This window comes from Schlesneria paludicola DSM 18645, from assembly GCF_000255655.1.
GTDB classification, from domain to species: Bacteria; Planctomycetota; Planctomycetia; order Planctomycetales; family Planctomycetaceae; genus Schlesneria; species Schlesneria paludicola.
The window spans coordinates 2,989,256-3,046,926 of sequence record NZ_JH636434.1 but is presented as its reverse complement, the minus strand read 5'-3'; the positions used below and the strand labels follow the sequence as shown (position 1 = coordinate 3,046,926).

General features: G+C 56.4%; 40 protein-coding genes and 1 tRNA gene (2 of these 41 running past the window's edge). 18 read left to right on the top strand and 23 right to left on the bottom strand.

All coding sequences use genetic code 11. The annotated features are described in order from the left end of the window. Positions 1-88: the 5' portion of a hypothetical protein gene (locus tag OSO_RS0115000; protein ID WP_010584072.1), read on the bottom strand. Its footprint begins 608 nt before the window's first position; 88 of the gene's 696 nt are visible here — the first part of the coding sequence; the start codon lies at positions 86-88; its stop codon lies beyond the left edge, outside the window. A gap of 532 nt (positions 89-620) precedes the next feature. Here OSO_RS0115000 and OSO_RS0114995 point away from each other — a divergent pair. Beyond that, complete coding sequence (locus tag OSO_RS0114995; protein WP_010584071.1) at positions 621-1,583, top strand: IS110 family RNA-guided transposase; 963 nt, start codon at positions 621-623, stop codon at positions 1,581-1,583. Between the two features lie 513 nt (positions 1,584-2,096). Here OSO_RS0114995 and OSO_RS0114990 read toward each other — a convergent pair. Beyond that, positions 2,097-2,170, bottom strand: a tRNA-Val gene (locus OSO_RS0114990). Between the two features lie 246 nt (positions 2,171-2,416). Between OSO_RS0114990 and OSO_RS0114980 the strand changes: the two genes are divergently transcribed. Further along, entirely contained in the window at positions 2,417-3,337 is a 921-nt protein-coding gene (locus OSO_RS0114980; protein WP_010584069.1) for a leucine-rich repeat domain-containing protein, read from the top strand. A gap of 729 nt (positions 3,338-4,066) precedes the next feature. Here OSO_RS0114980 and OSO_RS0114970 read toward each other — a convergent pair. Then, complete coding sequence (locus tag OSO_RS0114970; RefSeq protein ID WP_010584068.1) at positions 4,067-6,136, bottom strand: hypothetical protein; 2,070 nt, start codon at positions 6,134-6,136, stop codon at positions 4,067-4,069. On the opposite strand from OSO_RS0114970, the gene OSO_RS0114965 reads away from it, so the two are divergent. Beyond that, positions 6,135-6,326 carry a hypothetical protein gene (locus OSO_RS0114965; RefSeq protein WP_010584067.1) on the top strand — a complete coding sequence of 64 codons (192 nt, stop codon included), beginning with the start codon at positions 6,135-6,137 and terminating at the stop codon, positions 6,324-6,326. The genes OSO_RS0114970 and OSO_RS0114965 overlap by 2 nt on opposite strands. Here the strand turns inward: OSO_RS0114965 and OSO_RS0114960 are convergent. The 6 genes from OSO_RS0114960 to OSO_RS0114925 form a co-directional block, all read right to left on the bottom strand. Beyond that, entirely contained in the window at positions 6,319-8,214 is a 1,896-nt protein-coding gene (locus OSO_RS0114960) for a vWA domain-containing protein (RefSeq protein ID WP_010584066.1), read from the bottom strand. The two genes, OSO_RS0114965 and OSO_RS0114960, sit on opposite strands and share 8 nt — an antisense overlap. A gap of 55 nt (positions 8,215-8,269) precedes the next feature. Further along, positions 8,270-9,166, bottom strand: coding sequence for a DUF58 domain-containing protein (locus OSO_RS0114955; protein ID WP_010584065.1), 897 nt, complete (start codon positions 9,164-9,166; stop codon positions 8,270-8,272). A gap of 174 nt (positions 9,167-9,340) precedes the next feature. Beyond that, positions 9,341-10,576, bottom strand: coding sequence for a hypothetical protein (locus OSO_RS0114945; RefSeq protein WP_157605197.1), 1,236 nt, complete (start codon positions 10,574-10,576; stop codon positions 9,341-9,343). Positions 10,577-10,636: 60 nt separating this feature from the next. Next, positions 10,637-11,650: an AAA family ATPase gene (locus OSO_RS0114940; protein ID WP_010584062.1), complete on the bottom strand. Its 1,014-nt coding sequence runs from the start codon at positions 11,648-11,650 to the stop codon at positions 10,637-10,639. 136 nt (positions 11,651-11,786) lie between these two features. After that, on the bottom strand, positions 11,787-14,792 hold the full coding sequence (locus OSO_RS0114935; RefSeq protein ID WP_010584061.1) for a VWA domain-containing protein: 3,006 nt from the start codon (positions 14,790-14,792) through the stop codon (positions 11,787-11,789). A 163-nt stretch (positions 14,793-14,955) separates the two neighbouring features. Continuing rightward, entirely contained in the window at positions 14,956-16,863 is a 1,908-nt protein-coding gene (locus tag OSO_RS0114925; RefSeq protein ID WP_010584060.1) for an ATP-binding cassette domain-containing protein, read from the bottom strand. A 304-nt stretch (positions 16,864-17,167) separates the two neighbouring features. Here OSO_RS0114925 and OSO_RS0114915 point away from each other — a divergent pair, with 304 nt between their 5' ends. Next, positions 17,168-18,589, top strand: a complete 1,422-nt coding sequence (locus OSO_RS0114915; protein ID WP_010584059.1) for a DUF1501 domain-containing protein — start codon at positions 17,168-17,170, stop codon at positions 18,587-18,589. Positions 18,590-19,296: 707 nt separating this feature from the next. Here OSO_RS0114915 and cysE read toward each other — a convergent pair. Both cysE and OSO_RS0114900 read right to left on the bottom strand, forming a co-directional pair. Next, positions 19,297-20,235, bottom strand: a complete 939-nt coding sequence (cysE, locus tag OSO_RS0114910) for a serine O-acetyltransferase (RefSeq protein ID WP_010584058.1) — start codon at positions 20,233-20,235, stop codon at positions 19,297-19,299. Between the two features lie 218 nt (positions 20,236-20,453). Continuing rightward, the gene (locus tag OSO_RS0114900; RefSeq protein ID WP_157605196.1) at positions 20,454-20,810 is read right to left on the bottom strand and encodes a BON domain-containing protein; all 357 of its coding nucleotides are present in this window, start codon (positions 20,808-20,810) and stop codon (positions 20,454-20,456) included. A gap of 657 nt (positions 20,811-21,467) precedes the next feature. Here OSO_RS0114900 and OSO_RS0114885 point away from each other — a divergent pair. After that, positions 21,468-21,968, top strand: a complete 501-nt coding sequence (locus tag OSO_RS0114885; protein ID WP_010584055.1) for a hypothetical protein — start codon at positions 21,468-21,470, stop codon at positions 21,966-21,968. A gap of 187 nt (positions 21,969-22,155) precedes the next feature. Beyond that, positions 22,156-23,628 (top strand): BamB-related PQQ repeat family beta-propellar protein, encoded by a 1,473-nt coding sequence (locus OSO_RS0114880; protein WP_157605195.1) that lies wholly within the window; start codon positions 22,156-22,158, stop codon positions 23,626-23,628. Positions 23,629-23,694: 66 nt separating this feature from the next. Here OSO_RS0114880 and hemG read toward each other — a convergent pair whose 3' ends face one another. The 6 genes from hemG to OSO_RS0114850 form a co-directional block, all read right to left on the bottom strand. Continuing rightward, a complete protein-coding gene (gene hemG, locus OSO_RS43585) occupies positions 23,695-25,269 on the bottom strand; it encodes a protoporphyrinogen oxidase (protein ID WP_010584053.1) in 1,575 nt (524 codons plus the stop codon). Further along, positions 25,256-26,308 carry a uroporphyrinogen decarboxylase gene (gene hemE / locus OSO_RS0114870; protein WP_010584052.1) on the bottom strand — a complete coding sequence of 351 codons (1,053 nt, stop codon included), beginning with the start codon at positions 26,306-26,308 and terminating at the stop codon, positions 25,256-25,258. Before hemE ends, hemG begins: the two co-directional genes overlap by 14 nt. Positions 26,309-26,499: 191 nt before the next feature. Next, entirely contained in the window at positions 26,500-26,988 is a 489-nt protein-coding gene (locus OSO_RS0114865; protein ID WP_010584051.1) for a universal stress protein, read from the bottom strand. Between the two features lie 27 nt (positions 26,989-27,015). Continuing rightward, entirely contained in the window at positions 27,016-27,690 is a 675-nt protein-coding gene (locus OSO_RS0114860) for a hypothetical protein (RefSeq protein WP_010584050.1), read from the bottom strand. Positions 27,691-27,718: 28 nt separating this feature from the next. Further along, positions 27,719-28,096, bottom strand: a complete 378-nt coding sequence (locus OSO_RS0114855; RefSeq protein WP_010584049.1) for a phage holin family protein — start codon at positions 28,094-28,096, stop codon at positions 27,719-27,721. Between the two features lie 341 nt (positions 28,097-28,437). Continuing rightward, complete coding sequence (locus OSO_RS0114850; RefSeq protein WP_010584048.1) at positions 28,438-31,056, bottom strand: AMP-binding protein; 2,619 nt, start codon at positions 31,054-31,056, stop codon at positions 28,438-28,440. Between the two features lie 658 nt (positions 31,057-31,714). Here OSO_RS0114850 and OSO_RS0114835 point away from each other — a divergent pair. The 6 genes from OSO_RS0114835 (at position 31,715) to OSO_RS0114810 (ending at position 36,664) form a co-directional block, all read left to right on the top strand. Further along, positions 31,715-32,179, top strand: a complete 465-nt coding sequence (locus OSO_RS0114835; RefSeq protein WP_010584047.1) for a hypothetical protein — start codon at positions 31,715-31,717, stop codon at positions 32,177-32,179. 73 nt (positions 32,180-32,252) lie between these two features. Further along, positions 32,253-32,747 carry an Hsp20/alpha crystallin family protein gene (locus OSO_RS0114830; protein WP_010584046.1) on the top strand — a complete coding sequence of 165 codons (495 nt, stop codon included), beginning with the start codon at positions 32,253-32,255 and terminating at the stop codon, positions 32,745-32,747. Between the two features lie 182 nt (positions 32,748-32,929). Next, entirely contained in the window at positions 32,930-33,421 is a 492-nt protein-coding gene (locus OSO_RS0114825) for a universal stress protein (RefSeq protein ID WP_010584045.1), read from the top strand. 49 nt (positions 33,422-33,470) lie between these two features. Further along, positions 33,471-33,956 carry a host attachment protein gene (locus OSO_RS43580; RefSeq protein WP_050986113.1) on the top strand — a complete coding sequence of 162 codons (486 nt, stop codon included), beginning with the start codon at positions 33,471-33,473 and terminating at the stop codon, positions 33,954-33,956. Positions 33,957-34,006: 50 nt separating this feature from the next. Next, positions 34,007-36,148 carry an acetate--CoA ligase family protein gene (locus OSO_RS43575; protein ID WP_010584043.1) on the top strand — a complete coding sequence of 714 codons (2,142 nt, stop codon included), beginning with the start codon at positions 34,007-34,009 and terminating at the stop codon, positions 36,146-36,148. A gap of 111 nt (positions 36,149-36,259) precedes the next feature. Further along, positions 36,260-36,664, top strand: a complete 405-nt coding sequence (locus tag OSO_RS0114810) for a hypothetical protein (protein ID WP_010584042.1) — start codon at positions 36,260-36,262, stop codon at positions 36,662-36,664. A gap of 97 nt (positions 36,665-36,761) precedes the next feature. Here the strand turns inward: OSO_RS0114810 and OSO_RS0114805 are convergent, their stop codons facing one another. Next, entirely contained in the window at positions 36,762-38,072 is a 1,311-nt protein-coding gene (locus OSO_RS0114805; RefSeq protein ID WP_010584041.1) for a Gfo/Idh/MocA family protein, read from the bottom strand. A 246-nt stretch (positions 38,073-38,318) separates the two neighbouring features. Here OSO_RS0114805 and OSO_RS0114800 point away from each other — a divergent pair, with 246 nt between their 5' ends. The 3 genes from OSO_RS0114800 (at position 38,319) to OSO_RS0114785 (ending at position 43,188) form a co-directional block, all read left to right on the top strand. After that, positions 38,319-39,260 carry a helix-turn-helix domain-containing protein gene (locus OSO_RS0114800; RefSeq protein WP_010584040.1) on the top strand — a complete coding sequence of 314 codons (942 nt, stop codon included), beginning with the start codon at positions 38,319-38,321 and terminating at the stop codon, positions 39,258-39,260. 68 nt (positions 39,261-39,328) lie between these two features. Further along, a complete protein-coding gene (locus OSO_RS0114795) occupies positions 39,329-39,919 on the top strand; it encodes a DUF417 family protein (RefSeq protein WP_010584039.1) in 591 nt (196 codons plus the stop codon). Between the two features lie 299 nt (positions 39,920-40,218). Then, positions 40,219-43,188, top strand: coding sequence for a carboxypeptidase regulatory-like domain-containing protein (locus tag OSO_RS0114785; protein WP_157605194.1), 2,970 nt, complete (start codon positions 40,219-40,221; stop codon positions 43,186-43,188). A 33-nt stretch (positions 43,189-43,221) separates the two neighbouring features. Here OSO_RS0114785 and OSO_RS0114780 read toward each other — a convergent pair whose 3' ends face one another. Then, positions 43,222-43,521 (bottom strand): hypothetical protein, encoded by a 300-nt coding sequence (locus OSO_RS0114780; protein ID WP_029247028.1) that lies wholly within the window; start codon positions 43,519-43,521, stop codon positions 43,222-43,224. Positions 43,522-44,351: 830 nt separating this feature from the next. On the opposite strand from OSO_RS0114780, the gene OSO_RS43570 reads away from it, so the two are divergent. Beyond that, complete coding sequence (locus OSO_RS43570) at positions 44,352-47,459, top strand: PSD1 and planctomycete cytochrome C domain-containing protein (RefSeq protein WP_010584034.1); 3,108 nt, start codon at positions 44,352-44,354, stop codon at positions 47,457-47,459. 9 nt (positions 47,460-47,468) lie between these two features. Continuing rightward, positions 47,469-48,956, top strand: a complete 1,488-nt coding sequence (locus OSO_RS0114755) for a DUF1501 domain-containing protein (protein ID WP_010584033.1) — start codon at positions 47,469-47,471, stop codon at positions 48,954-48,956. Positions 48,957-49,209: 253 nt separating this feature from the next. Here the strand turns inward: OSO_RS0114755 and OSO_RS0114750 are convergent, their stop codons facing one another. From OSO_RS0114750 to OSO_RS0114725, 4 genes are all read right to left on the bottom strand, one after another. Beyond that, positions 49,210-50,772 carry a YbhB/YbcL family Raf kinase inhibitor-like protein gene (locus OSO_RS0114750; RefSeq protein ID WP_010584032.1) on the bottom strand — a complete coding sequence of 521 codons (1,563 nt, stop codon included), beginning with the start codon at positions 50,770-50,772 and terminating at the stop codon, positions 49,210-49,212. A gap of 240 nt (positions 50,773-51,012) precedes the next feature. After that, positions 51,013-51,516, bottom strand: a complete 504-nt coding sequence (locus OSO_RS43565; protein ID WP_010584031.1) for a CinA family protein — start codon at positions 51,514-51,516, stop codon at positions 51,013-51,015. 56 nt (positions 51,517-51,572) lie between these two features. Beyond that, entirely contained in the window at positions 51,573-54,632 is a 3,060-nt protein-coding gene (locus OSO_RS48005; RefSeq protein WP_010584030.1) for a protein kinase domain-containing protein, read from the bottom strand. Between the two features lie 285 nt (positions 54,633-54,917). After that, entirely contained in the window at positions 54,918-55,649 is a 732-nt protein-coding gene (locus OSO_RS0114725) for an RNA polymerase sigma factor (RefSeq protein WP_010584029.1), read from the bottom strand. Between the two features lie 381 nt (positions 55,650-56,030). Here OSO_RS0114725 and OSO_RS48000 point away from each other — a divergent pair, with 381 nt between their 5' ends. Next, a protein-coding gene (locus OSO_RS48000; protein WP_010584028.1) for an SUMF1/EgtB/PvdO family nonheme iron enzyme crosses the window boundary here: on the top strand, positions 56,031-57,671 show its 5' portion. It continues 1,170 nt past the right edge of the window; the window shows 1,641 of its 2,811 coding nt (coding positions 1-1,641); the start codon lies at positions 56,031-56,033; the stop codon falls past the right edge of the window.

The following is a 57,671-nucleotide window of genomic DNA, read 5'->3' as shown; positions in this document are numbered from 1 at the left end:
GACACGCAGCACATTTCGCCCAGCCTATTGCCAAGTCGACATCGGCAGCCTGAACAAGCTCGCGACAGGACGGACAGTAGATCTTCACCGCGAGGCCTCACGTTGGAGGATGTGATTGCGTTCATTGCGCATTGCCGCGAGATTCGTCGATTTCCATGGAGCGACCAACCAAAATCACGTAGGCGTTTAGTCACCCTTTGGGGATATCTCGACAAGCGATAAAAGTTTTGGCCGACGCCCCTTCGATAGACGTTCAAGCGTCAGTTGCTTATGCAGTACGAGTTTTTCAGAAAACAGGGTTCTAGGAGCGATTGCGTTGATTGAAGGCGGTACAGCAACAAGCCTAAACACCTGTCGTAACAAGCACATGTATAGTCGGCGCAGCGGGCTACCATGAATCAGCAATCCACAAGAAAGAGAAAAAGGTTCCTAGTATCTAGTAACGGCCTTGAATCGTCAGTTGTGTTAGAGTTGAAACGGATGCTCGCACACCTCTTGTAGATCGATGGTTCCTGGGTCCCAGAGACCGTGTGTCAGCCAGATCGCAAGAGGTTCATTTGAAGCCCGAACCGTCGCAAGAGCTGCCTCAGGCAAGCTCGAATTTACTAGGCTGGGATGAAATGAATTCTGAGATCTGTGCAGAGAAAATGTTCGTGGGTGTCGATGTCTCGAAACTCACGTTGGATGTGTTTTTCCCTCATAAAGGAGAGCGATTCAAGCTGGCGAACTCTGAAGCAGACGTTCACGAGTTTTGTCTGCGGCTGAAGAAGGAAAAGAGATTGCTCATGGTCGTGATGGAGGCCACGGGTGGATACGAAACGTTATTGCAGAGTCAACTTGCGAAGCACAAGATCGAAGCGGCGGTTGTGAATCCACGGCAAGTTCGCGATTTCGCAAAAGGTGTTGGTTCGGACGCCAAAACGGATTCGATCGACGCACAACTCATCTCCCGTTTCGCTGCGGTCGTGCAACCCCAGCCAACGGCCGTGAAGTCCGAACACGAACAGAAACACGCCGCGCTTGTGACCCGTCGCAATCAGTTACTGGAACTGATCAATCAGGAGAACAATCGACTCCAGCAATCCTGGGACGATGACGCCAAGCAGAGTATTCGTGAAGTGCTGGAAGTACTTAAAAAACAACTCAAAAGCATCGATTCGCAGCTCGCTGGCTTGCTGGCAACGGATCTGCGGAACCAACGAACCATTGAGATTCTTCAATCCGTAAAAGGGATCGGTCCGGTGACCATTTCAACGTTTATCGCGGAACTCCCGGAACTGGGTACGCTCAATCGAGGCGAGGTTGCAAAGCTTGTCGGAGTGGCGCCCATCAATCGCGATTCCGGCACAAAATCCGGGAAGCGATTTACCGGTGGTGGTCGAGGACAAGTGCGTCGCGTCTTGTACATGGCTGCGATCGTGGCGGTCCGACATAACGCCATGATTAAGGCCTTCTACCAACACCTCAAAGCCAAGGGCAAAGCCTCGAAAGTTGCGATTGTTGCCTGTATGCGAAAACTGCTTACGATCGTGAATGTGCTGGTCAAGACAAACCAGTTGTGGCAAAACAAAATGAGCGACTGAGATCACGCCGGACGGTCGTTGATACGGCATGGACGCACCCTCGTCGCGGCGATTCCTTGCCAAGTGGAATCCCTACAGCGCCTCACTCCGTCTCGCCACGCAGTGAACACGTCACTCGTTGTTCGTGACACCCCACAACATCAAACATTGAACGTCCTCACAATTCGTCAGAAACTCCATCTTCCCAATCCTGATAAAAGGAATTTCAAAATGTCTTTTGAAATCGGCTATTGACGAAAACTTAGACCGTCGCTGACACCTTTTTTGTATTCGGTGCGGATTTTCGGGGAGCGTGTTCGCTGCGTGAGATGCCAATGAGGGGGGGGGCGCAAGCGGTCGCCCTTCGTTTCAAAGTCTCCGAGTCATGGGTCCACGCATCAAACAGTAACGGGCCATGACGGGACAAATTGCCCCGAAAAGAATGCTCCGCGCCGCCCGAACCAACGTCCGTGTCTTGCAGAGTTGTGACCGGAATTGGGGCGTCTTAAATTCTTTTTGGGTCATCAGTTAAATTGGGCGATGAGGGATTCGAACCCCCGACATCCACGGTGTAAGCATGGCGCTCTAACCAGCTGAGCTAATCGCCCGATGACGCGCTTTGGCGAAGTGCGTCTGGCGGCAGTTTATCGTTTCGAATGGCGAACGCCAACCTTGCTCGGCCAAGTTTTGGAATCGGATGACCGCTGGAGCGGACGACGAAGGGCGATTTCGGTTGTGGACAATTCGCTCCGATTGCTAGAGTGGCATCCACGACTGTTGAAATGTCGCCTCTTGATTTCGCCTTAGCAGCCTGTTGAAGTAAGGGGGACAGGCACCTTGGCGTTGACGATGTCATGGCGTTTTTTAAGCTGGCCGGAGCCAGTCCCCGTTACTTCAACAGACTGTTAAGCGATCGCGTGACCGCTGGAGACTTACTGATGCCCTGCCGGATGATGTTCCTGGTTTTGACTGCCGCATTAATGGTTCCCTGTTCGGCGTTTGCGGCCGACGTCGAGTTTCCCGACCCGAATCTCGACACGGTAATCCGTGAAATCCTGAAGCAGAAGCAGATCGACAAGACTGACAAATCAAAGAAGATCACCGATGAAGACGTCGCCTCGATCTTCATCATGAAGGCGACCAATCGCGGCATCGAAAATCTGGCTGGATTGGAAAAGTGCCGAAATCTGGCTGAGGTCAAGCTGAGCGGAAACAAGATCAAGGATCTGAAGCCGCTGGAAGAATGCGTCAATATCCAGTCGCTGTACCTCGAGAAGAATCAGATTTCCGACATTACGCCGCTGTTCAAGCTCACCAAGCTGCAGTACATCGAGCTCGACGACAACCAAGTGCAGAAACTCGACGGGATTCAGGTGCTCAAGGCTCTGACCTCGCTGTATCTGAGCAGGAATCAGGTTGAGTCGGTTCAGCCGTTGGCCGAGATGACCAAGCTGCATGCGATCTATTTGGACAAGAACAAGATCAGCGACATTTCGCCCCTGAAAACCTTGAAGTGGCTGGAACGGATCGATCTGAAAGACAATCAGATCAAGGATCTGTCGGCTCTGAGCGAAATGAAGGAATTGCGGTTCACGTTCCTGGAACGGAATCAGATCACCGAACTGGGAACGCTGGTGGAAATGGCCAAGAAGGACACCGCCGGTGAACGACGGTTTGCACCGTATTGGAGACTGTTCCTGGCTGGTAACCCCCTGAACGAAACCGGGAAGGCTCAGTTGGCCGAGTTGAAAACGCTGGGTGTGCGGGTTGAGTGATGATAGGAAAGCCGTCTGTTGAAGTCAGGGAGACAGGCACCTTGGCGTTGACGATGTCAGGTTTTTTTTAAGCTGCCCCGAGCCGGGCCCCATTACTTCAATAGCCTCTTAATTGCAGGACGCGCCAGAGTCCAGGCGATCCGATGTTTGTGATTTAGATCAAAGCCTTTCGTTGTCGTCGTGACAATGAAGGGCTTTTTTCGTTCGCGGGGTGTGGGTTTCGGGGCGCGATGAGGTCGGCCAATTGAGTGCGGAGCGGATTCGATTTGGGTGAATGGTCGGCCTTACAGGCCTTCATGGAGTTTGGGAGGCTTGACCCAGCCCGTCGGAGTCCTGCGGCCTCCTTTGGGCTGGGCTGGTCGAATGGCTGGGCCTTTGGCCCGCAGGAACGGCCACGGTTGGATCATGCTTCAGGGCGGAAAATCGTTCATGGCGTTGGCGGAAGGGGGATGGAACGATCAGAGTCTCGCGTCGATCGTTTCCTGCCGCCCGTTACAGGGCGGCGAGGGCTTGGGGGGGGGATTTGACCTAGGGGAGCGATCGAAACGCGCGCACCCCTAGGATTGTACCCTTCCGCCCACTTTGGGGCGGACGAGAGAGGGGCCGAGTGGGGGGTTGAACTTTGCGCTGATTTGGCTAGCCCGCGTTTTTTGGGGCGTTTTGAGGCGACGAGATTGCAAGGGGCGTTACCAAGCGGGAGCTTGGTAACGAGGGGACGCGAGGGGGCGATCAGTTGGTGATCTGCATCAGCTTGCGGTAGACACGATATTCGTCTTTTTGCGGGACGACGATCAGCAAGAGCCAGCTTGAGGGGTTGGTTGTATCGAAGATTGGTAAGTCGTCGCAAAGGATTCCGCCTTTGGGTGTCAGTTGCTTCACGATGCTGAAGAGTCCCGGGGCGGTTGGTGCGACGGACGCTCGGTAGAGCCAACGAAATAGGGGTGACTCTTTCTGCAGGAGTTGCTCAACGACTTGTTCCTCGGTCGGGGGTTGCAGCATCGGCTGCTGCAGGCGTTGCTGCGCGAACGGATCATTGGTCGGTTTGCCCCAGTCTGCTTCGCGGTTGTAAGCCCAGCCATCGATCTGCGAAATGCAGGCCACCATGACGTCGGTGCCGAACTGCTGTTTTGCCTGCGCAAGGATGTGTGGCGGAATCTCGTGTCGACGAAACGCCTGTGCCTGTTCGGCATCCAGGTTGAATTCGTCCCAGTCAACGGGCGGTGACTGGGAGGGGCCGGGAATCGAGAAGGTGCGATTGAGTTGCGGCGTCCACTTCTGTACTTCCTGACTGGCGGCGTACAGAGTTGGGATTCGGCCTTCAAACGTGGGGGGAATGGCCATGACTTGTCCATCCGTGCCCATCTGGTACCCGGTGACGGGGGCCTCCGACGGCCTCAATCGCCGGGTGCCGACTTGGTCGAGATTGGCCGACGACCTGAGCGGTGTGAACAGTTGTTTGTCGAGATCGGTGGAGACGCGTCGCGATGAGGCGATATAGAGGAGCTCAAATCGATTTGTGCGGATCGTCTCGCCCGCGTGATTGAGATCGCAGATGGTGACGGCACGACGCGTTTCTGCTGCTGACATGTAGCTGTTCGACACCCAGATCGTGAGTGCCGTCACGCCGATTGTCGCGGCAGGAAACGTGAGCCATGTGAGTTTTCTCAAGCGCAACCAACCGAGTACGAAGTATTCCCCGGGACCGATCAGGATCACGAAGGCCACCAGGATCGTCGCCAGAACCGACAGCGGCACCATCCTGACCCCCTCGGGCATCAATCGTTCGATCAGTTCGGCAATGGGGACGCGCAATCTCGTTCCGAGGACGGTTTTCAAGCCAAACGGATCAGGATTTGGGTCCTCTTTGACGACGACCTGACCGTTTGGGCCGACGGCCTGACGAACGAGTACCGGCAATCGCTGCACGTGGTGTCGTTCGTTCCACAGTGGTCCCGTGACCTTCTTCCACGCCGACGGATCTTTAGGCAGTTCGCGGTCGGAATCATCGGTTCGAATGGCGACATGTCCCAATCCGCAACCGACGACATGCGCGATTTCGGCAGAAGGAACGGAGTCGGGGAGCACACGTCCGGCCGCGTCCGTCGGGAACACGATCTGTTGCGGGTCTTCCGCGGCCACATTGCGCAGGAAGTCGAGGTGAAACGGCTCCATGATCCCTTTGGGCTCGACAAACAGGTTGCCCCCCGCCTTGATCCATGCCAGGATCGCTTCGAGTTGCGCCGCCCGCATCGTGCGGAACTCTTCATCCATCAGCACGACCAGATCGTATCCACAGTACGCCAGCGGATCGGAGGGTAGATCGTTCGTACTCATCGACGTGAGGATCGTTTTGACCATGTCCGTATTGTCGTCCGCGCTGGGCTCTTGGGTCTCCTCCTGAACGAGTGATTCGAACTTCAGGTGCTCGAGTATCGACTGACGTTGCCCTGTCCGCTTGCGGCTGAGTTTCGGTTCCGCGACCAGTCCCATGAACGTCTTCTTCGTGGCGAAAGGGACGCGCAGGACTTGTTCGCCGAGTTTTGAATTCAGCGTTTTTCCCCGAATCGAGATTTCAATCTGCAATTGATCGCGCGGGGATGTTTCATCAATGGCCGGCAGCATCACGCGGATTCGCTGTTCGGGGCCATTGACGGTGATTTCCTCGGTTTCGACCGTGGCGAGAACTCGATTGTCGTGCTTGACGATGAACTGGAATTGTCCGACGACCAATCCCGGGCCCTGAACTTTCACATCCCACCAGGTCAGCATCGGGCGTCCGATGACGACGGGGGGCTGCATGCCCGAGCTTTCGACCGAGATCATTTTTGACTGGGCCCAGAGGGGCGAAACCAAGAGCATCCAGGCCGCGATGACAATCGTGCAGCGACTGGATTGGCGCCTGAGCGAGTACGAATGTCGTCGAGGAGACGCGCTCGTGAACCCGCTCGTCTTCGATTCGTCGTGGGATCGGAGTGTGGTGCTCACGTGAGAACTCCCGCAGGCCGTTTCTGAAAGTACCACCACTCAAGCATCAGAAACCCCAAGGCGGCGGCCGCGAACCACCCCCAAAGCGGTTGATCGGTTTTGACAATCACCGTTGTGGCGGCGACAGAGACCTCGGGAAAATGCAGTTTCTCGACGGCGTTCAAGGAGGTTTCGGTGGTCGAGAGGAGGCTTGCACCGATCTTGATCGGCTGCGTGTCGCCGGTGAGTTCATAGGCACCGACATACGGTGCGGCGATTCCGGAGAGGAAACCGTCCTTATCGCTTTTGGCGGTTTCTGTGTATCCATGAGGGCCGCTGACATGGATCTCGGTCTCGGGAGTGATGCGCTGCGGTGGAAGCGTTCCGGTCGGATGCGCTTTGGAGTCGAGCAGATTGGCTTGCTGCGCGGCGATCTGAGTCGCGTTTTGGATCAGAATCGGGAAGCCAACCCGGTAGACCAGCGAGGATCGATCGGTGTTGAACAGGAAGTAGTATTCCCAGCGTCCTTCAATCAATCGCTCGAGGATGAGCGGGCCTGAACGCGATTGCGCGAGGATTTCGTAGCCGGCCTGTTCAAAGTCTCGTTCGCTGATCCCTTTGGCGAGTTGAGGATCGTCGGCGATCTGGACGTCCAGCAACTGCACATGTTGCAGTAACGGAGCGGTTCGCCGCCAATCGACGACTTCGGTCTGTCCTGACACGAGTTCCACCAGATTGGAAAGATCATCGGGGACGAAGCCGACATTGACGGTGACACGCGCCTCGGGCCCGGTCGAGATTGGTCCTTCTGCAAATTTCAGATCCACCACTTTGGGCTCCGTCCCTTCGCCTGGATACAGCGTGATGTCTGGCATCGTCGCCAGCGCGTTGCGATACGATTCCATCCGTGGCGGGCAGAACACTGTCAGGGGCCGTGGTGCGGGAATTTCCAGAAACGCCACATTGTCTGAGGAGAGCGAATCGGTTCCATCCGGCTTGATTCGCAGTTCCAGCGACGTGGCGACGGCGGTTGAGACTTTGAAGACAAGCCGTTCGGCCTGTCCGCCATCGATCGAGACAGTGTCTTGTTTGATCAGTTGTCCGTTCTGCAGCAGTTCGTACTCGCAGAGTGTTTTCGCGGTTGGGGGCCCTTTCGAACCTTCAGGCTGTTTCGTGCCTTCGATTCGTGCGAACACATCCCAGCCTGTTCGCGAACGTCGCGCATTGAAATCGACGATCCCCACATTGGCGTCTGGATAGCCCAGCTTTTGAAAGGTCAATTTGTAGGGGAGTTCAAAGTCCACCTCTTGCGGGACGTTCCCGTCGGAGATGAGCACGACGTTGTCGATCGGTTGGACACGCGACATCGCTTGTGCCATGCGAAGACCATCCTCCAGTCGGCTGGCGACCTGGCTGACCTCAAGCTTAGACAACGCATCACGCAGAAGCCGCTTGTTATCGGTAAAATCGGTTAGTTTGCGAGCCGTTCCGCTTACGGAGATCAGGCACAGCCGCTGATCAGGCAACAGATCGTCGATCAGCTTGGAAACCCTGTCTTTGGCTTCGTCGAGTCGGGATTTTCCGTTCGGACCGTCGAGCGACGCCATGCTCGCGGAATTGTCGATCAATACAGGCAGGTAGCGGGCCTGTTCGGCGCCGCTGGAAAGGTAGGGTTGCATGGCTCCCAGGATGAGCGCACACAGCAGCAGAATTTGAAGCAGCAGCAGCAGGTTTCGTTTGAACTTCTGGAACGGCGAGTTGACCCGCTGGTCATTCACGACCTGTCGCCAGAGCGCCAGCGAGGGGATCTCCATGCGCGGGCGACGCAGTTTCAAGAAGTAAAAGATGATCAACGGCACCAGCAGTAGAAACCACCAGGCATTCATCAATGCAGAAAAGCCGGGCAGGTTCATCGCAGCGGTCCTCGATCGAATGCGGAAGACGAGATGGAGTGCGTGGCGTGTGACACTACTGGACCCAACCTTTCCGCTTCAGCACGTCGAACATCATGGTTTCCAGTGGGAGTCCTGAATCGAGGCATAGAAAACGGCCGCTGCGTTGTCGACAGAGTGCGGCCAGATGATCGCGCCAGCCGTCCAGATACTGATGGTAGTATCCGATCAGGTCGCCGACCGACGACACGTCGAGCGTCGAGCCTGTTTCCGAGTCGACAAAGCGCAGGTCACCCGTCAGTTCCGGATTGAGTTCCAAGCCGCACAGCAATTGGATGCCGAAGACTTCGAGTCCTGCACTGAAGAGCTGATTCATCGGCCGTTCCATCGCCCCGAAGGTCAGGAAGTCGGACAAGATCACGCAGATGCCGCGTCCCCGATGCTGTTTGAGAACGGCTTCGACGGCTTCATCCACGGGAAAGTCTCCTCCTGGCGGCAGGTTTTCGAGGAACTGGAAGATTCGCCGCATGCTTGTTCGGCCCGTGCAGGGCGGCAGGATCTGGGGCGTCTGACCCGCATGCTGACAGGCGAAGACACTGACTTTTTCCAGGTTCATCAGTCCCATGACGGAAAAGCAGGCGGCGAGCTGTTTGGCTTTTTCGAACTTGTCGCCGAATCGCATGGAGGCGGATGCATCGACCAGCACCACGACGTGCATTTCTTCTTCATGCCGATAGAGCTTCACGTAGGGTCGGTTCAGGCGAGAGAAGATGTTCCAATCGACGTATCGCATGTCGTCGCCGGCCGAATAGTCGCGGTAGTCATTGAACTCGGTGCTTGTTCCGCCCTTGCCTGCGAGATGCTCGCCCCGGCTGCGATTCGTTCGCCGACGCATCGGTAACAACCGCATCCGCTCGACGCGCGACAAGGTGGAATTATCGATGAGTGCGGTGAATTGCTTTCCCGATTCCATTGTTCACATACCTGCCGTTTTGTATTCGAACGCTTGATCAATCGATGCAAGCGAGTTTTTGTGATCGACGCTGTGCCTTGCGAACCAACCTCGTTCAGGGACGAACTCGCGTGTGGGACGGTTGGACAACGTTGGACCTTTTCCTACTTCTGATGCACGCTTTCGGCATCGGCCTCAATTGAACCAGAAGGCGAAACCCCAGAGCTGATTTCCGAACGCCTCATTGATCTTTTGCCATGTCTCAGGATTGGTGATCTCGCCCTTTTCCAGGAACGGCGTCGCGGCGGCTCCTTGAATCCAAAGCACGAGATCAAACTGTTTCGATTCCAGAAAGACTCGGTGTAGATTGACGCCGCGAGTCGGTGCGCCACGCCAGAACGGAACCAGTCGTTTGCCTTGCAGGATCAGTTCGACTTCATCGACGGCGATCAACCAGTGGTCGATCATTTCTTGAGAGACTTTGACATTAATTGCGCTGCTTTGCCGTGGGCTGGGAATCCATTCGTGATCGTCGTCGTCTTCGGCGACGATTCGTTGCCACATCTGTCGGCTGAGTGCGATCGTTTGCGCGAAGTGTCCGAGTGCGACTTCCATTCGCTTCGGTTCCACGACCGGAAAATGCATCAGATGCACGGCGGCGATCAAATCAGAAACCATTTCCCGGTCGAACAGACCTCGACTTGATTCTTGCGGTGGCTCGAGCAGAAACTCGTGGGGAGTTTTGACCCGACGAAAGATCCGGGGCGCGATCACATCGAACAAGTCCTGTGCGTCATGTGCCAATCCCAATTCGCCGATGGCGAGCAACGCATGGCAATATCCTCGCAGCCAGTCGACGTCGGCTCGGTCGAACGCGATGATGAAATCGTCTTCCTTGCCCGCCTCCGTCAGACGAAGATCTCTCATCAGGGGAATCAGAGTCACGGGGCGGCCACGGAGCCCCCCGAATCGGAGTGGGACTTTCCCAACATGCAGTGGCAGCTTGGTTTGTTCACTTTCGACTTTTGCGAGCGTCGCATCAACGCGAACGAGGTCGTTGAGCCATTCCTGGACGATCTGCCGCAGTTTGGGATACGTCAGTGATTCTGTTGCCGGATCGGGACGCGGCAGAATTTCTTCCAGGTCTTGGACGCCGAGCGTGTGAAATTCGTACTGGGCCAGTTTCTGTCCCAACTTTTCGACCGCCTGAACGAATTCGATGACGCCCAATCCCAATCGCGCGACGTCGTCCTTCGGTTCCGATTTCAAATGGGTCTGCAGCGCGCCGGCACCCTCGGCGAAACGGCCGGTGGTCAAGAATTCATCGGTGTCGGGCCGCGCGGCTTCGGCGGCGGTTCCGCTTACGGCGGCCGCACTCACGAGCATCGCGAGAGTCAGCAGCAGGTTTCGTTGCATGCCAATAGTTCGCATGGTTTCGACGTCCAATCACGATCTGCGTTTGGTGGGAAGCGAATCACGTGATCGATCGTATCACATGGTTTCGGACAGGTTGGTAACGCACTCTTGGACCACCTCGTTCAGGTCGAGGTTTTCGGCTTGACCGTCGTAGTTCAGCAGCATGCGATGGCCGAGCACTTCGCCAGCAAAGTGCCGAATGTCTTCGAATGCGACGTGAGCACGACCTTCTGCCAGGGCGCGGACGCGAGCGGCACGAATCAACGCCTGGGCGGCACGCGGGCTGGCACCCCACTTGACGAATTGGCGCACGCGCGGTGGAGCAAAGTCGCTGATCGGATGCGTGGCGAGTACCAGCCGCACGGCATAGTCACGCAGGGCGTCGGTCACGACGACTTTTTCCAGGATTCTGCGCAGGGCCATGATTCGTTCGGAATCGAGCAGCTTGGGAATCTCGACGGGTGTCTTTAGGATGGTCCGGCTGACGACTTCGTTCAGTTCGTCTCGATTCAGGAACGGCACGACGACCTTGAACATGAATCGGTCGAGTTGGGCTTCGGGCAGCGGGTACGTTCCTTCTTGTTCGATCGGGTTTTGCGTGGCCAGCACGAAAAACGGTTCTTTCAGCTGATAGATGTTGCCGCCTGTCGTCACCGAATGCTCTTGCATCGTTTCGAGGAGCGCCGATTGGGTTTTGGGTGAGGCGCGATTGATTTCGTCGGCGAGCAGCAACTGGGTGAAGATTGGGCCTTTGCGGAACTCGAATCGATACTGGCCATTTTCGTCGCTCGTCATGACGTTCGTGCCGACGATATCGGCGGGCATCAGGTCGGGCGTGAACTGGATGCGGCGAAACTCGAGATCCAGGACGCGCGACAGGGCCTTGACCAGTTCGGTTTTGCCGAGTCCCGGTACGCCTTCGAGCAGCACGTTGCCGCCGCACATGATGGCCGTCAGCGCGGCTTCGATGGTGCGGGTCTGGCCGACGATCACGCGGTTGATTGCCATCCGCGCCTCGGCAAATTGCGTCTTGAAATGTTCCGCTTCGGCTTCCAGGGAACCAAACTCACCAACTGCGGCAGCACTCATTGTGGAACTTTCTCTTCAAGAGGACAGTGTCTTCAGCAACGTCGTGGGGCAGCGTCCGAGCGTTGCGATGAATGATGAAAATCAAATCGAAATGGCAAAAGGGACAGTGTTGTCGGTCTATAAAAATGTCGATTGGTCACTTGTCTTTGTCTCGTTTGCGCTTGAGATCCAGCAAACGCTCAGTCGTGGATGTGCCACCTTCAGCGGGTGGTGGTGTTTGGGGCGGTGGCTGTTTCACGACATTCGAAGATCCGCTCGGACTATTTCCAGGCCGTTTGGGGAATGGCATGTTGGGTAGATTGGACGAGGTCGGCATCGGCCGTTCTGTACGACGCGATTCGATCGCGGCGGCCGCAGATTGCTTGGCTTGCATCAGTGCACCCATCGTGGCGGTGGATGCCGTTCGGCGGCCCAGCCCCAGTGCGGATTTGATGGATGACCAGTCGAGTTGAATCCGACGCAGTGCCACGTCGAGTGGAACCAGAATCGCAAGGGCGACCAGCAACCAGTCGAAGATCGGCTTCGAACTGCGTTTTGGGGCTCGCCCGCGCTGATAGATTTCGTCTTTCGCCGGATCACCTGACAACACGCGCCCGCCGGTGCGATCGGCGACTTCCTGCAGCGTCTGGCGATTGGAACGGAACCGCAAGTATTCGGGTGAATAGGGGACAATGAATCCGCCGAATGCCAGATCCTTGCGTTCACCGCCCAGTCCCTGTGCCACGACGTGGTAGCGTCCATGGCCCCACAACGGGACCGTCGCCTGATAACGGCGGGGAGCGACCTGTTTGAGCTGAATGTTTTCGGTTTTTTGATTGGGGCCGGCCAGCTTGGCATTGATGTCGAGAAAGCCTTCTTCGGGGTGAAAGTCTTCCACGACGATGACGGCGTCGCCGCCCGAAGTATGGGTCGACATCCGCAGATGCCCATCCTTTTTGACGCGGCTGATATCTGTCAGCAATTGTTTGACGAAGGGTTGGAAGTGGCCCCATTGCTGCCACTGTTCGCCCCAGTTTGTGCTGAAATCGGAGGTGAACGCGGCTGTTTTGCCGAGTCCGTGTTGCCAGACGGAAAGGACGGGGTCCTGATCGTCGGCGTCATCGGCGTCGGCGGGTGCCGTCAGGATCGTCATCGCCGGGTGACCCTTGGCGCTGGTGATCACGTAACCCTTCAGTTCCGGCAGCCCTTCGATCCCCTTCAGGATTGGAGAGGGAAACGCGACCTCGGGCGTGAAGTGTTTGTTTTGCAGCATGCTGCGTTTGAGTGTCTTCGATTCCTTGATGAAGATCGCGGGCAACTGATTGGGATCATCTGGAAAGTAGTAACGGCCCCCGGTCACTTCGGCGACCGATTGCATTTTCGAGATTTCCAGTCCCCCATGCGGGAAGATCGCCACCATCGAGACACTGACTTGGGCTTCGATGAACTCTTTGATGAGTGCGGGCGTGGGCGGTTGGGGATCGCCGTCGGAGATGATGATCATGTGCCGGGTTGCGGCATCACTTTTCATCAGGCCTTTTAGCCCGAGATTCATCGTGTTCTGAAAACTGGGCATGTCGCCAATCTGGGCACCATTGATGGCGGGGACTAACTTTTCATATTCACCCGCCGGCGTGAGCTCGAACAGCCATTGTTCACCGTTCTGGGTGTAGGCCAGTACGCCGACTTCATCTTGTGCTCCGAGCACCTTAATGGCCTGCTTGGTGATCCGTTTGCCCCACGTATTTCCTTCGGCGAACTCGCACGTGTGCAGGATGATGGCGAGTGCCCCTTTAGGGAGCACTTTCTTTTGCGAGACGTCCATCGACACGGGCAGGATCTCTTCGATCACTGTGCGATGGTAACCACCGGGACCAAAGCTATTGGCACCGCCCACCATGAGGAAGCCAGAGCCGAGGTTGTAGACAGAATCGCGCACGGCCTGCAGTTGCTGGATGTCGAACTGATCTTGCGGAACGTTGACGAAGACGATGCAGTCGTACGGCATCAGCGATGCGGCGTCACGCGGCATATCCATACCATCGATCCGCTCGACGGCACGTTCACCCTCGCGAATGGCTCGTTCGAGGCTCTCCCAGTCACGACGGTCTCCGGACCCATCGGTGACCAGCAGCACTTTGCCTTCACCCTCGACGAAGATGTAGTTCAAGACCGAGTTGTTTTGCGGCAGGCTGTCCTGAGCTTTGGGCACTTCAATGCTGGCGGTGTATTCGTAGTAACCGGTCGATCTGAGTGTGATGGGAACCGTGTAGCGATTGGTTCCTTCTTTGTATTCGACCTCTTGCTCGGCGATAACGTTGCCGTTTTCACGCAGGACCAGCTTTCCCTTGCCGCCGCTCAAGGCTTTCACCAGCATCCCGGCTTCGTAGGATTCGCCCAGTTTGACGGCCTGCGGCAGGTCGAGCCGTTCCATCCAGACTTCATTGCTGTAGGAATAGTCGATCGGCAACACGTCGACGGCCACGCCGCGCGCTTTCAAATCATCCAGAATTCGGGAGAGGCTGCCTTCCGTCTGCACGCCGTCGCTGATCAGGACGATTCGGCCCTGGTTGTCTTCGGGCAGCAGTGCTCCGGCGTACGAAAGGGTCTGCTCGATATTGGTGGCACCGCGGTCGACTTGCGAATTGAACGCTTCGAACGGAAAGCTCATGCTGGGCGACAGCTCGCACGCGGGCGTCTTACCGAAAATGATCAGGCCGGCTTCGTCTTGCTTGCCCTTCGGTCGGTGGTTCTGCACTGTTTCCGTCACGTACTTGAGTGCATCGTCGGGGCTATAGATGGAGTCACTGACGTCGAGTGCAAAGACGACGGACATGACGTCTCGGGAACGAACCGCCCGGGGTTCGGCGAGAGCCATCACCAGGACGCCCAACAGTACGAGCCGTACAAGTAATGAAAGCGTTCCTCGCTTTTTGGGAAGGCCGGCATATCCGGCAAAGTGCATCCACCAGACCCACACAGACAGGACGATCAACCCCAACATCGTGGGCCGTGCAAACATCCAGACATGCGCGAATTCCAGCCACGCGCAGACACTGCCAAAGAGCACGAGGAAGACGAGCAACGGCCACGTCTCGCGCCACTGAAATGGGCGACGTGCCTTGGGGAAAAAGCTGGAGATGTACCGCCGAAGTGCCTTCATCGTGTCCACTCCGTCTCAAGGCGACTTTGGCGGGGAAGTCGGGGTGCGTCGTGTTCGATCACGAGAATCGCCTGAGAGGCAAACGAATCGGGAGCGTCGAGCGATACACCGCCTCTGTGGTCGACGTGCGGCTGGGCACTTGTGGACTTTCGCCGAGAGCACTTCATAGTTCAATTTCCACAACGCGTCTGTTACCTGTATCGCAGACATAGAGCCTGTTGCGACGGTCAATCGTCAAACCCCAGGGGGTTGAAAACTGAGCCAATGTCTGGCCGGGACCTGAATGTCCATATCGCCCCAAGAGCTTACCTTGCCGAGTGAACTTGGTGACTCGTCCCGCTCCATATTCGACGACGAACAATTCGCCGCGCGGGTTGACCGTGATGTCATAGGGGTAGTGAACCGCCCCGGCGTTCTCGGAATCGCCCATGATTCGGAGCAATTGACCTTCTTCGCTGAACACCTGCACGCGGTTGTTGAACGCATCGACGACAAACAGTTCGTGATCGTACCAGGCAATTCCGCTGGGGCGTTGAAATTGGCCCGGTTCGGTCCCGGCACCGCCGAACTGCAGGACGAACGTGCCGTCGGGCCGAAATTTCTGCACACGATCGTTCTGACCGTACTCGCAGATGTAGATAAAGTCGTCCGGGGCCTGAATGATGGAAACGGGATACACAAAGTCCCCTTCGCCGCTTCCCCGTTGCCCGAACATTCCCGTGACTTCGCCGTCGTGGTTGAAAAACACGATGCGATGATAGTGTGTATCCGCTACGGCGATTCGTCCGTCTTTCAGGACGCAGATTCCTTCCGCCTTACCTACGGAATATTCGGGCATCCACCACTGACGGGTGAGATCGCCGTTCTCGTTGAAGACCAGGACGCGGCCCGCGTTGTCGAGAACCAGATATTCATTGTCGGACGAGACCGTGATTCCTCGTGGAGCCGGAACGCGATGCCCGTCCGGCGGCATCATCCAATTCGATTCCCGTTTGACCGACAGGGTTGGCTCGGACTGACCCAGGCATCCTGAAATGAACACCATGAGGAACAGCGTCAGGATCTTGAGGACCACTTGTTCGCCGCGTTGCAGTCGCTTGGGGGTAATTGGCCGATACACGACGCGTTTCGTTGTGTGGGTGCGGGTGTCGCAGAGTTCAATTTCCGCGACGGCCCCTGCGACATGGACCTGTTGAACGGTCACGGGCGCATCGGCCTCGGCCGTGACGGCCAGCCGTTCGGGACGGACGCACCATTCCGGTGCGGTGGGAAGTTCAGCCGCGGCGGGGAATGGAACCGAATCGGTGTGGCACCAGCGGTCGCGTTCTTCCGCCGTGAACCAGTTGCAGGGGCCCAGGAGCGATGCGATTTCACGCGTTGCCGGGCGTTCATATAACTCGTCAACTTGACCTTGGAAGGGAATCCGACCTTCGAGCACGCAGATGACCTGCTGGGCTTCCTGGAGCGCCACGTCCGACTGATGCGTCGAGAATACCAACGAAATCTCATGCTGGCGGCACCAGTCACGGATAACCGACCAGTACCGTCCGCAACGCATCTCGTCGACGTGCGACAAAGGTTCATCCATCACGAGCACTCGAGCCCGTGAGAATAACGCTCGCGCGACATTTAAGCGTGATCGTTCGCCGAGCGACAACGAATCGGGACGGGCGAAAGCATGTTGCCGCAAATCAAACTGCTCCAGCAGTTCATCCGCGTCATGATCGATCTGACTTCGATCGTGGGCTGGAGCGACGGTCGTCAGGTGTTCGCGGACGCTGAGATGTGGCCAGAGCCCCTGTTGCGGCGGTGCCCAGAAAACCGCGAGTCGCTCGTCCTTTGGTGCTTTGTGGAAGGTGACTCGCCCCGAGCTGGGTTGTTCAAATCCGACGAGAAGATTCAGCAGCGACGTCTTGCCCGATCCCGACTGCCCGAGAACGGCCGTGACACCCTCTTGAATCGTGACCGTCACGTCGTCGAGTCGTGGCAAATGCCGTCCGGCGAGCGACGCGTTGACGAGCGACCAAAGCACGGGTGAATCTTTCGACGTGAAGGTGAGACGGAATGACATAAGTTTAGCGTCGTTCGAACCGCAAAGCCAAGTCAACACGCGGTTTCATTCTCTCTTTTTTCCGAACAGGTTCTCGAATTCGGTGTGAGACGGCGCATCAATGCGGTGCCGGAAGGCGACTGGATACTCCTTTTATTTTGAATTCCTCGGCCAGACGCCAGTCAGTCGCATCAATTTCCATTGAAATATCTCAACGGTTGCGAAGATAATGACGACCTACGAACAACCTGCCTTTGATTTGTCGATGCCCGCCGCCACAGAATTTGCTCGCCGAGAAATGCCGCTGTAGGAGTCTGAAAACACGATGTTAAGTCTTCAATCATCCGGCGTGCGGCTCTGTAACTCTCTTTCGCGTCGCGAAGTGATGCGGATCGGCGGTTTGGGGGCGTGTGGTCTGTCGTTGCCGCAGTTGTTGGGGCCTCGTTCACTCAGGGCGACTGAAACGGCGACGAACGTCATGATCAAGCCGTCGATCGGCAAAGCCAAGTCGTGCATCGTGCTGTTCTTGATGGGTGGACCGCCCCAGCATTCAACCTGGGACCCCAAGCCGGAAGCTCCCAAAGAAGTTCGCGGCCAGATCGGTTCGATTGAAACGTGCGTTCCCGGAGTTCGGTTTGGCGAGCTGATGCCGAAGTTGGCGCAACGAGCCGACAAGCTGGCTCTTTTGCGTGCGATTTCGACGAACGACAACGCTCATTCGTCGAGTGGATATTACATGCTGACGGGTCGCCCGCACGCACCGATGAATGCCGAGAACGTCAATCCCGGGGCTCCCAATGACTGGCCCAACTGGGGGGCGGTGTTGCAGCGATTGCGACCGCCCGCCCGCGATTTGCCGACCTCGGTTCGGTTGCCTCATCATATCTTTAATACGGATGGATCGGTCTGGCCTGGTCAAGATGGTGGCATGCTGGGGCAGTCGGCCGATCCTTGGTTGTTTCGGTGTGCACCCGCATCACCGGATTATCGAATCACGGAATTTCAATTGCCGGGGGATGTTTCGCTTGACCGTCTGTCGTTCCGCCGGGACCTGGTCCGCGCCATCGCGCGGCCGCATGAAATGAGTGCCGATGCGGGGTTGTTAAAGACGTTCGGAGATCAGCAGGAACGCGCGTATCGCGTGCTGGCCTCGGCGGCCTCGCGTGGGGCGTTTGACATTTCCGCTGAATCGGTCGCGACGCGCGAGCGATACGGAACGACGCAGTTCGGACAAAGTTGCCTGTTGGCTCGCCGGTTGATTGAAGCGGACGTCCGGCTCGTGCAAGTCAACTGGTATCGCGGTGCCGATGAACCGACGGACAAGCCTTGTTGGGATTCACACGCCGATGAGACGAATCGTTTGAAGGACGTCCTGATCCCGCCGACCGACGATGCATTCTCGGCGCTACTGGATGATCTGAGCGATCGTGGAATGCTCGATGAAACGCTGGTGGTCTGCATGTCGGAATTTGGTCGAAGTCCGAAGATGAATGCGAACGGCGGCCGTGACCATTGGGGCTCGGTCTTCTCGATCGCCCTGGCGGGCGGCGGAATCCAGGGAGGAACTGTCCACGGGAGTTCCGATGAGATCGGCGGCTTTCCCAAATCGGGACGAGTGGGACCTGAAGATTTGACGGCCACCATTCTGCATTGTCTCGGTTTTGCACCCGAGACCGAATTTCACGACATGCAGGGACGACCACACGTGATCAGCCGCGGGCAGGTGATTCAGCCGATTCTGGCTTGAGGCGTGATTTCATTGCAAGCTATGACTTGCAGGGCAACGTAGTGAAGGCGTTTTCGTTGCGTCTCGTGACCTCTGCGGCCTAACAGGCAACGCCGTGAAGGGGGACCTCGCAAGGTCGTTAAGTTGCGTCGCAGATCTTCAGGCCCAACGCGGCCGTTCAGTCTCCTCGCCAGGGTCGGAGGCGTCTTCGCCGTAGGCCCTGGACCGGATCGCATTCAGAAGATTCTGAGGTCTGAAGGACCGACGTTCTTTTTCGATTCACGATGGATCACCTGTCGATTTCGAGGCATTGGTTCGCAATAGAAATGAGACGGGGCGGTCCTTCAGACCTTTTGCAATTTGATGTGGCAGAATTCCAGGGCCTACGGCGAGGACGCCTCCGACCCTGGCTAGGAGGCTGGCCGGCCCGATTGGGCCTGAGGAAAACACATCGACTACGCGGTCCACATGAACTTGTGCTTCGCCATGATTGGAATTTGAAACTCAACCCAAAATGCTTCACAGCGTTGCCTGACAGGCCATAATAGAGCTTAGGGGCGTTTGACCCAGCCCGTTGGATCCCTGCGGTCTCCTTTGGACTGGGCTGGTTGAATGGTTGGGCCATCCGGCCCGCAGGAAATACCAGAGTTGGCCGATATTTCACGAGCAGAAATGCTTCACAGCGTTGGGCCTTTGGTGCGTAGGGCGACGATGCAAGAGCCGGCGAATCAAATGCCACTGCCGTCTTCAAAGTGATGCGGGAATTGCTGGTCCATGTCGAGAGCGGGATTCGCGCGGCAGTTGCGGGCCACGATGCGGGCGGGGACTCCTGCTACGGTGCAGTGCGGCGGGACCGAATCGAGGACGACGCTGCCGGCCCCGATCTTCGCGCCTTCGCCAATTTCGACGTTGCCCAGGATTTTTGCCCCTGCTCCGATCAAGACGCCCTGACGCACCTTGGGGTGACGGTCGCCCGTTTCTTTTCCTGTCCCGCCGAGCGTGACTTCGTGCAGGATCGAGACGTTGTCTTCAATAACGGACGTTTCACCGACGACGATTCCGGTGGCGTGATCCATCAGGATTCCCGATCCGATCCGCGCTGCGGGGTGAATGTCGACGCCGAAGACTTCAGAAATGCGATTTTGCAAAAACGCCGCCAGGAAATGGTCGTTGCGATTCCAATACCAATGCGCGACCCGGTACGCCTGCAGCGCCTGAAACCCTTTGAAAAAGACAAAGGGAATAAGATAGCCGCTCGCAACCGGATCGCGGTCGACAATGGCCTGCAGATCCTGGCGAATGGAGCGTTGGATTTGAGGAGCGTTTTGGAATGCCTGCCATAGCAGGGATCGCATTCGGTCTTCACCGAGCATTTCGGCGTTGAGTTTGGCCGACAAAATCCGGGCCAAGGCATCCTCGAGGCTAGTGGGTTCCAGCACGGACTTGTCGAGGAAGAGTAACAGCGATGCACCGCGACGTTCTTCCTGACGGGCTTCGTCGCGAATTGCGGCCCAGATGGGGTCGGCCTCGTTCGTCGAGGTGTCACGCACAGACGCATCGGCGACGCCCCCCGCACGACTGGGCGTGATCAAGCCAGCGCTTTCTGCGAATGCCACTGTGGCGGGAATGGTTTTCTGATACGACGCCAGGACCTGGTCATTGTGCATCGTGTCGTCCGGCCTTTACTGGAGACTTACCGTTCATCAAGTGCCACCGTCAATCATCATTGTCGTTCCCACTGCGCATGAATAGGGCGGATACTCGACCGAAGGGGCTGGTGACGTACGCCAACCCCTTCGGTCGAACTTCATCCATGAACTCCAACGAATCCATTCCACAGGCACATTGTCCGGAACAACAGTCGAATTGTCGGTGTCGAACGGCCTCAGCCGGTTGACGGGTCCAGCCGCGATGAGGCCGTCCATTCCTGATTCGAGTTGCGAGTCCCCGAGATGGACCACGGGCGGCGACGCGACATGGCAGGGCGAGGAACCAATGTCCTTGCGCGGACCTGAAGCGATTCGACAACCGTGGTCACACCGGAAACCGTTCGCGCGATTCGCAGTGCTTGGGCTTTGTCGTAATAGTTGGACACATTTCCCGTCAGTTCAACGATTCCGCAGAAGGCTACGGCCGAGACGCGTTCGAAACGAGCCTGATCAATACTGAGCAACGCGTCTTCGACGCGGATGCCGGTTTCAAAATTGTGTTGTGATCGATAAAGATCATTCGTTCTCATCATCATAGTCACCTGAAGAAGCACTCTGCGAAATCCGACCGACGCTGAATAGACAAGCGATCGGTCGAAGAGGATCGCAGAGATAGGTTCAGAATTTTCCTTCCGCCTGGAATGGGGCCAACGCAACGGTCACAAAGTGGGAGGGGTGGCGTCAACAACCCTGCTTCGCGGCGTCACGCGGACTGCGGCATCCTTCGGTATGGAAAAACGCGGAACCGTGATGGCGGAAATGGATTTCCGTCATCATTCTGCTCGAGGTGATTCCTGTGCTTTCGGTTGCATTCATGATCCCAGTCTCGCCAAATTCTCGTAGGTAGCGCTCTCGTTCGTGCGAGTGGCGACGGGGAGTTAATATATCACCAACATTGACGTCATTACTATCGTCGTTTGGCAACGATTCGTCAAGTCTTCTTCGGATTTTTCAGAAAACTCGACCAGACGCGGGTTCGCCACGCGCGAGTCCGAAGTGGCGCGTGCACCACAAAAACAGTTCAAACTCAGCGAAATTCGTGGAATGTTGACGAATCGGCTTGACATTCATTCAGATGACGTCGAAATTAATATCTATCAATGTTGTGATAATTTTTAGCTAGGATTTCGACCACCACATCGATCGGTCGCACGAACTGGCTTCAGGTCTTTTAGAAAGTCAGAACCCAAATGAAACAAACTCAGAATTCGCCGAAATGGTGGTCAGCCGTCGCGACCCTGAGCCGACTCGGCTGGACAGGATCGACGCCGCTGGCGTCTCTGGCCGATATCGGGGAGCCTCGGATCGGCGTGATGAGTGACGCGTTCATGCGGCCGATGTTGATTGAAGCCTGCGGCCTTTCTTCGGCCGCGTTGGCGCGACTGCGGCGGTCGGCACCGGATGATCCCGAGTTTTCGCAAATCCTTTCGGTGCATGTCGTCGATTCTGATGACAGCACGGTCACGGCACCACTCGCTGGGCATTACGTGCTTGATCGCACGCGATTGACGTTCATTCCGAATGCTCCACTTCAATCGGGACACGCCTACCGTGCCATCCTGCGCGTCTCGAATGGGGTGCCAGATGCGAGCCCGTCGGCGGATTTCACAATTCATCGCGAAATCCGCTGGGACGAACCGGCGCATCATCCGGTCACGCAGGCTCGCCAAAGTGTCGCGTCGATCAACTGACGTCGTTTAAAATGGATGGTTGGTGGCCGTTGGTCTGTTGCGACCTGATCGGCCTTCTATTTCGATACGGTCTTCCGAAGGTCACATCACAATCCGCGGTGAATTGGTTATGGTGTTGAAACGACGACGGATCGTTCCGTTCATCATGAGATCGTGCACACATTCGACGAGTTCCGCGGAGTTGACAATGCGTACTTTCAGGACGAGTGCTCTTCAATTCTGTCCCGGCTTTCTATTCGGGTTGTTGACCCTGCTGGCGTGCGGCGATTCATGTTCGGTGGCGGAAGATTGGCCGCAGTTTCGCGGAGCGCGTAGTTCGGGTGTCAGCCGGTCTCCGCGTGCACTTCCGGTCAATGTCTCTCCCAACTCGGACGTGATCTGGAAGACGAAAGTTCCACCGGGGCATTCCTCGCCGATCATCTCGAAAGACCGAATCTTCCTGACCACCGCGAATGGCGAAACGCTCAATACAATCGCGATCAACCGAGCGACGGGAACAATCTTGTGGGAAGCTCCAGCGCCACACGAGGCGATGGAGAAAATCCATAATACTGGCAGCTATGCACAATCGAGCCCGGTGACCGATGGGGATGTGGTCGTCAGCTTTTTCGGTTCGAGCGGACTGCTCGCCTATGACCGAAGCGGCAAGCTGTTGTGGTCTCACCGGATGGGGCCGTTTAAGAACGACTTTGGTGCGGGAAGCTCGCCCATCATTGAGGGTGATCTGGTCATTCTTGTCCAAGATCACGATACCGAGTCGTTTATCGCGGCGTATAACCGGCTCACTGGAGACTTGGTGTGGCGAACCGATCGCTCAGAATTTACCCGAAATTATTCCACTCCAGTGATCTGGGACGTGGACGGCAAGAAGCAGATCGTGGTTTCCGCAACTCTACGGATTGTGGGCTACGATCTCGAGACGGGCAAAGAAGTCTGGACGGTGCAGGGCGTGTCGCGGATCGTCAACATGTCGCCGATTGTCGGCCCCGACAATATCCTCTATGCCGCCTGCTTCTCACCTGGAAACGACGGTGAAAGTCGAGTGACCCCATTGCCCGTGGAGGAGCTTTTCGCGGCCGATTCCGACGGGAACGGGACCATTGAAGAGAAGGAATTTCCTGATCACCCGTTTAAAGGACGATTTACGCAAATCGATCGCAACAAGGACGGGCACATTACGAAAGACGAGTATCTGAGCGTCGCACGCACGCACTCGGATGGCAAAAATGTGTTCCTGGCGATCAGTCCTGGCGGGACGGGTGACATCACGAAAACGCACGTCCGTTGGGAGCAGAACAAGCAGTTGCCCTATTGCCCTTCACCGCTGTACTACGAGGGCAAGTTGTTCATGATCAAGGATGGCGGCATTCTTTCTGTTTTGGATGCGACGACCGGGAAGGTGCTGAAGCACGCACGTCTCAAGGCGACGGGAGGTTACTATGCGTCTCCGATCGCTGGCGATGGCAAAGTGTATCTGCTGAGTCAGAAAGGTGAGCTGACCATCGTTAACGCCGAAGCGGGTTGGGCTGAATTGCATACGGCCAACTTCGACGGCGACGGCCATGCAACGCCTGCCATCGCAGATGGTCGACTCTATTTGCGGGTCGGCGATCAGCTCTACTGCTTCGGTAAATCAGATTCTCCCGCGGCCAGCAATTGAGGGCTGTCGACGCGCGGGTCTGTTTCGAGCAGGACTCTTCTGCCTGAGTCTGTCCGCAGGCAGTGATCAATGTGCTCGGGCCCGGGGGCTTCGTTTCGAAATCAGCGACTCTGCGGCGTGTTCTGCATTGGCGATGACGTCTGGCACACCGACCCCATGATAGGCAATTCCAGCCAGCTCGAGTCCCGGTCGCTGCTGAATCCGTTGATCAATGCGTGCAATCCGTTCCAGGTGTCCGAGTGTGTACTGCGGCATGGCGCGTTCGTATCGATAGACACGCGTGAAATCGGGAGTTCCGCCCACACCAAAAATGTCTCGTAACTCGTCGCGGACCAGATCGCGTAGCTGATCATCGTCAAGCTTCAGTAGTTCTGGCTGAAGCGCCCCGCCGACGAATGTTCTCAGCAGCACATGACCCTCGGGAGCGCGATTGGGAAATTTGCGACTTGAGAATGATACGGCCAGAATTCGCCGGTGTTCAATCTGCGGGATGACCAGCCCGAACGAATCAAGCGGATGCCGGATGTCGCTCAGGCGGTGGCCCGTCACCACAAGGGCACTCGATGCGTATTCGATGTCCCGCAGTTCGGCGCTCAGGGCCGGATCAAGTGTCTCCAGGATCTTGGCGGTCGTCGCGGCCGTGCTGGCGACGATGACGGAATCGAAGTTCTGTTCCGAATCATCATCGAGTGCGAGTCGGTAGCCACCAGGATCGGCGGTCACGTCGTTTGAATGGGGGATGTTTCCCGTCGACACGAAGGTGACGCGTGTGTTCAACCGAATCTGACAGCGGGATTCGACCTGCGATTGCAGGGCCCGTACGAGATCGATCATGCCGCCTTCCAGGCCCGCAAACAGACCGTACCTGGCACCGCTCGACATCGACCGTTCGCCCGATTCCAGGGAATCGGACTTTTGGCCATCGGTCCACTTCTGCCGTTTCCGGTCTTTCGCTTTTTGAGCGAATACGGCTCGGATCAGACTGCCGTAGTCTCGTTCCATTTCCAGGAAGCGAGGCATCGTTGCAGCGAGACTCAATCGTTCCGGGTCCGCCGTATAGATGCCTCCCACAAGCGGTTGGATCAAACGTTCAAACGCTTCGCGGCCAAACCGCCGACGTGCGAAGTCGGCCAGGCTTTCATCCACCAGGGCGGTGGGCTGATCGCCGGACGGAGTTTGACCCTGAGCGTGCGCGTGTCGGGGGACGGTCCATTCCATCAGCAAACGAAGTTTGCCCCACGTCGAGAACAGTGGCGATGTGAGAATCGGCCAGATTGCCGTGGGGCTGAGCAACTGAAATCCATCAGGAACGGGGACGGGCCTGCCTTGATGCAGTACGAGAGCTCCGCGGTAGCGGGGTTCTGTGGGGATCAGGCGATTTTCGATTCCCAGTCGTCGACACAGCCCTACCGCCGCCGGTTTGTTCGTGAGGAACGAATCGGCACCCACATCGACCAAATATCCATCGATCTGCTCCGTACCGACCAGACCACCCAGCCGGGCGCCCGCTTCGAACAGCGTGATGTCGATCGGCTGGTTTGTTGTCGGTGCCAGTTCCGTCAGCCGATGTGCAGCGGCCAGTCCTGCGAGGCCGCCGCCGATAACGGCAATTCGTCGGTGCGTGTTCTCAGTTGAGGCCATGCTGTCCCATCTCATGCACCATTTGCACGAGTGCTTTCACATGCTCGGGGGGCACTTCCGGAAAAACTCCATGGCCCAGGTTGAAGATGTGTCCAGGTCGGCCGGCTGCGGCGGTCAGCACGGCTTTGGCTCGCTGCTTCAAAATCGGCAAATCAGCCATCAGCGACACGGGATCAAGATTGCCTTGAACGGCCACATCGTATCCGACCGTTTTCCAGGCCTCGCCCAAATCGACTCGCCAGTCGATGCCGATCACGTCGCCGCCGGATTCGCGCAGCAACGGCAGCAGTGCGGGATTTCCGGTGAGGAAGTTAATGACAGGGGTCCCCTTGTGAACGCCTTCGACGACCTGGCGCGTGTAGGGCAGGACATACCGCCGATAGTCATCGGGTGACAAGCATCCGGCCCAACTGTCGAAAAGCTGGACCGCCTGACAGCCTGCATCGATTTGCGCGTTCAAGTACCGGATCAGGCTGCGGCTGAGTCGCTCCATGAGCGTTCGCCACGCGCCTTCGTCGTTGTACATCATCGACTTGGTGGTCACATAGTTTCGTGAGCTACCGCCTTCGATAGCGTACGAAGCCAGGGTGAAGGGCGCACCCGCGAAACCGAGTAGCGGAATGTCGCCGGGCAGATCACGACGAATCTGGCGGACCGTTTCGAACACGAAGTGCAGCGCTTCAACGTCTTCGAGTTCTTGGAGTCGGTCGACTTCGGCCCCGGTTCGAATCGGGTTATGGATGACAGGACCTTCACCCTTGGCATATTCCAGGTCGATGCCCATGGGTTCGAGCATCGGCAGCAGGTCGGCAAACAGGATCGCCGCATCGACACCCAGCACGCGTTGCGCTGTCAGGGTGACTTCGGCGGCCAATTCTGGCGATTTGCAGAGTTCGATGAATGAGACTTTGCTACGGACGGACATGTATTCCGGCAGATAACGACCTGCCTGACGCATGATCCAGATCGGCGTGGTGTCAGTCGGTTCGCGGCGGGCGGCTTTGAGGAAACGGCAATTCTGTAAGGCAGGCGATAGCATGGTGGCTCCGATAGAGTGAGCCCGCGATTGTAGCGCACTCCCCGCTCCAAGGGAAACTCGCTAAACCGATGAGTCGCAAGTTCATTCGATCTTGCCAGCGACCCCATGGTTTGTCAGCGGTCTATCCATCCCAGGGCCCTTGACCGACCGACCCGTTCTGTCGCTGAATGATGACAGGATTTTCGCGTTGATTACGTGTTGGCCGGATTGTCGTCGATCACAAACTGATGACCTTTGGGATGAATCGTCAGGACCGGGCAGGTGGCCAACCGCACAACCTTTTCGGCATTTGAGCCGAGCAGGAGGTGAGAAAGCCCCGTATGGCCGTGCGTCCCGACGACGATCAGGTCGATTTCGTGCGTCTTAGCGTAGGTAATGATGGCGTTAACAGGGTTGCCGACTTCAACATGGCGAACGATCTGATGGCTGTCGGCCCAGGGGCGATTGACTTCGTTTTGCAGTCGTTTCGAAGCAATTTCGACATCGGCCTGCAGATTCGTAACGGGCATCGTCCATGAGGTCGATGCATCGGGAAGTGGCATGTAGACTTCCGGAACGATGTGAATCAGATGTAGTTCCGATTGAAAACGGTCTGCCAACTCCATGGCATACTTTTGCGCCTGCCGGGCGGGTTCACTGAAATCCGTCGGAAACAGAATGCGAGAGATGCGAATGTTCATGGGATGGCCTTTTCGATTGCAAGCGGTTTAGTTCAACTCGATCACGCCACTGACATTTTCCTCGTCAGAATGAATACGACGAGCAGGCTCGACATCGTTTTGACACGGCGAGGTGCCGTCCAGATCATACTCTTCGTTCGGACGAGACTCCTTTTCGTGAAGCGTTGACGGATTCAGGTGGCCGGCGGCAATCGCACTGTCGACGATCCGATCGACCACGACCGGAATCGCGCGTGATGCCAAGGCCGAAATGATGTTGGTCAACGAGTGGATGGCCAATTCGCTGAGCTGTTGCCGCGACGTGGTCCACACGTTTGTTTGATCGTCGACGGCGGTTGCGATGGTGGGAGCTGGATTCGCAGGATTGACCGATTCTGTATGCTCGGCATCGGGATTCGCGGTCGAAATGGATTGAGGAGCAGCTGTCGTCGGTGCGTGAGCCGCTTTCTTTCTGCCCAGGATCCGTCCGATCATCAAGTAGCCCAGGACCGACGAGCCTCCGAGGACAAGCCAGGGATGGCGTTGCAATTGTTGTCGAACGTCAAGCATGCTGGTCAGCGAACGACCTGCCTTGCGGACGACCTGCGTCACGGCTTCTGCGGTCTCTGTTTTGACCTGGACGCCCAATGAATCCAGTTTTTCGGAAAGATTGGCTTTTGTTTCTTCCATTTGTTTCAGAAGGATTTGCTTCCGATTCGTCATTGCGGACTTTCCTGCGGCTTCTAGGATGTCAGTTCGATTGGGCGTGGTGGGAAGAGAGCATTTTTCGCCCCATCCACACCATGATCGTCGAGGTCGTGATCAAGACGGCTGTCACGATGCCGTAGCAGGCCCACATGGGAAGCCATGCTGGATCGGTACCGATTGGCGAAGTCGCCCAATGCAAAAGGTGGGCGAACATCACGCACAATATCGTGGCCGCAATGAACGCAATCGCCACTCCCGAGGCAACGAGGGTCATGGCGACCGTGCGGCGGTGGACTTCCTCTTCAAACTCGTACTGCATCAGCTTCAACTGCTGTTCGAAAAGCAATTGAACGTCGGAAATGATATCCGCCATCAGTGACGCGGCAGTCTGTTTCGGTGAGTCCGTCGGATCGATGGACATCAATTAACCCTTCACTCTCGGACGACGAATTTTGCTCATTCGGACGATATCACACGGACCTGAATGAATCACTCGACGGGCGTTCAAGCTTGGCGGCGCCGCCAAGCTTGAACGCCCGCAAGCCTGATCGACGAGGATCAAGCAGGAATGGTGGATTCGGGACCTGGTGATCTTTCAAAGTAGGATCTTTCGGAGTCCAGAGTCTTGCGAGTTATCGAACCGTTTCCAAGGATTCGGGTGATCGGGGATACCAAGGCCGCGTAGCAGGTGGCGGCATTTATCGGGTTTGAGTTCGTCGTCGGCATCAATCACCTTTCGTAGCTCGTTGCAATCACGATTGCCTATTTGATCAATGATCGCAATTGCCGATAGTCGATCTTTCCAGTCCCAAGAACCGGGATCTTGTCGAGGTGATGCACGGCATCGAGTCGCATCACACCACGGAATCCTTCGTGGGCCAATAGGGCATTGGCTTCCGCGAGCTCGATGGGCAACGTGGTGAAAAGGACGATCCGACGGCCGGAGTCGAATTCGATTCCTTCCACGGCGACGCGCGGACCATCGTCGTCCGGCGGATATTTGCTGACAAATGGATCTTCCAGCGCCGGAAGTGAGATCATTTCACCGCCCGCTTTGACGAATCGCTTCAAGCGTCCCTCGAAATGGATGAAGCCATCGGAGTCAACCGAAACCAGATCGCCTGTGACGTACCACTGCGTTCCGTTCCGTTCAACGAAGGGTGACGTTTCGTCGCCGAGGTACCCTGGGAACACGGTTGGGCCGCTGACCTGCAGCATTCCCATCGTTCCGATCGGGACCTCGGTGTCGGTTGCAACGTCGACGACACGGATTTGCAGACCGGGCAACGGGATGCCAATCGTTCCGGGGCGATTTTGCGCCGTGCGATTCGCGGAAATCAGCGGCGAGCATTCCGTCACGCCGTACCCTTCGAGCATCGTGGCCTTAGGCATCAGTCGTCCGGTGGCTTCGAATAGCGAGTGCGGACACTTTTCGGCACCGACGGCAATCCAGCGGATTGAATCCAATTCTCCAGGACGCGAGCGTTCAATCAGATGACCAATCAGAGACGGCATGCCAACGAGGACTGTGGGGGCATACGAGGAAATCTTCCGTGATAAGTTTGCGGTATCCGTCGGATCGGGATGATGCACTACCCGAATCCCCCCCAGTAGCGGCAAGAGTCCCGTCATGGTAAAGCCAAAACTGTGAAACATGGGCAAAAATCCCAGCACCGAATCTTTTGTCGTCAGTTCCAAGACGCTGGGGAGCATCCGCAAATTCGCAATGATGTTGTGATGGGTCAGCGGCACGCCTTTCGGTGCCTTTTCGGACCCGGATGTGAATAGAATCACGCTTGTGGAATTCGGGTCGACGCGGGGCACGCTCTGGCGAACCCGGGACGGGAACATGCGGGTCTTGAGCAGCGTGCAGAGGCTTTCGAACAGACCGACTTCCCGCCGCAGGTCTTCGACGTCGATGAACGTAATTCCGTCGATCGAAATATTCAGGCGGTCACGCAATTGACGTGAGGTCACCACGTGTGTGACCTCCGTCAGTTTCACTGCATGGGCCAGGTTCGCGGGGCCCGTTGTCCAATTCAGTAGAATGGGTAGCTTGTTCGCGAGATACAATGCGAACAACATGATGTCGCTGGCGACGGAGGCAGGTAACATCAAGCCGACATTTTTTCCTGTCAGACGCTCGAAGCGGCGCGCCATCACCAGGGCACCGACCAGCAGCCGTTCATAGGTGACAACCCCCGACAAATCATCCGCGGCGGCGATGTCCCCGGGTGTGCTAAGTGCTCGTTCGACAAATGCCGCGGGAATTGATTCTGCAAGCACGCAAAGCGGCTTCACGTTCGTGGGTGGTTTGAACCAGGCTGCCGGTGCGACGGTCGCTTCTGTCTCGCGACACCCCTGTGCCATCGCCATTAGTTCACCAACCGTCAATGGCGACGCATCAATCGTTCTGCCAAAACGATGTTCAATCCCAACGGCGACTTCCATACGTTGCAGGCTGTCGAGACCCAGGTCTTCGAGTTTCGTGTCGAGTTTCAATTCCTCGATCCCGACCGGCCTGTGAAGCTGATTCGTCAGGATTTCCGCGATGCCAATACGGGTGTCCTGCGTGATCTCGGAGGGGTCGATTTGGATATGGACAGACTGAAGGCGGGGGAACTGATAGTCGCGGGCACCAAACAGAAAATGATAAGGAACATGTGTCGGCGGTTCTGGCCCTTCTGTGTTGTACCAGGTTTCGAAATCGCGGTTGATCCTATCGCGTTCGAGGCTTGTTAAATCGGCACGATTCAGCTCCTTCATCGTGATCTTCACATGCCGGCGTGGCATGAAAAAGAGGAGGTTGGCGAGCAAGAGCAATCCGCCGTTGAGGATGCAGCCGGGCAAATTCGGCAGTCTCGCCTTTCGTGCATAGCTGAACATGCTGCCCCACAATCCGCGGGTCCGTACCATCAGCACGGTCGCTTCGGGGACCGCATTCAGGATGTCCGTCAGTGCGCGGGCCGAACCCAGTCGTTCCACGCCATCGCGTTGTGCATGCCCTGATGGCCAAAGGATGAAATTCTCGCCTCGCCGAAGGCCGGCGATGACCTCCGCGACGGCCTGCTCCGCCCGCTCATAGGCTTCACGACTTGGGCGTCTCAAATCGGGGATGGAGACCGCTTGCAGCAATTTGAACAGCAGCGTTCGAATGAGGCCGCTGAAATTTCCTTCGTAGAGCACCGTTCGTGGATGATATGAATCATGAAGAAGTGCAAGCAACAGGACCGGGTCGATCAAGGCGGGATGGTTCGGGAGGATTAGAACCGGCCTTTTAACCCCCTTTGCGTCCGGCCAGTCGATGCGTTTCACGGTGTAGCGAAACGAGAGTACGAGACGCAGCAGGGCGGAGACGACGAGCTGCACGAAACGGAACATGCGAAGACCTCGATCGAATAACTTCATCTCGAATGCGTGTGACGAATGGCCGCATGATTCATGCTTGTCGCGGCAATCGTCACGATCGAACTGAAGACGCTCCTCAATTCACCGGGACAATCACACTGTACTGGATTCAGAAAGCATTCGCGTTGTTTCATTAACAGGTCGGCCACTTGGGCGTGGTGGCGATCGTGATCAAATTGAAACCTACCTGCCGTGGCCCTTGTCTGCGCCTGGTTGAATGCCATTGGGTGAATGCCATTCAACTGGAAAAAAATCGTTCAACGAGTTCGATCAAGCTTTCACGCAAATGCGCAAGCAACCCATCACAACCCCCATGATCATCTTGATACGTCAGGTCGTTCCCTGAAATTCGACCGAATCGGCTGATTCGGCATGCCTCATGCAACCGCTCATTCCCGCCGCTGGCGAGTCTTTGATGGAGGCAAGGCACCACGAATTCTGACTGGGGCGCCACTGCGAATGATAGGCAAAAGACATGCCAGTATGGTGAGAAACTGCTAATTCAGAATGGGGCGATCATATGTCCCTTTGTGCCAAGGAATGTGATTGGAATTGCGCCTAGGGCGGGCGATTGCTGTTGTCGTGGGGGTTGTGAATTGGTCGTCGTTCACTGCAGGGGCAGAACCAAACTATGGTCGCGACACTTCTGGAAATGACGAAACCGACAATGGCATTCGACCATGAACGGCTTCGACTTGAATTCTTGCCCAAGGAAACGGAGCAGCGGCCATGTGGTCGATGTTGTAGTGACGGATTGGCTGATGCGAGTTTCTGTTGTGAGCAACTGGAACAGGAGACACATCAGGTCACGATGTCGGATGTTGAGATCACCAGGCCAGCTCAGGGCGATGCATTCCCGCATCGTGACGACGAAGAGGTGTGGTCGATGATCCAAGGCGGCTTGGCGAGGGCGGGCCACAGATTGAACAACGTGACGTGCACTGTCGACGCGACAACGCTCTGCCTGGGGGGAACCGTTCATCGCTATTTCCATTTGCAGCAGGCAATCGAGATCGCTCGTCGATTGGCGTTCGGACGACGCATCGACCTCCAGGTTGCAGTGATTTCAAGACCTGACAAACCGTCGCAGGTTTGATCGAGGCAATGCCATCAACGGCGGTGGTCGCCTTTGAATGGTACCAGAGGGCTCGTTTACAGGAGAAGAAACGATGACGACAGCGGTGACCAAAAAAGCCGAAGGAACTGAAACGAAGGAAGGACTTGCGTTGGCGCGAGATCCTTGGCAGAGCTTTGGATTTCCGTCGCTCAATCGAATGCGGCGCGAATTTGATGAGATGCTGAGCAGGTTCTTCACGGATGTCCCGGCGCTCTGGAATGCCGAGCGGGGCGACGGCCGGTGGGCATTCGATGTCGAGGACCATCCCGATGCGTATCTCATTAAGGCGGAAGCACCCGGTTTTGAACTCAAGGACTTCAAAGTCGACGTGCGTGGAAATCAATTGGTGATGCAGGCGAAACGGTCAGAGAAAAAGAAGGAAAAAGACAAGGAATCGTTCTCCGCGACGGAGTACTACCATGCGATGATGATTCCGCCTTTTGTCGACACCCACAAGATTTCAGCGAACTATAAGCATGGCGTGCTTCAGCTATCGCTGCCAAAGACGGAAGAAGGGAAAGGTCGCAATATCCCGGTCAATGGATGAATGACCATCAACGCCGCACCTGAACGGGAGCTCAGAAGCGTGTACAAACTTCTGGGCTCTTCCGTTCGATCTGTTTCCATCGCGATTCACACCTTGTTGTGCACGGGTTCATCGCCGAAAATCGAGTTGTTCCTACGGTGAGAGGCCCGCAACATCTTGTGGTACAAATTTGGAGACAACCCATGCTGAAAATCAGAACCATCCTGGTCCCCACAGATTTCTCAGAGAATGCGAATCAGGCATTGGGATTGGCCCGCTCGTTAGCACGTGATCACGGTGCAACATTGGTCGTCGTCCACATCCCACTACCGCCGCCGTCGGATTTGCACAATTACCTTTCGTTGTCGTCGTTAACAATGATCGAAGACGAGTGTAAGGATCGGCTTCGCACAGTCACCGCGTCTATTGACGATGTGAAGGTGGAAACGAGAGTCAGTATTGGGGATGCCGGACCGAATATTGTGTCCATTGCGTCGGACTGCGACGCGAGCTTGATCGTGATGGGGACGCACGGGCTGACAGGATTGACGAGAATTTTGCTGGGTAGTGTCGCAGAGTTTGTCATGCGAAACGCTCCCTGCCCCGTGATGACCATCAAACAAGGCACCGCCGAGCGAATGCAGCGGGACGCCGTGGTCGAACCGAGCATTGAACGCAGTCCGCCACCACAGTGAATCCGCCTGCTCGGAAATGCACGAATCGCTTTTATCGGAGAATTTTCCAATGATTACTGTTGATTGGGTCCTGGTAGCCGACCGTTGCCATGCCAAAATCTTGCATGCCTTGCCCAGCACGGTCAGCAAGTTTCAGACCTTGCATAGTCTTGTTCATCCTGAAGGGCGGCTGACGCCGCAAGAGATGGAGAGTGATGCGCCGGGGCGGGTCCAACTTGCCGGAAATGCGCGTTCGACGGTTGAGCCCCATGAAGATCGAAAGCAGGTCCAGTCGAAGCGATTTGCCCATGAGATATCCGAGATTCTGGTACGCGAATCTCAAGATCGACGCTTCGATCGTTTGTTCGTGATTGCCCCGCCGTCGTTTCTGGGAGTCTTGCGCGAAACGTGGCCTCGCATTGTGCAAGATCGAATCGCTCTCGAACTCGCCAAGGATCTGATGCCGTTGGCCGAGGCGGAGCTGACGTTGCGACTTTCGGAGATCATCGCGTCGGTTGATCTGGAAGCGAAGCCGCACGTCGTGGGCGCGATTTGACGTCCGTTCTGATATGGGCAGATAGGCCGACGTAATCGGAGCAGGCAGTGATGAGAGATGACGGACTTCAAGCGATTTTTGCTCCGAAATCGATTGCGGTCGTGGGGGCCAGTGATAAACCGGGGTCTGTCGGTGGGGCCCTCTTCGCGAATCTCAAAGCGACCGGATACCAGGGGGAACTTTTCGCCATCAATTCGAAACACCTGCTTGTGCAGGGCGAACGCGCGTACGAGTCGCTGGCGAAGTTGCCCCGGGTTCCCGATCTGGTCGTGGTTTGTACGCCCGCATCGACGGTTCCGTGTCTGGTCCAAGAATGTGGTCGACTCGGCACGCGGGGAATGATTGTCATTTCCGCCGGATTTCGCGAAGCGGGAGCCGATGGCCGAAGGATTGAATCGGAACTTGTCGCGGCCGCTCGAGAGTTTCCTCTGCTGCGCTTTATCGGGCCAAACTGCCTGGGAGTTCTGCGACCTGTTCACAAACTTAACGCGAGTTTTTCACCCGTCATGCCCCATCCCGGAAGGATTGCCTTTCTGTCGCAATCGGGGGCGTTGTGCACTGCGATTCTGGATTGGTCGGCCGAGCGTGAGCTGGGATTTTCGGCTTGTGTGTCCGTCGGCAATATGACAAATGTCGGTATGGGGGATCTGATTGACTATTTTGCCGAGGATCAACAGACGGATGCGATCCTGTTGTATCTCGAAGGACTCGACCAGGCGTCGCATTTCTTGTCGGCCGCGCGAAAGTGTGCGCGGCACAAGCCGGTGATCGTCTGCAAGTCGGGCCGCTTCGCCGAATCGGCACTCGCCGCGGTGTCGCATACCGGTGCGATTGCCAGCGCCGATGCGGTGTGTGACATCGCGTTTCGGCATGCCGGGATTGAACGGGTTGATACCATCGAAGAGCTGTTTGACTGCGCGAGTTTACTGATCGCTCATGGTGCGCCCGAAGGAGATCGACTGGCCATAGTGACAAACGCGGGAGGTCCAGGTGTCATGGCCAGCGATGCCTGGCTGGCACTTGGGCATCCTCTGTCGCGGTTGTCCGAGGAATCGATCGAGTCGCTGAATCGCGTACTCCCTTCGTGCTGGTCGCATCGCAATCCTGTCGATGTTTTGGGCGACGCGGGATGTGCGCGATTTCAGGCTGCGATTCAGATCGTCGCTCAAGATCCCAATGTGGATGCGTTGCTCGTCATTCTGACCCCGCAGACCATGACCGACCCCGAACGGATTGCCGAATCAATTGTCGTGGCACGTGCCAACGGAACCAAACCGATTGTGGTGGCATTTATTGGGGGAGCGGCTGTTACGACGGGGCGAACCATTCTCAGGCGGGCTGGTGTCCCCAACTATGATTTTCCGGAAGAGGCCGTCCGTGCGTTAAGTCATGTGACCGCGCTCCGCCGAAAACAATGTGCGGCCACCTCATTCGATTCCGTGAATACTTCGGCAACGCCTGAATCCTTGCGACGATTGGGGCGTGCCGTCACGAGCGAGCAAATCGCATTCTGGCGTGCGGAACTGGCCGAGAAGCAGGGCTTACTGGATGAACGAAAATCCAAATCGCTGCTTGCAGACTTTGGAATCCAAGTTGTCCAGGGGCGGCTTGCCGCGTCTGCCGACGCCGCGGAGGAGATTGCAGAGCAAACCGGCTATCCCGTCGTACTCAAGGTACTGTCGCCTGATATTTCCCATAAGACGGATGTCGGCGGGGTCATGCTGAATATTCCGAATGCGCAAAGCGTCCGAGAGGCATTCGCCACGATGATGAAGGTTGTGCGCGAACGAAGCCCGAGCGCACGCATTGAAGGCGTCTCTGTACAACCGATGGTGTCGATCGCACGGGGCGTCGAGCTGATCCTCGGGATGACTCGTGACCCACAACTGGGACCAGTCGTTGTCATCGGTGCGGGTGGAATCACCGCGGAACTTCAGCGGGATACGGCCATGGAACTGCCCCCCTGTGATGAGCAGACCGCCGACCGGATGCTCCGCTCACTCAGGCTGTATCCAATCCTCGAAGGCTATCGTCAACGCCCGGGCGTTGACCTCGTTCAGTTGAAGCTCACCATGAAGAGGTTCTTCCAACTTGTCGAGGATTTGCCAGAACTTTCGATGGTCGAAATCAACCCGCTGTTGGCAACGGCAACCACCTGCATCGCCCTTGATGGACGAATGTCGGTGGGCTGATGAAGCTGGAGTGACCCGCAAGTTGATCAAATTGCTTTTCTGAACGAAGCGAGTTTGATATAAGACGTAAAGTCTTTTGTCGCGACTCTCTTCTTGCAGGTTTACAATCCGATGACGTCATCCGCTGCGCGACCGGCCTATGTCCTGGGGGTGATCGGTGCTGTTTTGGGTGGAGTGGCAGGCTACTACGCATTCTTTTGGATTGTTAGGCAAGGTTTTTACGCGTTGATTGTCCCCTCGGCCGTAATGGGACTCGTCGGCGGATATGCGATTCGTGGTCGATCCGTTCCGTTCGCGATCATTTGCGGGTTCGCGGGATTGGCACTGGCTTTGTTCACAGAATGGCGATTTGCACCGTTCAAGAAGGACCCGAGCCTGCTGTTCTTTCTGACGCACGTATTCCAACAGAACACGATCACTCTGATCATGATCGCGATCTGTCCGATCATCAGTTACAGATTGGCCCTCGGTCAGGACGATGTGCGGAGGTCATCAAATTCTGACCGAATCGGTTAGCGACGGAGCGTGTCGTTCAGCCGGTTTGCAAACAACACGGAATCGTCTACGTCATACGGCCAAATGTGAATCGGTATGACGACGGCGGACTGCCGTATTACACCGATTCATAACTCCACGGTTTCCGTGGAACGCGGCGAAGATATTGGTTGGCTTCGTCATCATTCATAAATTGTTCTGTCTGCGGGTTCCAACCCAGTTTTCGGCCCAGCCGGAGTGAAATCACCCCCAAGTGACAGACCGAGGCCGAACGGTGTCCGATTTCAGCTTCGCAGATTGGCTGCTGACGCGAACGGACGGCATCGAAAAAGTTGCCCATGTGATCGTTGCTAATCGGAAGGCGCACCGCGTCGGTTGGGAGTGCCGCAGTGAGGATTTCCGGATCGCTGGCTTCAATCTTCCCGCGCGTGACAAAAATCCAGCCATCTGAGCCTTCGAACTTCACTCCATGTTGCTGCCCCTTCGGATCAATCACCGAACCGTTCCAGGCGTTCGCCGGAGTGCTGTGACAGGAATGGGTCACACCGTTGGCATAGGTGTAATCGACAGCGTATTCGCTGAAAGCGGTGAAACCGCCAGGAATCATTTCCACCAGGGGTTTCGCTTCAATCCTGATGGGGCCACTTCGTTCCAGTCCCATCCCCCAGAGAGCAATGTCGTTGTGATGGGCACCCCAGTCGGTCATCGTCCCGCCGGAGTACTCCCACCAGTATCGGAACGTCGTATGGGTTCTTTCAGGAACATATTCCACCTTGGACGTGGGGCCCTGCCAGAGATTCCAATCGAATCCGGCCGGAGTGGGCTGGGATTGGAACGGACCTTCGCGTCGTCCGCTTGGAAGCCAGACTGACACATGCTTCAGCTTGCCGAGTCGTCCGTTGCGGACGAGTTCACACGCCAGGCGAAAGTTCTTGTCGCTTCGCTGCTGGCTGCCGGTTTGCAGCACGCGTCCCGTATCGCGAACGGCCTTCACCAGCAATTGACCTTCCTCGACGGTCAACGTCAGCGGTTTTTCACAGTAGACATCTTTCTGCGAACGCAGGGCGGCAAGCGACACCAGTGCGTGCCAGTGATCGACCGTGCCGCAGACGACAATTGGAATATCTTTTCTGTCCATGACCTGCCGAAAGTCACGATACGCTTCGGCTTCGGGCCAGAGCTTTTTTGCTTCGGCGATGCGCGCTTCATCCACGTCGCACACCGCCACGATTCGCCCGAACCGTGACGCGTTCTTCGCATCACCTCGCCCCATTCCACCGCAACCGACAAGCGCCACCGCTGGCTTTTCGACGTCGGCCGCCGTGGCTTTGGAGGTCTGTGCCAGTTCCTCCCGATACCAGGTCGGCAAGGTACACGCGGCGGTGGCCGCCGCCACAGTCTGCAAGAAACGTCGTCGATTGCGTTGCATGAAGTCGTTCCTGTTGAGCGGGGTTCGGAAGATCTTGATCATACCTCTCAGAGCGGAGAACGAAACCGTCGAGCCCCGGAGGAAATCGCTTCTGATTCGAGTTGCGTGAGAGGCGATCACACACCCAGATATGATCTCATTGTAGATGGCGCGCTGGTCTGAACCTCGTAGGCATTTGCGTGAAAACGTACCCGCCCCATAACTTAGTCGCCTTTGGAGCGGCACGACGTCAGGAACAAATGAGATATGGCGAAGCAAAGCATCCTGAAAAATCTGTACGATCCGCGCGCGGGCGGCCAGGCGATTCGTGTTCAGATCGTCCCGTCGACCGATGAGCCGGTGCATCCTGTTCGTACGAACTATTTCTCGATCTATCTGATCCGCGAGGGGATGGGAACCTTCTGGGCCGATGCCTCACAATTTGAGTTTCGCCAGGATTCGCTACTGTTTTTCGTTCCCTATCAGCACATTCAAATCGTTCCCAGCCAATCGGTCTGTGGAGACCTGATTCAGTTCCATGCCAACTTTCTGTGTGTGGAAACGTTTCATGCCGAGGCGGGATGCAGTGGCACATTGTTCAACGATCCCTATGGAGGGCCTGCGGTTGAATTGGATAAACGAAGGAAGCGGGATGTCATTGGCCTGATCGAGCGAATTCGGCAAGAACAGGTCGAGCCGGATTTGGCATCCAGTGATGTCATGCTTGCGTATCTCAAGGTACTGTTGATCCTTGCCGCCCGCTTGAAAACGAAATATTCCGAATCATGCGCTGTGCCGTCAATCGGTCCCCGGCATCCGACCTTGGTTGAGCTGCGAGAACTGATCGAGGCGCATTATCAAACCTGGCATTCGCCTGCGGACTATGCCCAGCGGCTGCATCTGACTCCGAAGACCCTCGGCAGGATCGTGCGCGAGCAGCTTGGGACGACGCCGACGGATCTGATTCGCAACCGAATTCTGATCCATGCCAAATGGCAGTTGCTCCATACCTTGCGGCCGGTTAAAGAGATTTCACGCGAGCTTGGGTTCAGCGACGAGTTGTATTTCAGTCGCTTGTTCAAAAAAGCGACCGGTTACTCGCCCTCATTCTTCCGTGAATTTGAAACCGAAATTCGCGGTGGCAGCAATTTGTCCATGCTTTCGGATCATGCGCCCATTCTTCATTCCGTCGAAACGGTCGATAGTTAAGACATGAACGGCAGTTGCACAGGAATTCTCCCGAGACTTGCCGTTTCGAGTTTTCGAGGAGTTGTCAAATGTCCGTGCAGAAACTGTTTGAGATGGCGGCGAATATGGACAAAGCGGGTGTGGTCGTGACCCGCATCGGGCTCATCGTGGTGCTGCTGTGGATCGGAGGGCTCAAGGCATTTCGGTATGAGGCGGACGGCATTGTCCCCTTCGTTGCGAACAGTCCCACAATGAGCTTCTTCTACACCGATCCCGGTAGCTACAAATCACACAAGAATCCCGAAGGGGCACTTGTTCCCGAAAACCGTGCCTGGCACGAGGCGAACGGCACCTACACATTTGCTTACGGGTTGGGGTCAGTGATCGTGATCTATGGTCTGTTACTCTGCCTGCATCCGCTGTATCCGCAGGCCGCGACGGTCGGCAGCTTCCTGGTGTTTACGATGTCGTTCGTGACGCTTTCGTTTCTGATCACGACGCCCGAATGTTGGGTTCCGGCGTTGGGCGACGCACAGCATGGATTTCCCTATTTGAGCGGCGCGGGGCGACTGGTCATCAAAGACGCCATCATGATGGGTGCAGCGCTTGTCACAATGGCCGATTCCGCGAAAGCTTCGCTTCGGAAGTTCGCGACGACAGGGCACGTTTCGTCCGACTAAAACGTGCCGGTGAAGCGTCCACTCTGCAGTCTTCGAAACGACAGGCGAAGTGTTCGTGTGTTCGTCATTCTGAACGCTCCGTTTGACGCCGAGTCCAAGTACGATGATAGTGGCGTGTTTGAGGCATTCACATGCAGCGTGGCCGCAGAGGCGGCAGGAAACGATCGATGGTCGCTGTACCAATGGCACCGCGAGTTGTGCGTCTGTTTTGTCAAATCGCGGTTGTCGCTGTCTCGACGTGCTGCGCAAATCGCGTGTGTAGACCGAGAGCACGGGTGGCGTCGCGGTCGAATTGCGTCGTGTCCCTCGTTCATCGAATCTGCCTTGTGTTCGTGAGCGGACTCGCGGCAGGGCCCTGGCTCGCAATCGAGGCCGCTGACGACGTTGTCGCCGAAACCTCACCGGCGTTTCGAGCGATGATGATTCAGGTTCAGGACGAACAAGGCGAACCGCTGCCTGGAACCCGCATCCACGTCAATGTACTTGCGTCCGACGGTAAGAAGACGACAAATCGTCGGACAAGTTATGAGACAGGCGATGATGGCCGTATCGAGATCAAGCTTCCGTCAAGTTTCTTCAACCTGCAGGTCTGGACGTCTCGGCCGCACTATGTCCACATGTACGCCGGATTCCAGCATGAGACCCAAGGAGTCAATCTTGGCAATAAAGACATCGCGGCGGCGGTGCCGGACTCGTTTCAGTTCGCTCTTGGTCGCGGTACGAAGCTGAGTGGTACGGTCGTCGATGAAGACGGATCGCCGATTGCGGGGGTGAAGGTGGATGTTGAGACGCGAGAAATCAAATCGAGTGACGGCAAATCTGCGTCCACGACAAATCCCACGCCAAGACCGATGGATCCGTTCGGTACGATCGTGACCGATCAGAATGGCTACTGGTCCGTTGACGAAGTTCGTCCGAAGACGCCGAATATTGAATACCACGTCCGACTGAAGCATCCCGACTACATCGGTGACGCGGGCTATTCTCGGCTTCAACAAGAACAGAAAATCACGTCCGAAATGTTGATGGAAGACGATGCGAAAATCGTCATGAAGAGGGGAGCTCGCATCGCTGGGATTGTTGTCGATTCGGCGGGGCAACCGGTTACGAGAGGCATCGTGCATTTGGGCGAGAACTCTGCGTTCGGCAGCAGCAGTCACAGTGTCCGTTTGAACGAACAGGGCGAGTTCGTTTCAACAACCGTCCCGCCGGACGACTATCCCCTGACGGTGATTGCGGCAGGTTTTTTGCCCGAGCGGCGCGTGGTTCATGCATCCATTTCTGCTGAAAAACATCGATTCACACTGAAGCCCGGGAAGCGAATTGTCATTAGGACCGTGGATGCGGAAGGTCATCCCGTTCCCGCTGCACGTGTTCAGATTACTAAGTGGGGACGCATTGAGTCACTTCCCAATGCGTCCAACGCAGAGGGGCTCGACTCGGGCATCCCGATGCGATCGGACGAGAATGGATTGTTTGTTTGGGATGGAGCCCCCGACGAGGCGATTACCTATTCGATTTCGGCGAGAGTCGATTCTGAGTTTCGGATGAATATGGTGGTGCTCGTCCCGCGAGCCGAAGAGCATGTCGTTGCCCTGCGGCCCTTGCTGAAAATTTCTGGGAGTGTGACGGATGCCGTGACGGGAAAACCGATCGAGGCATTTTCAGTTGTTCCCGTCGCCGTGTTTCGCCCCAAATGGTTATCGACGTTCTACGGTAACTCCAGCGTCCATCGCGACGGACACTACGAGATTGAGAATCTGGTCGCTTCGGAAATTGGGCGTCGGTACCACGTACGAATCGAGGCCGAGGGGTACCGCACGGCGATGAGCGACGATTCATACGGCGTTTTCGAGGGGCACTTGTCTGTCGACTTCTCACTCACGCCAGCGCGGTCGATGGTCGGGCGAGTGATCAATGCGGCGGGCAAATCCGTGGCGGGGGCCACTGTGATTCTCGGGACACCCACGACCGCGCCCAGAATTAACGATGGAGTTTTGAGCGAGTCACCCAAATGGCCAACTCTGACAACGGACGCGTTTGGCCGGTTCAAGATGGCGGCCTCGTTTGAACCGGCCTACCTTCGTGTGATTCACGAGACGGGGGTTGCGGACGTCCTGCGTCAAGGCGATGAACCGCCAGGCACGATCACCCTACAACCCTGGGCGAAGGTCTCGGGGACATTGTTGTGGGACGGCAAACCTGTGGCGGATGAATGGATCACGATTCAACCGGCGAAACAACCCAAGTTGGGTGAACCCCGGTTCCAAGAGGGGGAGTCTGTAAAGACGGACCTATATGGTCGATTTGAATTCCCTCGACTGAATCCTGACGCCGTCAGTCTCAGCAACAGGTTAGGTTCGCGATTCGCGACGAGCCAAAGTATTTCCATGGTTTTAATGCCGGGAGAGAAACGGGTTGTTTCATTGGGAAATAAAGGAACCCGCGTCACAGGAAAATTGTTTCAAAACGGGCGCGGCGATGACAAAATCGCACAACATTGTTTGTTGTATCTGATTCGTCGGGATTCGGGCGTTGACCGTCCGAGCGGGCAAACAGCGTTCGGCCTCAATCCAAAAACACCATTTCAATTGTCCTGGTATCAGGACGAACGCTTTCACGATTGGCTGATCGCACAAGAGTTCTATGAGACGGGACTGTCCCCCGCCGGTAATTTTGAAATCGGCGGCGTTGCCGTGGGGGAATACGATCTGGTGTTCAGTTGCCATACGCAACCTGAGGGGTGCGCATGGGAGCACAATGTGCGACATGTCACACCTGTTCGCGTCACGGAATCGGAGGCTTCCAGTGGTACGAAGGATCTCGGGCAGATTGAGGCAGAATACCGAACCGGTCCGAGACTGGGGCAAAGCCTGTCCGATCTCAAGATTTGCGATGTGAACGGCAAGCAGAAAACTCTGCGAGAGTTTCACGGCCGCCATATCCTGCTGCACATTTGGGGCAGATGGACTGCATCGGATATGGAAGCCATCGCGGACGTCCAAGCGGCAGTCGCCAAATCGTCAGACGATCGCCTCGTCTACGTTGGATTGAATGTCGATGCGGACGCTGCTGCCGCCAATGCGTTCGTCGCCCGACAGAATTGGACGGAGTCTCAGAGTGTCGTGGGAGTCGGATCTGACATCGAACGGCAACTGGTGATCAGCAGTGTGCCGACGTACTACTTGATTGGCCGTGATGGTTCGCTGATCAGCTCGACACGCGAGTGGGCCGTGATGGTGCAAGCGATCAATGCCCTCGAGAAGTAGCCGGATGATCAGGCATTCAATCGGGATGAACTCTCAGTGTCGTTGCGGTTGCGTCCACCAGTTGGTCGTCTGTTGTCCGGGGCGAGCCGTCGACATCGTGTCGACACCGTCGCCCGTCCAGCGACCCGTCGAATCGTAGAACCGCTCTGAACGCGATCCGTTCGAAGTCGGTTGATTCGTCGAGGAAAGGGTCCCACCCGGTACGCGGACGGCGCGAAAGAACAGGCGACGACCTCCGCAGTTTTGCCCGGCGATGGCGGGCGGGTGGCCCCACGGTCCGATTGGTTCGACGACAAGAAGCGCCATGACCGTAAACACGCATTTTCTGAGCATGTTCGTCCTCGATTTCAAAAAACGACGGCAATTCCAATTCCGGTCTTGGCTGAATCGGCACCCGGCGAGCCGGAAAGATTGGAAATTCCTCGTCGTGAAATTGAAATTCGGCAGTTTCTGCCGAATGATCGGTTCCTGCTGGCCAGGCGACGTTCGATCAATTGCCTTGCTGCCAAGCTTCTGCTTGGCAGCGCTTCCTCGTCATGGGAAGAGTGTGCGAGCGGCCCAGGGCACTTTCCTGCTCGACAGAAAACGAGATGACATGGGGCGTTGACCATGCAGGAACTTGGTCAACGAGGAACAACGAGAGGAGAAATTCTTGTGCGAGGTACTGTCCTCGTGAGTCCTCAAGCATCGGACCATTGGGAGATATGGTCTTTTTTTGCACACATCCGTTTGACGTCCTCAATGCCCAATGTGGACTTCGGTCTTTTTGAGAATTATTGAGGGGAGGTCCGCGCGGATTTATCGACGTAATGGCAATGATAATTGTTGTTTGTGGCGATCCAGACCGCACGAAGTGACGAGCCGAAACGGGGGTCGGGCGTGTCTTTTAATGATGCGTGCTGTTCGTAATCGCGCAGCGAAAACATCTTGTCGAGAAAATCGCAAAATGAGCTTATCGCGCACGGGGTTGGGACATTTCGCGAATGATGATCGCAATTGTGGAAAATCCGCTGACGGGCGAATTTCCATCAACCGAAGTGGGGGGGAATTGGGTACATTTTCAGGTGTACGCTGACAACGGATCTCGAGAGAATATAAGATTGCTCGATGCCGGTTTCATGCTGGTTGCGGATCCTTTTTGAGCCTCATTTCTGTGCTGGACCATGCTTCGAAATCTATTCACCATTGTCTCATTCGTCGCCTTTGCTGGCCTCCTGCAAGCGGACGAAACCGCGAAGGTCGCGTCGACCGATACGGCTGCGTCTACGACCTCCTCTTCGCTCGTCTTCGAGAAGGACGTTCTGCCGATTTTGCAGGCGAAATGTGTGGCCTGCCATGGCGAGAAAACGCAAAAGGCGGAACTCAACCTCAGTACGCAAGTCGGCGTCAAGAAGGGCAGTTCCTCGGGCCAGGTTGTGGTCGCCGGCAAGGTGAAGGAAAGCTTGCTGCTGGAGGTCTTGCACGAAGGACTGATGCCTCCCCCAAAGGAAGGCGAACCGCTCACCTCGCACGAAGTGGAAATCGTTCAGAAGTGGGTTGAGTCGGGTGCTCAATTTGCCCAGCCCGACGCGGTGGCCGAGCCGATCGTGACCGAGCGTGAAATCTCGCAGATCCTGTTTCTGCGATGCACCGTCTGTCACAACGGCCGTGTCAGCGAGGGTGGTCTCGACTTGCGATCACGGACATCGATGTTGAAGGGGGGCAAATCCGGCCCCGCGATCAATCTGAAGAAACCGGCCGAGAGTCTGGTTCTGAAGAAGATTCACGCTGGCGAAATGCCGCCGCTGCGGAAGCTGGCGAGTGCATCGGTGAAGGTCATCGAAAAGGCCGAGGTGGAAACACTCGCCAAATGGATCGAAGCGGGGGCACCTCCCACACCGCGCCGTTCGCCTGGCGACGCCCAGGAAGGTGAATCCGAAGTGACCGCGGAAGATCGTCAGTTCTGGTCATTCCAGACCCCACGGTCCCCAGCTGTCCCGGTCGTGAAGGCCGCGGATCGGGTGCGGAATCCGATTGATGCGTTCGTCCTCGAAAAGCTGGAGAGTGTCGGTTTGACACTGTCGCCCGAAGCGGATCGAAGAACCCTGATTCGACGGGCTCATTTCGATTTGATCGGCCTGCCACCGACCCCTGCGGAAGTCGAGGCGTTCGTTCAAGACAGCGATCCGAAGGCGTACGAGAAATTAATCGATCGCCTGTTGAATTCCAGTCATTATGGCGAACGCTGGGGACGGTATTGGCTGGATGTGGCGGGATACTCGGATTCCGACGGCGTCAACGCGGAAGACCCGATTCGCCACTATGCCTGGCGCTATCGCGACTATGTCATTCGCTCGTTCAACAAGGACAAACCGTACGACCGATTCTTGCTGGAACAGATTGCAGGAGACGAACTGGTCGATCACGAGAGCAGTGACGAATTCAACGAGGAAATTTACGACAATCTCGTTGCGACGGGTTTTCTGCGAATGGCACCGGACGGTACCTACAATGGGCTCACCAATTTTGTGCCTGACCGACTGGACGTGATCGCGTCCGAGATTGATACGCTGACGTCCTCATTGATGGGCCTGACGGTCAAATGCGCGCGGTGTCACTCCCACAAGTTCGATCCGATTCCCCATCGCGACTACTATCGCCTCGCCGCGGTTTTCAAAGGGGCCTATGACGAGAATGACTGGATGCGGCCGTCCAAGTCAGGCAACGATTTTCCGCTTCGCGGCATCAAGTACGTCCGCCCTGGAGAAAAGGAAACTTGGGAAGCGGAGCAAAAGCGCATCAAGCAAGAGATGGAAAATCTGAAAGCGCCGATGGAAGCCCGAACGCTGGAGCTTGTCACGGCTCAGGTGGAAAAACATCTGGCGGAAGTGCCCGAGATTATGCGTGAGGATGTTCGAGTCGCGGCGCTTGCTTCACGGGACAAGCGGAACGAGGTCCAGAAGTATCTAGTTTCGAAATTCGAGAAGGTTCTTCAAATTCGGTCCGAGGATTTGCAGAAGCTCGATCCGAACCTCAAATCGATGGCACGCGCGACATTTCGCAAGATCAAAGCGCTCAAGCAGCTTGAAAGCTCGCACGAACCATTCATTCAGGCGCTCTGGGATCGTGGCGAGCCAACCCCGACCTACATCCTGCGTCGCGGCAATTATCTCTCGCCGGGAAAAGAAGTCGAACCTGGCGTTCCCGCGGCCCTGGTCGAAGTGAAGGCTCCCTTCGTCGTCGAACCGCCGTGGCCTGGCGCCAAGAAGACCGGGCGTCGACTGGGGTTCGCGCGTTGGCTAACCAGTCCGGACCATCCACTGACGTCGCGCGTGATGGTCAATCGCATCTGGAAGCACCATTTCGCCAATGGAATCGTCAAGAGCCTGGACAATTTCGGTAAGGCCGGCCAACGGCCGACGCATCCCGAATTGTTGGATTGGCTGGCCGTCGACTTCGTCCAGCAGGGATGGAGTATCAAGGCCATGCATCGCCTCATTATGACGTCTGCGACGTATCGTCAGACGTCGGAAATGACCGACCAGTATGCCAAGCTCGATCTCGAAAATCGATTGTTGTCACGCTCACCTTTACGACGTCTGGAAGCCGAGGTCTTGCGTGATTCCTTGTTGTTTGTAGCGGGAAAACTGGATGAAACCCCATTTGGGCCTGCGGAGAAAGTCAAAGCCCGCGGTGACGGCCTGGTGACGTCGATTGGAACGGAAAAAGGTTGGCGCCGTAGTATCTACGTGCTGCAGCGTCGCTCTCAGGCGTCGTCGATTCTCGAAGACTTCGACCTTCCTCAAATGGCTCCGAATTGTGTGGAACGAACTGTCGCGACAGTCGCGCCGCAAGCACTTCATCTGCTGAACAATAAGATGATCCACGGCTGGTCGATCGCGATGGCGGATCGCATCTTGAACGAGGCGGGTGCCGACCGTGATGCACAAATCAACCGCGCCTACGAGATCGCGCTGGGAAGACGGCCCGATGCCGCGGAACTCGAGTTGACGACGAAGTCGTTCGATCAACTGCGAGAGAAATGGTTGACCTTCAGCCAGAACGGATCGAAGTTGGCACCGAAAGTGGCCAAGACGACCGACAAGAATACGGCCATCATCGATGAAGATGCGATCGATGAAGACGCGCCCCCCGAAGAATTGACGGCGCCAGATGATACCGTGGATTCTGTCGATCCGAACTTGTCGCCAGAGCAGCAACTCGCACGGAATGCACTGACGAACCTTTGCCATGCGCTCATGAATTCAGCCGAATTCATCTATATCGATTGAGGATTTGCAATGTTCAATGGTGGAAATGGACCGTTCTCGATCGGCTCCGAAATGGGGCGTCGTAATTTCTTTCAGAATGTCGGAACCGGAATTTACGGTGCCGCATTGGCGTCCTTGTTAAGCCGGGACCTGCGAGCAAATTCTGCGACCGATGAGCCCAAACCTGGCGACCCCAGGCCGATCTACAATCTGTCGCCCCGCAAGCCGCAGTTTGAGCCCAAGGCGAAAGCCGTCATTCATCTGTTCATGAATGGTGGTCCCAGCCAAATGGACTTGCTTGATCCCAAGCCCGCGCTCGATCGCATGCACGGACAGTCGCTGTTCGAAAAGATTGCTGGCGAGCTTGAATCGCCTGGATCGGGCGGCGCCATCATGCGCTCTCCGTTCAAGTTCAAGCAGCACGGTCAGAGCGGCATGTGGGTTTCAAACGCGATGCCGCACTTTGCCGAATGCGTTGATGACGTGGCGATGATCCATTCGATGCATACGGTCAATCTGACGCACGAACCGGCGCTCTACCATATCCACAGTGGTCGCGTCATTCCCGGACAGCCATCGCTTGGATCGTGGGTGACCTACGGACTGGGCTCGGAAAGTGAGAATCTTCCGGCGTATGTCGTTCTCGACGACCCTCTCGGTTTGCCGGTGAATGGCACCTCAAGCTGGGCATCGGGGTATCTGCCTCCGATCTACCAGGGAACTCGCTTCAAGGCGACGGGAACGCCTGTTCTGAATCTCGACCGCGAATACAACGAACCGGACGACATCACCGACCTTGAGCGAAGTTTGATTGGCAGTCTGGACCGGATGCATCGCAGTCGTCGCGCCGGACAGAATCAACTCGACGCACGCATTGCCAGTTATGAACTGGCAGCGAAGATGCAGATGATGGCTCCCGAGGCACTCGATCTGTCACAAGAGACGGCCGAAACGCTGGCGATGTATGGCATCGGCGAGAAGGTGACGGACTCGTATGGCCGACGCTGCCTGATTGCACGCCGCCTGGTCGAACGGGGCGTCCGTTTCGTCCAATTGTTCATTAATTCGCAGATTTGGGATACGCACGACCATCTGCAGCCTGAAATTCAGAAGGCCTGCGATCGCACGGATAAGCCCGTTGCGGCGCTGATCAAAGACCTAAAGGCACGCGGACTGTTCGATGACGTACTGGTTCTCTGGGGCGGCGAGTTTGGTCGGCTTCCGATCGCTCAGCTTCGCGGCGGAGATGAATCGGTGACTGCGGGGCGCGACCACAATAAGAATGCCTTCTCGTGCTGGATGGCCGGCGCGGGAATCAAGGCCGGTCAGATCCACGGAACGACTGACGAAATTGGCCTGATGGCGGTGGAGAACAAAGTCAGTGTCACGGACTGGCACGCGACAATCCTGCACCTGCTGGGACTCAACTACGAAGACATTTACTACGAACGTAACGGCTTGAAAGAGAAACTGACCGGCGTTGAAAAAGCACGCGTCGTTCAGGAAATCCTGGCCTGACCGAGTGGGAAGTTCGCTTCGTCATTGCCGAACTGCCGCTTCGCTTCCTCGTTGCCAAGCGCCCGCTTGGCGACGTCTTTTATTTCTCTGCATTTCCAACTTGAGGAAGCGTAAGTGAGGGGCCCAGGACACTCTCGTTCTCGGCAAAGGGGCCGAGAGCGTATGAGGCGTTACCAAGCAGGTGCTTGTCAACGAGCAACGAGAAAAAGCTCAACGAGAGGCAACGAGGAACATCAACCAGGTTCCCCGACCCTTATTTTCGCTCGTATTCGACGTCGAGCGTGCCTTCGGCGAGTATCGTGTCTTTGATGGCGGTCAACAGCTTCGCGCGCGACGCCTGTTTCTCTGGCAGCCGAACTTCTGCCGAGAGCGCATAGACTGTCAGATGGTACGTTTTCACTCCGGGTCCCTTCGAGCACATCGGTTCGTAGGCGGCCTTGCGTCGATCATTGATGCCGACCATCCCGACGTTTTGGCTGCTTCGGTCTAACTTCTGGACGTGGGACGGAATGTTGTAAACAAGCCAGTACGACTTTTCCTGATCGGGTGCTGTATGCCACAAACTGACGGCAAAGTACTTCGTTCCGGGCGGTGCCTGCTTCCATTCGATCGCGGGTGACAGGCCCACTCCGTCACACGTGCATTCCTTCGCTAGTCTTCCTTGTCGATCGACCGACGTGCTGGTCACGATCAGTTTGGGTTGGTCACCCGGTTTGTTCTCGGCGCGCGGTTCCGCTTTGCGGGCCGCATTTTGATCGTCGCGCGTTGACGGGAACTTTCGACCGGCATTGGTCGCCGCAGGCCTGCGTTTCGGATAGTACGTTTCGTTCGTTCGGGTTCGATTGATATCCAGAAATTCGAACCGGACCGATCCATCTGCGGCCGTGGTATACGTGACCGTTCCTGGTTTTTTGTTGATCGTGTAGGTCAGGCGATACGAGCCAGGCTTCAGTTCTTGAAAATCAGTAATCTTGGCATCGCGCAGTGGCGACAGCGCGGGACGTAGTGGCTCGGCACGCGGTTGAGGCTCGACCTGTCCTTCTCGTTGAGTGATTTCACCGTAGAACCCACCATTGAGGTACGGATACGTTTTCGACGCATGGTAGTGATAGTTGCCGTTGGCATCTTTGTGGCCATTGAACTTGTCGAGTCCCACCACTTTCGAGCCGTCTGGTTCTTCGTAACCATAGATGGGATAACCGTCGAGTGCGTACGCGATGGGCAGCCCCTTTCCGATCGTCGTCTGGAGGTGGACCGGGGCAAGATGGTAGTGGTAATCATCGGCACGACCACAATGACCACCGTATTCATCGAGTTCCCCGGCCAGATTGGCATCTTCGCCGCGATTGTTCAGAGGATTGAAGATTGGAATTCCGTTGGCTGCGATGGCGATCGCTCCGCGGAGAAATTCGTTCTTTGTCGAGCGAGGGTTCTTCGCCGACACAGGACGAAGGGGGATCTGCCAGGCGTTGTCGCCCGCATAATTCTGCGGAAGCGGCACCTGTTGCTGCCAGGCGGTAATGCCGATCATCATGGGGTGGTCGGGAATCCCCCGCGACTCGACGTAGAAATAGCGATTGTCCCAACGAGTTTGGATCGCTTTCGCCTTGACGAACACTTCAAAGGCGAGGGAGATCTCGGGGGGTGACTCGCTTGGAGCCGGTTGTTGATCACCTTGAGCCACTCGTCGTGGCAATGCGTCGTCCTCATGTTCGTGTCCGGGGTGCGCGATCGCACGGTCTGCCGTGATGGCCATGACCCCTGCCAGTATCAAACGGAAGAGTCGTCGATCCATAATCGTCTGGTGGTAGAACATGCACGGCTCCATCCTTCGACCGCGGCTGCGTATCGCGGCAATTTCGCATCGATGTGACTCGTCTTGTCGATCATACGTCAGTATGCAGCCTGTTGAAACAGGCTGGCCGACAACTTGGCATTCACGATGCCCTGGCGCTGATGAGTCTGGGCGAAGTCAGTCTCTGCGATTTCAAATTGGCCGTGAAAAGTTCCTCACCGCCGTTGGCTCGAATTCCAATCGGCGAACAGCGGCGAACGTTCACGCGTGGAGACATCGCGCGGCCAGGCTAAGTGCGGCCAAAATGGTCTTGCTTCGAACTTCGTCTCGACTCAATGGTCCGAATTCGTGCTTTTCGTGGGCGACAGGAACGTCATCACCTGACTGTGAGACGGCGATGTGAACAAGCCCCACCGGTTTCGTGGGGCTGCTGTCGGGACCGGCGACACCTGTGGCGGCAATACTGAGTTGCGCATGCCCCCCGGCCCGCCGCAACGCACCAATCGCCATGGCGATTGCGACCGGTTCGCTGACCGCACCGAATTGCTCAAATAGACTTTTGGCGATGCCCAATTCCTGTTCCTTCGATTCGAAGGAATAGACGATGAAGCCGCGATCGACCACCCGCGATGCACCGGGGACTTCAGTCATCGCCGCGGTGATCAGGCCGCCTGTGCATGATTCGGCAAAAGCGATGCGAATATTCCGGGCGACCGCCAGGCGAATCAGTTCGGCCGCGGCTTGCAGAATTGCTGGCGAGAACATGATCAGCGGGTTCCTGTCGTCAATGAATCATGGCAAGACGGATCGACAACGTGACGTCATCGTGTGGCGGCTTTCATGGTGCCGACAACGCGAAAGCCGAAGGTTGGATCGCGATCATTCGGCGAGTACTTCGAGCGTGCCGCGGATCGGCTGTTCCGTGGTGGGCTGTCCCTGGTCGAGCCGCGATGGACTTTGGATGTGCCCTGCAGCGGGCCGATCGGATCGAGAGTCTTTCCGGCAGCATAAGTATCAATGGAATACCAGTCGGAACACCACTCGGTGACGTTTCCTTGCATGTCGAACAGGCCCCATTTGTTGGGGCGCTTTGATCCTCCTCTTGTCATTTGTCCGTTCCATACGTACTGACTGATGTCAGGCAAATCACCGTCCCAGAACACGATCGTACTTGTTCCGGCTCGGCAGGCATATTCCCACTCGGCCTCTGTGGGCAGGCGATAGCTCATTCCCGCAGACACTTCTTCGGGTCGAGCCGACAGGGCTTCGCAAAAATTATTGGCATCAAACCAGGCAATGTTGTCGGCGGCAAAATCGCTCTGTTCCGCTGGGGCGGGATTTTCGCCCATGATCGACGTGAACTGTTGTTTTGTCACCTCATACGTGCCCAGCCAAAACTCTTTGGTCAGTCGGACTCGACGCGACGGTTGTTCATCCGGTTGTCGGTAGTAGTCGCTGGGCTGACTGCCCATGATGAATTCACCGGGGGGGATGAGCTTGAGTTTCATGCCGATGCTGTTTGTGTAGTCGACCGGCTTACCGATTTGCTGCGCGATGGTGGCCTGATCGCCTCTTTCAAGCGGTGGATCGAGTTCAGGTACGGAAGGCGGCGGTGGCTGAGGTGGAGTTGTCGGTTCGTCGGTGATGAGTCGCCTCTGTGTGACCGTATCGTAGATCGCGGGAAACTGAGATGGATTCCCGCTTGTCTTCGGAAGCGGGCGAGCTTTGAACAGATTCACGATGAGCAGCGCCGAAATGCCCACGACGACCAGTGCTGCGACGCTAATGGGTGACCGATGTCGACCAAGCCAGCCACCGGGTTTGGATCGTGCGTTAGCGGCATTGAGCCGGACGTCGAAGGGATGTTGTAGTTTGACCAGTCTCCGATAGTGGGCTTGAATCTTCGCAATCGCTGCTTGGATGTTGGCGACTCGTTCATCCTGCGCTGCGAGTTGGGAACGGATCGCTGGCTCTTCAGGCATTCCCTGCGTTTTGTCCACGACGGCTGCCAGTTCATTCCGTGCCGTCGTTGCGTCGGTGACGAGATTTTCAAGAGCGTCCCGACGAGTCTCATAAGCGGCCATTGCGCTGCGAAGTTGTGCTTGCCAACTCAGCAGTTCTGAGACGGCTTGTGGTGACGTCGATTGGAATTTGCCTCGCAGTTGTTGCCACCAATGCTGCCAGGGCGGTCCCGCAGCGGGATTCATCGTCTCGACGAGAGGAAACAGAGAAGAGATCTTGGTGACGTTGTCCGCTAACAGGATGTCGAGATCGGACAGTTCATCGTCGTTCAGCAGGGATCGCATTCGAGTGGCGAAGGCGAAGGGCAATGGGCGTTGCTCGCGAAATGCCTGTAGGTCAGTCAGCACTTCTCGTGCGGACTGATATCGTTCCGCAGGATTTTTCTGTAAGAGTCTGGTGACGATCGTCGTCAGTTCTTCTGGGACATGCGGTGCGATGTCAGAGAGTGAGCGAGGCGTCTCGTAGACATGCTTAAAGATCAACGCGGTGGCATTTGACGCCTGGAACGGAAGTTGTCCGCTCAGGATGCGATACATCAGTACGCCCAATGAATAGAGATCCGATCGACTGTCGATGTCGTGCCCGCGTCCGGCTTCCGGTGAAAGATAGTCGACGGTTCCCAGGACGACTCCTGTGGCGGTGATGTCGTTGTGCGAACCATCGATCAGTTTTACAAGACCGAAGTCCGCCAGCAGCGCGCGTTGCCCCGTCCCATCGATCAAGATATTGCTGGGTTTGATGTCGCGGTGGACAAACCCCAGCGAGTGGGCTCGCTCGAGCGCGAGCAAAATCTGTTCGACCAGTGTCACGGACGTCTTCACGTAAAGCTTCTTCTTGTCATTCAGCCAGGTGGCCAACGACATGCCATCGACGTACTGCATGGCAAAGTAGTGGTGTCCCAGGTCTTCGCCGATAAAGTAGATTTGGATGATGTTGGGATGGATCAGGCGCGCGGCCGCTGTTGCTTCGGCTTGGAAACGTCGAACGAAATCGCGTTGCCGGGCCAGTTCGGGCGGAAGAACCTTGATTGCGACCGTGCGATCCAGCGATCGATCATAGCCTCGATAGACGTCTCCCATTCCGCCATGCCCAAGTCGTGCGTGGACTTCAAAATGTCCAAGTTGCCGAAAGGGCAAATCGTCATCGCGGTGTGCGGGATTGAGTCTTGCAGTGGGGCGAACGGAGACATCGCCAACGGCTTCGCTTGGTCCATGTAAGAACGTTCCTGTCCGTGGCGTGTCTCCCATCACACCGAATTGTGTGCCCGGTTGATCGCGGCTCGCGGTCGAGGCGTCGTGCCGTGTTTCGCACAGGCGGTCCAAGGACGCGAGCAGCGACGATGCCGAGTCGAATTGGGATCGTCCGTCTGCCTCGAGCAGTTGCTCCAGCAAGGGGCGGAGTTCGGAAGGAACGAGCGACTTGACTTTGAGGCTCCTGAGGTAGGCCATCGCAGTCTGGGCTGTGAGCATTTGGCAGAAGACATTTCCCAGCGCGAGCAGGTCGAACGATCGGGGATCGGCTGAAATCCCTGCCACTTTCAGTGCTGCGCGGGCCGATGAATGCTCGGTGGGCAGCGTCCGTGGCAATCGATGCAATTGCTCGATGGGCCAATGGAGAAGGTCGTGCAAATTTCCCGTCGAGACGCTGTCACTCCGCGGGCCAAGTTCGATTCCTTTGACACTGACCATGATCGAGGCCGTGGAGATTCCGAGATGCAGGTCACCCTTTGCGTGCAGCTCGACGACCTGGCGGGTCAGAGCCTGAAGGAACCGCAACGCGCCCTGTGATGAAACCGATGTGCCACCTGACAAGATGTCAGACAGCGACTGTCGAGAATCCAGCCCGATCCCCGCATCCATGTTTCCTCTCCAGCGGTCGCGAACGATTCATCAAACACTTTTCTGATGGACCTTGGCAGGGACCATGGGACGCGCCAACACTCGAGGCGGGCCCTGCTTCATTGATGTCACCTCACCAGCCAATCCGTAGAAAGAAATTTTCATTTGTGGTGTTCTCGTCAAATTTGTTTCTGGTATCGCAATGGTTTGCGACGATCATTGTTGATTCAGAACGATGTCGTTTGGGGGCAGTCGTTCGCAAATCCGTCGCTGACGTGGTCGAGAACTCGTCAAACTTGATCGACGCTATTTCATGGCCTTGCGGACGGCGGCTTCAAGGCCCCCTTGTTGCTTCAAGATGTCTGCCAGCCGGTGCCATTCATGCGTGAATTCGTCATCAAGGTCCGCAAGTTCGGTATACGATGCGGCATCTTTGCGAACGAGAAGTTCAAGCCGTTCGGTCAGCCGTTGCCGCGCATGGCGAAAGTAGTTGTCGACGTCGGTCGTCTTCAGTCCTAGATCCGCCGCGATGTCTTTGACTGGCAGATCTTCGCAGATGCGGGCATGCAGTACGCGAAAGTAGTCTCCTTTCCCTTCACGATGATAGTCCGCCATCAGCGAGTTCACGGCTGCAGTCAGGAGTTCCTCGGCCCAGACATCATAGAAAAGATTCAGTTCTTTTTGAGGAACGACCGCACTTGGATCGACATCCTGTTCGAATGGCTGAATGGATCGCTTGGCGGTAGTGTCGCGGCTTCGTACCGAATTCCAGACCACGTTGCGAATCACGGTGCATAACAACGTTTTGAATCGCGCGTTGGGAGCTGAGAGCCAGCTTTGTAACAGTGATTTGCGATGCAGGGTTTCAAACACTTTCGATGCGACGTCTTCCGCGTCGGTCATTTGAAGATTGCCAAGTTGCATGGCAAATCGACAGGTGGCGCGCCAGTAGGTTGCGACGAAGCGTTCCCATGAAGCCGCATCTCCCGTGACAACGACTCTCTGAATCAGGGTGAATCGAGTGTCTGGAAAAGCCATGCCGAGGGGCTCCTCACCTGCGTGATGGAAATTTTTCAGAAAATCGCGGCCACACTCAATTTGTTGTACGAATTGGTGGGCTTACGGAAATTAAAGAGTTGAGTTTACGCACACGCGGCGTTTCTTAGGTGCCCTAAAAGATGTTAGTTCTCTACAAAACATGGTTCAAGCGAGGTTTCCGATGAGCCTGAAGAGAGGTGAACAGGCACTCTTTCCCGGTTCAATTGGAATCCACAGTGCATCGACGAAGAGCATCCTTTGCTTTACTGCGGGAGTATGAGCCAACCCCCGGCCTGTGAACGATTGCACCTGATTGTTGACACACCCATTTGGATGATCACATAAATCCTGTTCCGAGCAAAACGAGAAGAAGGTTTTTTCATGTCGACTGATGCGATCTGTCAGGAATGTGGTGCACTGATTCGAGTGGAAAGCGGCCATGACGGCCCGCGTCTCACTTGTAATGTGTGTGGCGCCGTCGCATCGAATCCCGCTCACCCTGACGCGTTGACGCCCGACAGATCCGGTCGGGTGTCTTCCAGCAAGCCGGGCCGAGCGAATGCCGCTGCACAGTGGGACATCGAGAGCGTCATCGGGGCCATCATGATTGCGTGCCTGGCGATCGTGGCATTGTCCTTACGTTTTGTGTTCACGTCTCCGCCTTCAACCATTCTTCGAGACCAGATCGACCCGTATGTGAATTCGGTTGCAGCGCGTCCGTCAGCGATGGGGCCATCCGCGGGGAGCGGGGCGTCTCCGGGTCAAAACTCGATGAGGCCCGTCTCTGCCCTCGCGTCGCCGAGTCACATCCGAACACAACTTGAATCTGCGAAATCGGAATTGATCAAGAATGGCCAGTCCGAGCTTTTCTGCGCGCAGTTGCAAAGCGTCGCGGCGGATCTTCCTGAGCTCGCGTTGAGCCCATTGGGAGATGAGGTGAAATGGAATCCGTGTCTGTTGCCCGAGTACGACCTGAGCGCCTTTCGATTTACTTCGTCGCTGGACGGACCGGGTGATTTGTTCTGGTGTTTTGCCTCGATCTACAAACCCCGCAATTTCGGAATCATCCCTGCAGATGGCTCGCTGCCACCGATTCAGGAAGGAGAACTTCTCGACGGTGAACGTCTGGAAGGACTTGATGTTCCGGTTCAATCCACGATCTTGGCACATCAACTTCTTGGTGGGCGCATTGAACCAAAGAAAACATATGTCGTCTATTTCGTACCTGCGTCATCGGCCATGTTCCCACTGCGAATTGCGATGCGATTGCTGCCGGCCAAAAACTACCACGATCAGAACGTGGGGGCCGAACGTGTCCTGCGTTTGCTCGGGATCAATCGTGTGTCGAAGCCGAATCCGACGCCTGGAAGTCTGATGCTGACGGGGCACACGGATGAGATCGTGGGGCATCAGTGGAATCCTGCAGGGGGCCTGATGTCGATCGATTCAGACGGAAACCTTCACACGTGGGATATGAGTACCGGACGGATCAATTCCAGAACCAGTATTGGCGGGCCGCTGAATCAGGCGTTGTTCACCGCAGAGGGGCGTCGTGTCGTGCTGCTGGGGCATCCCTCCTCGTCTGTTTCGGTCTGGGACTTGGGTACGAATGAAATCTCAAGTGTGATGCCTCAGCACCAAGGTCAACCCCTGCAGGGTTGTCTTTCGCCCGATGAAACCTGTGTCTATGTCATGTACGAATCCCCTGCGAATGCGAAGCAGGTGGGTTTCGAGCTGGTCAAATGGTCGCTCGATGAAAAGCAGATGTTGGCTCGATGGCAAGTGGATGGAACGCGAGGTTGTCATCTTCAATTGTCGCCCACCGGCCCCCGCGTGCTCGGCTCGCAGATGGACACTGGGGGGACTGGCCAGGCGGTCAGTCTGACCTGGGTGCCAGATTTGTCGGGCGCACCCGAGATCACGACATTGCCGGGTGCGCAGGCCGTCAGTGCCGTCTCCCTTCAGAAGGGAGCACACGAACTGCTCGTCGATTTCTTCGGCGTTGTGTCGTTGATCAATACC

What these genes read in the sequence shown, in the direction of transcription:
- OSO_RS0114725 (WP_010584029.1), bottom strand. Translation starts at nt 55,649, where the DNA reads ATGGCTTTTCCAGACACTCGATTCACCCTGATTCAGAGAGTCGTTGTC.
- OSO_RS0114935 (WP_010584061.1), bottom strand. Translation starts at nt 14,792, where the DNA reads ATGAAGGCACTTCGGCGGTACATCTCCAGCTTTTTCCCCAAGGCACGT.
- OSO_RS43575 (WP_010584043.1), top strand. Translation starts at nt 34,007, where the DNA reads ATGAGAGATGACGGACTTCAAGCGATTTTTGCTCCGAAATCGATTGCG.
- OSO_RS0114860 (WP_010584050.1), bottom strand. Translation starts at nt 27,690, where the DNA reads ATGACGAATCGGAAGCAAATCCTTCTGAAACAAATGGAAGAAACAAAA.
- cysE (WP_010584058.1), bottom strand. Translation starts at nt 20,235, where the DNA reads ATGCACAATGACCAGGTCCTGGCGTCGTATCAGAAAACCATTCCCGCC.
- OSO_RS0114880 (WP_157605195.1), top strand. Translation starts at nt 22,156, where the DNA reads ATGCGTACTTTCAGGACGAGTGCTCTTCAATTCTGTCCCGGCTTTCTA.
- OSO_RS0114915 (WP_010584059.1), top strand. Translation starts at nt 17,168, where the DNA reads ATGTTAAGTCTTCAATCATCCGGCGTGCGGCTCTGTAACTCTCTTTCG.
- OSO_RS0114885 (WP_010584055.1), top strand. Translation starts at nt 21,468, where the DNA reads ATGAAACAAACTCAGAATTCGCCGAAATGGTGGTCAGCCGTCGCGACC.
- hemE (WP_010584052.1), bottom strand. Translation starts at nt 26,308, where the DNA reads ATGCTATCGCCTGCCTTACAGAATTGCCGTTTCCTCAAAGCCGCCCGC.
- OSO_RS0114925 (WP_010584060.1), bottom strand. Translation starts at nt 16,863, where the DNA reads ATGTCATTCCGTCTCACCTTCACGTCGAAAGATTCACCCGTGCTTTGG.
- OSO_RS0114750 (WP_010584032.1), bottom strand. Translation starts at nt 50,772, where the DNA reads ATGTTCTACCACCAGACGATTATGGATCGACGACTCTTCCGTTTGATA.
- OSO_RS0114980 (WP_010584069.1), top strand. Translation starts at nt 2,417, where the DNA reads ATGGCGTTTTTTAAGCTGGCCGGAGCCAGTCCCCGTTACTTCAACAGA.
- OSO_RS43565 (WP_010584031.1), bottom strand. Translation starts at nt 51,516, where the DNA reads ATGTTCTCGCCAGCAATTCTGCAAGCCGCGGCCGAACTGATTCGCCTG.
- OSO_RS0114805 (WP_010584041.1), bottom strand. Translation starts at nt 38,072, where the DNA reads ATGCAACGCAATCGACGACGTTTCTTGCAGACTGTGGCGGCGGCCACC.
- OSO_RS0114795 (WP_010584039.1), top strand. Translation starts at nt 39,329, where the DNA reads ATGTCCGTGCAGAAACTGTTTGAGATGGCGGCGAATATGGACAAAGCG.
- OSO_RS0114855 (WP_010584049.1), bottom strand. Translation starts at nt 28,096, where the DNA reads ATGTCCATCGATCCGACGGACTCACCGAAACAGACTGCCGCGTCACTG.
- OSO_RS0114900 (WP_157605196.1), bottom strand. Translation starts at nt 20,810, where the DNA reads ATGATGAGAACGAATGATCTTTATCGATCACAACACAATTTTGAAACC.
- OSO_RS0114970 (WP_010584068.1), bottom strand. Translation starts at nt 6,136, where the DNA reads ATGCAGCCCCCCGTCGTCATCGGACGCCCGATGCTGACCTGGTGGGAT.
- OSO_RS0114830 (WP_010584046.1), top strand. Translation starts at nt 32,253, where the DNA reads ATGACGACAGCGGTGACCAAAAAAGCCGAAGGAACTGAAACGAAGGAA.
- OSO_RS0114835 (WP_010584047.1), top strand. Translation starts at nt 31,715, where the DNA reads ATGGTCGCGACACTTCTGGAAATGACGAAACCGACAATGGCATTCGAC.
- OSO_RS0114810 (WP_010584042.1), top strand. Translation starts at nt 36,260, where the DNA reads ATGACGTCATCCGCTGCGCGACCGGCCTATGTCCTGGGGGTGATCGGT.
- OSO_RS0114755 (WP_010584033.1), top strand. Translation starts at nt 47,469, where the DNA reads ATGTTCAATGGTGGAAATGGACCGTTCTCGATCGGCTCCGAAATGGGG.
- OSO_RS0114780 (WP_029247028.1), bottom strand. Translation starts at nt 43,521, where the DNA reads ATGCTCAGAAAATGCGTGTTTACGGTCATGGCGCTTCTTGTCGTCGAA.
- OSO_RS43570 (WP_010584034.1), top strand. Translation starts at nt 44,352, where the DNA reads ATGCTTCGAAATCTATTCACCATTGTCTCATTCGTCGCCTTTGCTGGC.
- OSO_RS0114960 (WP_010584066.1), bottom strand. Translation starts at nt 8,214, where the DNA reads ATGAACCTGCCCGGCTTTTCTGCATTGATGAATGCCTGGTGGTTTCTA.
- OSO_RS48005 (WP_010584030.1), bottom strand. Translation starts at nt 54,632, where the DNA reads ATGGATGCGGGGATCGGGCTGGATTCTCGACAGTCGCTGTCTGACATC.
- OSO_RS0114955 (WP_010584065.1), bottom strand. Translation starts at nt 9,166, where the DNA reads ATGGAATCGGGAAAGCAATTCACCGCACTCATCGATAATTCCACCTTG.
- OSO_RS0114945 (WP_157605197.1), bottom strand. Translation starts at nt 10,576, where the DNA reads ATGCGAACTATTGGCATGCAACGAAACCTGCTGCTGACTCTCGCGATG.
- OSO_RS0114850 (WP_010584048.1), bottom strand. Translation starts at nt 31,056, where the DNA reads ATGTTCCGTTTCGTGCAGCTCGTCGTCTCCGCCCTGCTGCGTCTCGTA.
- hemG (WP_010584053.1), bottom strand. Translation starts at nt 25,269, where the DNA reads ATGGCCTCAACTGAGAACACGCACCGACGAATTGCCGTTATCGGCGGC.
- OSO_RS0114940 (WP_010584062.1), bottom strand. Translation starts at nt 11,650, where the DNA reads ATGAGTGCTGCCGCAGTTGGTGAGTTTGGTTCCCTGGAAGCCGAAGCG.
- OSO_RS0114865 (WP_010584051.1), bottom strand. Translation starts at nt 26,988, where the DNA reads ATGAACATTCGCATCTCTCGCATTCTGTTTCCGACGGATTTCAGTGAA.
- OSO_RS0114965 (WP_010584067.1), top strand. Translation starts at nt 6,135, where the DNA reads ATGCCCGAGCTTTCGACCGAGATCATTTTTGACTGGGCCCAGAGGGGC.
- OSO_RS0114825 (WP_010584045.1), top strand. Translation starts at nt 32,930, where the DNA reads ATGCTGAAAATCAGAACCATCCTGGTCCCCACAGATTTCTCAGAGAAT.
- OSO_RS43580 (WP_050986113.1), top strand. Translation starts at nt 33,471, where the DNA reads ATGATTACTGTTGATTGGGTCCTGGTAGCCGACCGTTGCCATGCCAAA.
- OSO_RS0114995 (WP_010584071.1), top strand. Translation starts at nt 621, where the DNA reads ATGAATTCTGAGATCTGTGCAGAGAAAATGTTCGTGGGTGTCGATGTC.
- OSO_RS0114800 (WP_010584040.1), top strand. Translation starts at nt 38,319, where the DNA reads ATGGCGAAGCAAAGCATCCTGAAAAATCTGTACGATCCGCGCGCGGGC.